The following is a 55,262-nucleotide window of genomic DNA, read 5'->3' on the forward strand; positions in this document are numbered from 1 at the left end:
CACAACTCGTCGGGCACCAATCGTCGCGACAACTCGTCCATCACAAGTCATGATCATGCTCGCACCTCAACCGCCATCCAAGTGAGACACGCTCTTAACCGCATTCCAGCACCTTGGGAAAATGTCGCGCGGAAACAATTTCCGTGATTGACTGAAGCGGTGACCGAAACGATGGGCGACGCGGTGCACGCGCACGAACCGCACGACGACCTCGGCGGCAAGCTGAACTGGCTGCGCGCCGGGGTTCTCGGCGCGAACGACGGGATCGTGTCCGTCGCGGGCATCGTCGTGGGCGTCGCCGGAGCCACCGCGGACAGCACCACGATCCTCACCGCCGGAATTGCCGGGCTCGTCGCAGGCGCGTTTTCCATGGCGGGCGGGGAATACGTGAGCGTGAGCACCCAGCGCGACACCGAACGCGCGCTGCTGCGGCTCGAGAAGCACGAACTGAAAACGATGCCGGAGGCCGAGGAACGCGAACTCGCGCAGATCTACGAGGACAAGGGCCTCTCGCCGGAGCTGGCGAAACAGGTCGCGCGCGAGCTGACCGAAAAGGACCCGCTGCAGGCGCACGCGGAGGCCGAACTCGGCATCGACCCGGACAACCTGACCAGCCCGTGGCAGGCGGCGTGGGCGTCGCTGCTGGCGTTCTCCGTCGGCGCGCTGCTGCCGTTGCTGGCGATCGCCTGGACGTCGGTCAGCGTCCGCGTCTGGGCGTGCGCGCTGGCGGTGGTCGTCGGCCTCACGCTCACCGGTTTCGTGAGCGCGAGGCTCGGCAACGCGCAGGTGGGGCGCGCGATCGCCCGCAACGTCGGCGTCGGCGCCCTCACCATGCTCGTCACTTACTTCATCGGGGTGCTTTTCGGCACCACCGTCGGTTAGTGCCCCGGGCCCCGTCCCGCCACCACCCTCAACGGAGCGGCTGCGCCGCGCTAGTGCACACCCCGCATCAACTTGCGGATGAAGGGAATCAGCGCGAGCAGCACCACGCCGACCACGATCGCGGTGCCGCCGATGATGCTGAAGTACGGCACCTCGTCCTTCGGGTCGTAGGACTGCGCGAGCTTGCCCGACATCGCCGTGCCCAGTGACACCGAAAGGAAGTTCAGCGCCACCACCTGCGTGCGGAACGCCTTCGGAGCGAGCTTCGTCGACAGCGACAGCCCGACCGGCGACAGCATCAGCTCGGCGATCGTGAACACGAGCAGGATGCCGGCCAGCGCGATCAACGGGCTGCCGTTCTGGCCGGTGTGCGCCATCGGCAGGAACAGCAGGAACGCCGCGCCCATCAGGACCGTGCCGAGCACGAACTTCATCGGCGTCGACGGCTGCTTCGGCCCGAGCTTCGTCCAGATCGCCGCGATCACCGGGGCGAACACGATGATGAAGACCGGGTTGATCGAGTTCACCCACGACACCGGCATCGTCCAGCCGAACAGGTCGCGGTCGAGCCGCTGGTCGCTGTAGACCGAGACGACCGTCGCCTGCTGCTGGTACAGCGAGAAAAACGCGGCGCTGGCGATGTACATCGGGATGAACGACAGCACCCGGCTGCGCTCGTCCGAGGTGATCTTCTTGCTGGTCAGGATCGCGACGAAGTACACCACCGAGATCGCGACGACCACGTAGACCACGACGTCGGCGAGGTTGTCCGGGGTGACCACACCGGACATGATCAGCGCGACGACCGCGGCGATGATCACCACGGCCACGCCGATCACGAGCGCGCGCTGCGTGGACGGCAACGGGTTCGGCACCTCGGACGCCTTCGCGCCGAGGTTCTTCCGCCCGATCGTGTACTGGATCAGGCCGAGCGCCATGCCGACCGCGGCGAGCCCGAAGCCGAGGTGGAAGCCGCCGTTCTGCTGGGCGAGCCCGGTCAGCAGCGGGCCGATGAACCCGCCGATGTTGACGCCCATGTAGAAGATCGTGAACCCGGCGTCGCGCCGCTCGTCGCCCTCGGCGTACAGCGTGCCGACCACGGAAGTCGCGTTGCCCTTGAGCCCGCCGGACCCGAGCGCGACGCACGCGAGACCCACGCCGACGCCGGTCAGCCCGGGCAGCAAGGCCAGTGCGATGTGCCCGATCATCACGACGATGGCGCTGTAGAACAGCGTGCGTTCGGAGCCGAGCAGCCGGTCGGCGATCCACGCGCCGACGACCGTGGCGAGATAGACCGTGCCGCCGTACGCGCCGACGATGCCGAGCGCGGCGCTCTGGTCGATGCCGAGGCCGCCCTTGTCAGCCTGGTAATAGAGGTAGATGGCGAGGATGCCCTGCATCCCGTAGAAGGAGAAGCGCTCCCACATCTCCACGCCGAAGAGGTTCGCCAACCCCCTTGGGTGCCCGAAGAATCTGGTGTCGGCCTGGGCGTCGATAGGGGTGCTCACTACTGCCTCGTCCCTGTCTTCAACATCATTGTCGTTCTCTCCTCGCATGCTAGAAGGCGAACAGGTGAACGAAAAACCGGCGCCAGTATGGACTAGACAACTTGGCCGACGCGACCGGCTGACCTGCGTTTGCGCGCAGCGCCGAGCGATGCGAGCGTCATCGGGCAGCCGCCGTTTGCCGTTCGTCACAACGGCCGGTAATCGGCGACTGCGGACGGTAAACTGGACCTCGGTGTGCCGGGAAGTCTGGTCGGCGGGAGATCCGCCGTCCCCACAAGGAGTTTTTCGTGACCCCAGCCCGCGCCGTCGCCGAATTCGCCCGTTTCCTCCGCACGGAAACCACTGGCGGGCTGATCCTGCTCGCCGCCACCGCGGTCGCGCTGATCTGGGCCAACTCGCCGCTCGCACCGGCTTACGAGGCACTGCGCGATTTCCGGATCGGCCCGGAGTTCCTGCACCTCAACCTCTCTCTCGGGGACTGGGCGAAGGACGGCCTTCTCGCGCTGTTCTTCTTCGTCGCCGGGCTTGAACTCAAACGAGAACTGGTGGTCGGCGAGCTGTCCCGGTGGCGGCAAGCGGTCTTGCCGGTGATCGCCGCGGCCGGCGGAATGGTCGTGCCCGCGGTGCTCGCGCTGTCGATCGCCTGGGGCGCCCCGGAGGCCGACCGGGCGTGGGCCATCCCGGTGGCCACGGACATCGCGTTCGCGCTCGGCGTACTCGCGCTGACCGCGTCCAACCTGCCCAGCAGCGCGCGGGTGTTCCTGCTTTCCCTTGCCGTGGTGGACGACCTGGGCGCGATCCTCGTCATCGCGATCCTCTTCACCAGCAGTTTCAACCTGATCGCGGCGGCGGTCGCGGTGGTCGCGCTCGGGCTTTACGCCTTCCTGCAGCACAAACGCGTCCGCACGCCGTGGCTGTACGTGCCGCTCGCGCTGATCACCTGGGTCGCGGTGCACTCGGCGGGCATCCACGCGACGATCGCCGGCGTCGCGCTCGGGCTGCTCACTCGCGTCCGCGAGGACGAGGGCGAGGAGGAAGCACCCGCGGTCCGGCTCGAACACCGCCTGCAGCCGTGGTCAGCGGCGGTCGCGGTGCCGGTGTTCGCCTTGTTCGCCGCGGGAATCTCGGTGAACGGCGAGGCGCTGTCGACGGTCTTCACCACCGCGTTGCCGCTGGCTGTCCTTATCGGACTGGTCGTCGGGAAGTTCGTCGGCATCTTCGGGGCGAGTCTGCTGGCAGTGAAGCTGCGCGTGGCGGAAAAGCCCAGCGAGATGAGCTGGCGAGACGTGGCCGCGCTGTCCGTTCTCGGCGGCGTCGGGTTCACAGTCAGCCTGCTGATCGCCGAACTCGCCCTGCCCGCCGAAGCGGCTGAAGTGGCCAAGGCGGCGGTCTTGATCGCGTCGGCGATCGCCTCGCTGACGGCGGCCGTACTGCTCTTGCGGCGCAGCCGAGTACACGCGAAGGCGGCTTGATCCCGACACTCCCGCCAGTCCGTCGCGCCTCTAGTACGGCCACGTGGCACGATGACCCAGTGAGCAGCCCCAAACACGAGCGCACCAGCCCCGACGGCGTGGGGGCCGTGCCGTACCTGCCCCTGTCCAGCGACGAGGAAGCCGCGGCGAGCGAGCAGTCCATCGGCAAGCTCGTCGGCGACGCCACCCAGCACCTGTCGACGCTGGTCCGCGCCGAAATCGAGCTGGCGAAAGCCGAGCTGGCGCAGGAAGCGAAGAAGGCGCTCAAGGGGACAGTCTTCTTCCTGATCGCCCTCACCGTCTTTCTGTACAGCACCTTCTTCCTGTTCCTGCTGATCGCCGAAGGCCTGTCGGACTGGTGGGGCATCCGCTGGCCCGCGTTCGCGACGGTCTTCGGCCTGATGCTGGTCACCGTGGGCGCGACCGCGTTCCTCGGCTGGCGCAAGGTGAAGAAGCTGCGCGCGCCGGAGCGCACCATCAGCAGCGTCAAGGAGACGGCTGAGGCGTTCAAGCGCAAGCCGGCCGAAGACGACGACCTGCCCTCGACGCAGGGCTGACGCCAGCCCTCGCGCGGTGGTGGAGCTGACGCCGGACCCGTCGAGCGTGCGGGTCGACGGCCCGTGGACGCATCGCGACGTCTCGGCCAACGGCATCCGCCTGCACGTAGCCGAATGCGGCGAGGGTCCGTTAGTGCTGCTCCTGCACGGCTTCGCCGGCTTCTGGTGGACCTGGCGCCACCAACTGCCCGCACTGGCCGACGCGGGTTTCCGCGCGGTAGCGGTAGATCTGCGCGGCTACGGCGACTCAGACAAGCCCCCACGCGGCTACGACGCCTGGACCCTGGCCGGCGACGTAGGCGGCCTGATCAAGGCCCTGGGCGCCCGCCGGGCACACCTAGTCGGCCACGCCTGGGGCGGCATGCTCGCCTGGACAGTCGCCGCTCTGCACCCGCGTCTCGTGTCGTCGGTGACCGCGATCGGTGCCGCACACCCGCTGGCTTTCAAGTCCGCTGTGAAACGCACCAGCAGCCAGATCCGAGCCGTCGGCCACCTCTTCCGGTTCCAGGTACCGATGGCCCCGGAGAAATGGCTAACCCGCGACAACGCGGCTGCTGTAGAAGAACTGTTCACCAAATGGTCCGGCGAGACCTGGCGATCCTCTTCGGACTTCACCGAGACGATGCCGCCCTTCCGCCAAGCCATGCTCGTCCCAGGCGTCGCACACTCCGCCCTGGAGTACTACCGCTGGGCCTTCCGAGCACAATTCCGCGGCGAAGGCAGACGCTTCACCGACGCGGTCGACGGCCGCGTCATCGCCCCCGTACTGCAACTCCACGGCGCGGACGACACCTGCATCCTCCCGGAAACCGCACTGGCGTCAGTCCGCTGGGCAGGCCCCCACAGCGAACCCCAAATCTGGCAAGGCATCGGCCACTTCCCCCAGCTAGAAGACCCGGCCAGAGTCACCAAGTCCGTAGTGGACTTCGTGCGCTAAAACCCCGCCCAACAGCAACCGACGCACCCAACAATCGGTGCACCCAGCCCCTCCCCCGCACCCCGATACGAAGCCTCCCTGCAGTCTGGGGTTGCTTGTCAAGGCATCTTTCCCGCCTTGACAAGCAACCCCAGACCGTCAGCACAATCAAGCTTCGGGGTGCCCCACGCAACCGACTCCGCAATGTCGCCGCCAGGCGACGAGCAATCAATTAGCGCAAGCCCCAGTCCCAACCCGCCCAGTCTGCGACGGAGCAGCATCGACCTCACCCCGCACCTGATCCGCGGTCAACGTGAACCCAGTCTCCGGATCCTCCACCGCAGCCCCGAAAACCACCCCGACAACCTCCCCGTCCGGAGTGATCATCGGCCCCCCGGAGTTCCCGCTCCGCACCGTCCCCCGAACAGTGAACACATCCCGCTGCACGGTATTAGCGTCATAAATATCCGGCCCGCGCAAATTAATCCGCCCCCGAACCCGAGCCGGGGTAGCCGTATACGGCCCATCCAACGGATACCCAAGGACCACCGCGTTATCCCCAGCCTTCGCGGTCTGCGGCGCGAACGGCAACACCGGAGCCTTCAACCCAGGAACCGCCAGCACGGCAACATCGACCTCCGGATTGAAATACACCACCCGAGCCCGATAGTCCCCCGAAGTCGACTCGATCCCGACCTCGTCAGTCCCCGCCACCACATGCGCGTTGGTCATAACCCGCTGCGGCGCAACCACAAACCCACTGCCCTCAAGCGCCCGAGAACAAGACGGCGCGTTCCCCCGGATCTTCACCACACTGGGATGCACCCGCTTAGCCACCGCGGACACATTAAGCGAATTATCCGGCGGCGGCGTATCCGCCGAGGGCGCCTTCTCAAACGGCGACAACGCGGACGGGAACCCAGACGCATCCAGCAATTTCCGCAAATCGCTAGGCAGCCCCTGAGCCTCGGCGGGCATCAGGTCATTGACCTTGCCCAGCACCACCGAAGAGTTGATCGACTTCGCCAGCCCGGGAATCGAAGACACCGTGGTGAGCGGATTCGCGACCAGCCAGGCGACCACGAACACCGCGGCCGCCTGCAAGATCGCACCCAGCGTCTTGTCGATGCCGGAAAGCTTGTCCGGATTGATCTTCTGCCGCAGCTTCCGCCCGGCCCACACGCCGAGCGTCTCGCCGAGCACGATCAGGAACACGACCACCGCGAAGGCGAAAGCGACCTTCGCGACCGGGCTGTCGAAAAGGCTGATCACGAACGGCGCCAGCTTCACCCCGGCCACCGCGCCGAGCGCGACGCCCACGAGCGCGGGCAGCGCGACGATCACGCCCTGGAACGCGCCGGAAACCGCCGCCATGACCGCGAGCAGCAGGACGACGACATCGACCCAGTTCACCGCGCCGTCACTCCTCGATACTGCCGTCCCGGGCCGCCGACCGGCCCTGATGTTCGGCCCACGCTACGTCAAGCTCGCGCACATCGCCGGTGTCCCACGCCCGCTCCCAACCGCCGAGCGAAAGCAGCACGGACAGCAGACCAGCGGTGAAGCCCCACACGAACAGGCCGTCGACCGTGAAGGCCGGCCCCCGCCACGACGCGTCGCCGCGACGGACGGTGAACCGGTTCGCCGGATCGGCGAGATCGGCCAGCGAAACCCGCGCGACCGCCGCTGTCTCGCCCGGATCGACCGCGCGCACCGGCGACGGCGTGTGCCAATGCGCCAGCACCGGCGTGACCGCGAACCTCGACACCGGCACGAAGAGCTCCGGCAGCACCGCGACCGGCAGGATCCCGGACGGGTCGACGCCGGTCTCCTCTTCGGCCTCACGCAGCGCCGTGCCGACCGGGCCGTCGTCGCCGTCCTCCGCGCCGCCGCCGGGGAACGAAACCTGCCCGGCGTGCGAGCCGAGCGTGTCCGCGCGCCGCTGCAACAGGACGTCCGGGCCGTCTCCGCCAGGCCGTTCGCCGAACAGGATCAGCACCGCGGCGGCGCGGGTGAGCAGGTCTTCCGGCGGGCTGAACCGGGTGAACGTGCGGCTGTCGACCTCGCCGGACACCTTCACCAGCGGCCGCAGCCATTCCGGCACGGCTTCGGGTTCGACGAGCGGTCCGGTGGTCATGAGTAGTCCTTCACAGCAGCGCGCACCTGGTCAGTGTTGTCGAACAGCCGCGGGTTCGCGATGAACCGGACCTGGCCGTCCGCGGTGACCAGGTACGACGCGGGCAAGGACGAGGGCGCCTTGAGCGCGGTGCGAATGGGACCGGTCTGGCCGTCGCCGTCATACAGCGACGGAAGGTGCACGCCGAGTCGAGCGAACAGGCCGAGCCCGTCCGCGGCCGGGCTCGCGACCTGCACGCCGACCACGCGCACCGCGCCGGGCTCAGCGGCGTACTTCTGCAGCACCGGCAATTCGGTGCGGCACGGCTGGCACCACGACGCCCAGACGTTGACCAGCACCGGACCGCCGCCGAAAACCTTGCCGACGTCCACTCGGGACCCGTCGCCGAGGCAGTCCGCCTCGATCCCGGAGAGCTGCCCGACCTCCTTCGCCGAGGCGGGCGGGCAGGCCTGGAGCTTCGCCGCCGCTCGTGCGGCAGTGAGGTCACCGGACGCGGGTGGCGCGGAAGTCCCATCGCCGCCGCGAAGCGTCAGCACCGCGACCAGCGCGGCAACCGCCAGCACCGCGACTCCGAGCGCCCATTTGGTGACTGCAGTCACCCGCGCGCCGCCAGCTCGAGGATGTGGTCCTTCTCCGGGCCTTTGACGAGCTTCGCGGCGACTTCGAACTCAGTGGGCCCGATGCCGAACGACGGGCAGTCCTTGCGCAGCGGACACGCGCCGCAGGCCGGTTTCCGGGCGTGACACACCCGGCGGCCGTGGAAAATCACGCGGTGGGACAGCATCGTCCACTCTTTCCGCGGGATCAGTTCGCCGACCGCGTGTTCGACCTTGACCGGATCCTCTTCAGCGGTCCAGCCCCAGCGCCGCACGAGACGGCCGAAGTGGGTGTCCACTGTGATTCCAGGCACGTCGAAAGCGTTGCCGAGCACGACATTCGCGGTCTTGCGGCCGACACCGGGCAGCGTGACGAGGTCGTCCAGTTTCTTCGGCACCTCGCCGTCGTAGCGCTCCACGAGCGCCGCGCCGAGACCCATCAGCGAATTGGCCTTGGCCCGGAAAAACCCGGTCGTGCGCAGGTATTCCTCGAGTTCGGCGCGCTCGGCCCCGGCGTAATCGGCCGCGGTGCGGTACTTCGCGAACAAAGCGGGCGTGACCAGGTTCACCCGCACGTCCGTGGTCTGCGCCGACAACACCACCGCGACCAGCAGTTCCAGCGGATTCGTGAAGTCCAGCTCGGCCTTCGCGTCCGGATAGACCTGGTCGAGGCAACGTTTCATCCGCCGGGCGCGTCTCACGAGGGCGAGCCGGCTTTCGTCGCGGTCCGCGCGGGGCCCGTTCGGGACAACAGGGGGCACCCCGATAGCCTACGGGCGAGTCGGACGAGCCGGTCGGGAGCATCCGCCGGTGGACGGCCGAACCGCCAGAGCACCACCTCTGCGGGCCGCGCGTCCGCCCTGAGCGAGGATCTGGAGATCCATGACCGAGTGCGTCACCGAAAACAGCGGAGCTGTGGCATGACCGTGTGGTTCGTGATCTTGGTCCCGCTGGTGATCATGTTCTTCGCGTTGTTCATGGAGCGGGTCGAGAGCAGGCTCAAGCACGTCGCGGTGCAGGAGAACGAGGTCGAGGAGTTCCTGGAGCAGGCTCAGCCCAACGAGGTCAGGGCCCTTTACGGGCACGGGATCGGCCGCGCGCTCGAGCTGTTCCGGCTTCGCCGGCTCGGCGGACGGGCAGCCAGGCTACGCGCGCGCAAGGTGCGGAGTTAGGCTGCGCAGTCGGACGTGATCGTTCCAGGCAGCCGCGCCGGGCGCGGCGAGCCGACGAGCGATCTGCCCGACACGCCCTAGACTGACGCGAAAGTGATCGGCGACACTGCCTTCGGCCTGCGAAGGAAGTGATCGTTTCTCGACGAGGAGGCACCCGAGGTGGACGAAACCCTGGCCCGTGCGGGCATTTTCCAGGGTGTGGAGCCGGCAGCGGCGGAGGCGCTGGCCCAGACCTTGGAATCCGTGGAGTTCCCCCGCGGCCATGTCATCTTCAACGAGGGCGAGCCGGGCGACCGGCTGTACATCATCCAGTCCGGCAAGGTGAAGATCGGCCGCAAGTCCCCGGACGGCCGCGAGAACCTGCTGTGGATCGCCGGTCCGTCCGACATGTTCGGCGAACTGTCCATCTTCGACCCCGGCCCGCGCACGTCCGGTGCCACGACGGTCACCGAGGTCCGCGCGGTCACCATGGACCGCCCGGCGCTGCGGCAGTGGATCGCCACCCGCCCGGAGATCGCCGAGCAGCTGCTGCGCGTCGTCGCGCGCCGGCTGCGCCGCACGAACAACATGGTCGCGGAACTGATCTTCACCGACGTCCCCGGCCGCGTGGCCCGTGCGCTGCTGCAGCTGGCGCAGCGCTTCGGCAGCCAGGAGGCGGGCCTGCTGCGGGTCACGCACGACCTGACGCAGGAAGAGATCGCCCAGTACGTCGGCGCGTCCCGCGAGACCGTCAACAAGGCACTGGCCGACTTCGCCCACCGCGGCTGGCTGCGGCTCGAGGGCAAGAGCGTCCTGATCCTGGACCCGGAGCGGCTCGCTCGTCGCGCCCGCTGAGCTTCCCCCGAGCGGGTTAATCCGCACGGGTTTTTCGAAGGCCACCTCCTACTGGGGGTGGCCTTCGTGCGTGCGTACCGGACTATCCCCCACAAGAGCGGCATTCCGCCGCGGCCCCGTGTCGCGGCCGGGTTTTGCCTCGTCGAGGCGGGAAAATGACAAGGAGCCGGGCGCCACCCCCGACGTGGCGCACCGGCTCCTCGCCTGCGCACGGATCATCCCCCGACGACCCGCGCTCCCCGCCCTCCGGACCAGGCCCCGACCCATATGCCGGAGGGAGCTGGGTGCTGCAGTGCTGTCCAGCCCGCAATGGGCTGTCGTTCAACCATCACGGCCAAAACTCACGAATTCAAGGCCATTCACCCTCAAGGACGCCAAGACCGCGTCTTCGTTGCACTAGTTCACGCAGAATCCAGCTGGTGTTACCGGATCGAGACCTCTAGTTCGCGCAACCGCGCAACCACTTCCGCAGGGGCGGGTTGCTCGGCGATCTGGGCGGCGAGGGCCTCAGCGGATTCCCGGTACGTCCGGTCGGCAAGCACTGTGCGGACCGCGTCGAGAATTCCGTCGCCGGAGTCGACCACGATTCCGGCTTCCGCCGCCTGAATCTGCGCGGCTACTTCGAAATGATCAGAGGCCAACGGCAAAACCACCGTCGGCACCCCGTGCGCGAGCGCTCCGAGAACGGTCGCCGAACCGCCATGGCAGACCACCGCGTCGACCGCGGGCAGCAGCTGCGCCTGCGGCACGAACTGCTCGATCCGCACGTGGCCCGGTTGCTCGCCGAACCGGCCGACGTCGCCGTCCTGGCCGATCGTCACCACGACGTTCACCGGCTCGTCGCGCAGCGCGGCCACCATTTCTTCCAGCACCCCGGGCCGCGCGTTGTGGGTGGTGCCGAGGGTGACGTAGACGGTCCGGTCGTAGGGCAGCCCGTCGAGTACCGCCGGACGCGGACCGGGCGTTGGCACCACATCGGCAGGCTGAAGCGGCCAGCGCGTCGGGTACTCCCAGGCGACGCCGGCCGGGCTCAGCCCCTCGGGCCAGAAGTCCAGGTAAGGCACGGTGTCGCGCGGCGGCAACCCGTCGAGGCCACGCTGCCGGACCAGGCCGTTAGCGACTTCCCAGGCTCGTTCCATCGTCGCGGCGGACTTCGGCGGGCCGATCGCGTGCATCGCGTACGGCACGCCGACCAGGCACGCAGCCATCACCGCCGCGCGTTCGGCGAGATTGGCGATAACGAGATCCGGCCGCCAGTCGCGGACGAACTCGACCATGTCGTCGAGCCGCTCGGCCGCGCCGAGGCCGACCATGTACTCGGCGACCAGGTGGGAGAGCCGCTCGTCGGCGGTCATCCCGGCCATCTCCTCGCGGGCTCGCTGCCATGTCGCGGCCGCTGTGGCAGGGTCGCTCGGCCGCCCTACGGAGACGGCCTGCAGCCCGGTGTTTTCCAGGTACCGCATTGCTTCCGGGCCGGTCACGAACGCGACCTCGTCCCCAGCGGCTCGCGCGGCCCGCGCGAGCGGCAGCATCGGCGCGATATGGCTGTACCCAGCTCCCGAGGAGAACATCAGCCGCATCGCGCGAGCGTACTGACTGACCCGATCGGGCGTGACCAAGACGACCAGAAAATTACTGGTACCTCCGTACCAATTTCGCCATACTAGTACGCGTGTCCCAGTCTGCCCACTCCGAAGGCCGCACCACGCTCGCCGACTACCGCTCCGCGCTGACCGCCCCCGGCTCGCGCGGCCCGGTCATCGCGTCGATCCTGGCCCGGCTCCCGATCGCGATGATCGGCATTTCCGCCCTGCTCTACGTGCAGCGCGAAACCGGTTCGTTCGCCGCGGCCGGGCTGGTCTCGGCGAGTTCGCTCGCCGGGGTCTCGGTGGGCGCGGTCGTGCAGGGCAGGCTGATCGACCGGTTCGGGCCGAGCCGTCCGCTGCTGATCGTCGCCGCCGTGTTCGCGCTGTCGATGGCGTCGCTCGCGATCGCGATCGAGGCACGTCTGCCGACGTTCGCGCTGATCCCGCTGGCCGCCGCGACCGGGCTTTCGGAGCCGATGGTCGGCTCCGCGTCGCGGGCGCTGTGGACGAAAATCCTGCCGGAAGGACCGGCGCGCAACGCCGCGCTGTCGTATGAGGCGATCAGCATGGAGGTCTTCTTCATCCTCGGCCCCGGCATCGCGGGCCTGCTGGTCACCGCGCCGTGGGCGGGCACCGGGATGGTCGTCGGCTCGATCACCATGGTCACCGGCGCGGTGCTGTTCGCGCTGAACCCGACCGTGCGCGCGTGGGGTCCGGCCCCGAAGGCCAAGACGCCGCTGCTCGGCGCGCTGGCCAGCCCTGGGATGCGGACGCTTGCGTTGGCAGCACTCGGTTTCGGCGTGGTGATCGGGTTCGTGGAGGTCGCGGTGCCCGCCGCCGCGACGGAATCCGGCCACCCTTCGCTGAGCGGTTTGCTGCTGTCGGCCTGGTCGTTGAGCTCGGTGGCGTTCGGCGTGGCTTACAGCCTGCACCCGTGGCCGCGCCGGCTTGGCCTGCGCCTGCCGGTTCTGCTGGGCGGCTTCGGGGCTTTCGTTGCCCTGCTTGCCCTTCCGTCGAGCCTGTGGGCACTGGCGCTGCTGATGTTGCTGGCCGGCGCGATGATCACGCCCCAGTCGACGACCCACTCCGCGGCGATCGAGGTCGTCGCCCCGCGCGGCACCGCGGCGGAGGCGTTCGGGTGGGTCCTCACGGCGGTCACGCTGGGTCTTGCGGCCGGGCAGTCGGTGAGCGGTTACCTCGTCGAGCATTCCGGGACCGCTGCGGCTTTCTTGGCCGCCGGGGTGGCTGGGGTCGCGTTGGCCGGGGTGGTGTGGCTGCTGCGCGGGACCGTGCGGGCTGCTTCGCCAGCGCCTGCTGACGGTGCTCTCGTTGGGGCTGCTGGGTAGGGGTTTCCGAAACTCCGTACGGTTGCGGGCGGATTTTCGGGAACCTCCGCCGCGGGGCTGTCCGAGCCTTCTCGCCCGCTGACAGTACCGTCTCCTCCTGGGCGTTTCCGCAGCTCAACGGCTCCGGTCCCGTTTTTGTCGGTGGTCGCCGTTACGTTGCGTGGCATGGATCTCACTTCCTTCGTGCGGCCGCTAGCGGCCGTCGTGACCGCCGCGGCCCGACTCCTCTCAAAGCAAGCTCGCCTGCGCTTACGGGCGAGTGCTGACGGTCTCGTGGTGTCCGGAAACGACCGCGACCTGGCCGTCCAGTTGTCCTGCCCAGCGACGACGCATCTCGACGGCGAAGTCGTAGTGCCAGCCGCGCCTTTCGCCGAGACGGTCCGCATGCTGGATGTCGACCAGGTCCGGCTGGCCGTCGAAGGAACCCGCCTCGCGATCCGAACGGACAACGCCCGCTTCGCCCTGCCCCTGCTCGACCGCGATCTGCTGCACGATCCAGCGCCGCCACCCCTACTGTCCAAAGTAGACGGCACGGCCCTCGGCGCGGCTCTGCGCACCGTCGCCGGCACCGCCGCGAAGGACGATCCGCTCCCGGTCTTCACCGGCGTGCGCGTGCAGTCGATCGGCGATGAGCTGTGCCTGACAGCTTCGGACCGCTACCGGATGGCCGTAGCGCGCCTGCCGTTACAGGACGTCCGAAAGCCCATCGACGTCTTGGTCCCAGCCACCTTGCTGACCGAAGCCGCCCGCCACAGCGCCGGTGCGATGGGACTGCACGCCGACACCGGCCACTTCGCCCTGAGCTGGCCCGGCGGCACCGTGACCACGGCAGTCCTGGACGCGAGCTTTCTGTCCGCGGACGCGATCCCGTCCAACGCGATCGACACGGAAGTCGAGGTGGGTGCCGACGAGCTAGCCGCCGCCATCCGCCGAGTCGGCGTCTACTCCGAGGACCGCCGCGTCCTGACCCTGGAAGTCGGCGATGCGCACCTTCGCCTGGCCAGCGCCCGGCAAGACACCGGCGAGGCAGAGGAACTCCTGAAAGCAAACGTTTGCGGTGGCCGCACGTCACCGTCCTTCCAGGCCCGGTACCTCCTGGACGCCCTCGCTCCGTTCGCTGGAGACCGGGTACGACTGGCAATCCAGCAGGGACTGCGAGCGTGCGTCCTGACCCCGGCGGACGAGGAGGGGCGGGAGGTGGGATTGAAGTACTACTTGATGCCAATGCTGCCTCGGTGACCGATGCTCGCTGAGCCCTGTCCGAGCCGGATCAAGCGCCGACGGCCACTTCGCACCGGGCGGGGTGCGGGGTGCGGGCCAGGCTCGTCGCAGTCCGGCCGCGCAGTGCCGGGGCTGATTGCGGGTGCTGCCGGAGCGAGCGGGAGCTACGCCGGATTCGCCTGGGCGGGCTGGATTGGCTGGGTGAGCCGGGCAGCGCGAAGCTCACTCACACCAGGCCGCGGGCCAAGCCAAGCCGCCCTGGGTTGGGTCGCCTATGGCTGAGCTGAGCCGCACGGGTTGGGCCGAGCCAAACCGCGCCGGGCAGATCCGGGCCAGGCCACACCGAGCTGAGCTGAGCTGGGCCGGGCTGGGCCACGCCGGGCCGATCCGAGCCAGGCCACGCTGAGCCGGGCCAGTCCAGCCACACCGAGCTGGGCCGGGCTGAGCCAGGCCACGCCGGACTGCGCCGGGCGGGGCGGGGCCACGCCGGGCCGGGCCGGGCTGAGCCGGGCTGGGCCACGCCAGGCTGAGCCGCGAGCGTGACTGAGCCGCATCGCCCTGAGCTGGCCGGACCGTGCCGAGCAGGGCAGGCCTAGGCCAGGACCCGCCGCAGGCTGGGCGAAGTCGCGCCAAACCTGGCCGCGAGGAGGCAGCTGCGAAGCGCCGTGCCTAACAGCGCGAAGCTTGGCCGGAAGCAGCGGCACCGACGGGCACCCGGCGGCGGGTAGCTCCTTCTCCCGCCTGCGGAGCCACCCAGCCCCATGGCACCCCGAGCAAGCCGGGAGCTATCCGCGCCCCTAAGCCGGGAGCCATCCGGACCTCTCCGGCGCACCCGCAGCACCCCCACGGGAGCGCCAGGAAGCCGCCCCAGCGCGCCCGGAAGCGTCCTCAGGCAGCCGTCTCCGCTGCCACCGCGGCCTTGACCTCGTCGAAAGTCGGGTTTACCAGCGCGGTCGACCCGACAATCACCGTCGGCACCGTCTCGTTCCCGTTCGCCACCGCGCGCACTCGCTCGGCCGCGCCCGGCTCTTCCCAGATGTTGATTTCCCGGACCGGCAGGCCGCTTTCCATCAGTGGCCGGCGCAGGGCCGAGCAGAATCCGCAGCCTGGTCGCCAGTAGAACTCGACCTCGAGGTCACTCATTGTCCGTCCTCCGAAGAAGCCCGTAGATAGTCCAGTTGTGCGCGCACACTCGCCTCGGCCGGCGCCCACAGCGCGCGATCGACGTCGGCGTAGACGACCTCGACCACTTGCCGCGGCGTCGCGTCTTCGCCGAGCGTTCGCAAGGCGGAACGCACCTGATCCAGGCGCTGTTCCCGGTGCGCCAAATACTCCCGTGCGGTCGCGGGCAGATCCGGCAGCTCCGGGCCGTGGCCGGGCAGTCCGGGGGTGCCTGCGGGCAGTGCGATCAGTTTGCGCAGCGAGCGTAGGTAGTCACCCAGGTCGTGCAGGACCGTCGTGCCTCGGCCGAGGATCGTGTCTCCGGTCAGGATCTGACCCCCGACCAGCAGCGATACCGAATCGTCGGTGTGCCCGGGAGTGTGCAGGACAGTGAAGTCCAGGCCACCTGCGGCGATGACATCGCCATCGGCGAAGGGGGGCGCGTCGATGCAGAGGGAAGCGTCGAAAGCCCGGACGGGCGCGCCCGTTTTCGAAGCGAACCAGGGCGCGCCTTCGGCGTGATCCGGATGGTGGTGCGTAAGCAGGATCAGCTCGACGGGACCGATCGCGGCGAGTTTTTCCAGGTGGTCCAGATCGTGGTAGCCGGGGTCGACGACCACGGACGCAGTGGCGTCACCACCGCGCAGCACCCAGGTGTTGGTTCCCTCCAACGTCATCGTGGACGGGTTGTTCTCCAACAGCACCGACGCGGTCTCGGAAACACGGCGCAGCACGCCATAGGCAGGAGCGGTCACTCAGGACTCCGAAGTATCGAGGACAACGCGGATGTTCTCGCCGTCCCGGACAAGGGTCGGCACGGTCTTCACGATCTCGCGCGGCTCCGCGAGCACCGCGTCGGCCCCGGAAAACTCGGCGAGTTCGACGAGCGTCAGCCAGGTCGGCGGCATGAGCGTGCGACGGCCTTCGCGCGCGTCCGCGACTGCCTCGGCGGGCGGTTGCCAACCGGCGGCAGCAGCTTCGGACGTCGCACCGTCCGCGCGCTGGCCTTCGGGCAGTTTCGCGACGAAGAAACGGGTGTCGTATCGACGCTGTTCCTGCGGCGGCGTGACCCAGTGCGAGTACGGGTGCAGCAGGTCCGCGCGCAAGGTGAGCCCGACGTCGGCGAGGAATCCGGCGAGCGAGATTTCCCGTGATTCCAACGCTTTCCGCGCTTCGTGATACGGCGCGACGTCAGCGACCACCGCGTCTTCGGTCCCGGCCAGCAGCACGCCGGACTCCTCGAACGTCTCCCGCACCGCGGCGCACACGAGCGCGCGGGCGAGGCTTTCGTCGCAGGTGAACTGTTCGGCCCACCACGACGGCGGCGGCCCGGCCCATGCCACGGAAGCGTCGGCGTCGCGCGGGTCCACCCCGCCGCCAGGAAACACAGTCATCCCGCCGGCGAAGGCCATGCCCATCACGCGGTGCTGGAGGAACACCTCCACGCCGGGCGAAGTGTCCCGCAGCAGGATCACCGTGGCGGCGTCCTTCGGGGTCGCCGGCGGGCCATCCGCGTTGTCCCGGATCGCGATGCCGGGACGGGCGGGGATGTCGAAAACGAATTCACGCGGCCGTTCCACCCGGGCAACATACCTCGCAATCCGTACGCGTCGCGGATTACTTGTGTCACCTCAAGACAGTCCGCGCGGACCGAAAAGACAGTGAAGGGCCCCTCGCCGGAATCGCGAGGGGCCCTTCACCGAACCACAGTGGCGTCAGGACCAGTGCTGGTCCCCGCCGGAACGGGACGCGCCGTTGAGCCGCAACCGGGCGGCTTCGGCACGCTCGCGCTCGGCCAATTCCTCGTGCAGCTCGCGCAACAAGGCACGGTCGCGTTCGGACAGGCTCGGGTCGTCCAGATCCAGCGCGGGCAGTTCGACCACCTCGTGCATGCTCGGCTTGCCCGCGGCGATCTCACGGCCTTTCTCCGGATCCTCGGCCAGCGCGCGCCGCAGCTGCGCCACCTCGGACGGAGTCAGGTCCGACGTGCGCTCGGCGCGCGTCTCCGACCCGGCCGTCCGCGGACGCTCCGAAGACGCGGCGGGCTCAGCCGCCGGCTCCGGCATCGCGACCGGCTGTGCGGGCACGGCCTGCACGATCGGCACCACGGGCGCGACCGGCACCACCGGCTCGGCGGCGGCCACCGGTTCCGGTTCGGGCTGCCGATGGCCGTGGCGGCTCGGTGCTTCCGAGACCGGTTCGGGCACCGGAGCCGGAGCGGGCGCCGGGGCGCTGCGCTGCGGCGTCGGTTCCGGCCGGTAGTCCGGGGCCGAACGAGTGCTGCCGGTGACCCACACCGGGCTCGCGACAGCACCCGCGGCCTGGTGGTAATCCGACTGCGGGATCCCCGGACCGCTCACCTCGACGACCGAGCGGATGCCCGCCCGGCGCAACGCGGTGTCGACCCGGAAAGCGACCGCGGGCGGGTTGCCCTCCGGACCCAGCTCGACCAGCACGACCCGCTGCGGCAACGCGCCCGGCACGCTGCCCGCCGGGGTGTTGCGCCACACCGCGTGCACGGAACGCACGTCGGGCAGCACCTGCAGGGTGCGGTCGAGCGCCTCGGCTAGACCGAACTCGGGCTGGTTGTCGCCCGTGAACCGGTGCGTGTGCATCGGCTCGTGGTCGGTGACCAGCAGATCGTTCGCGAGCGTCGCGTCCGACCGGCTCATCTCGAGAACCAGCGCCAGCTCGCGCTGTTCGGCCTCGCTCACCGGGATCCGGCCCGCGATCAGCGTGCCGGTGGTGAGTTCCACCGCCTCGTCGATGTGGGCCCGGGCGATCAGTTCCCGCGCTTCGGTGAGCGCGCTGTCATCGATGCGGCCCGCCAGGGCCAGCAACAAGTTATGCAGGCGCAGGGGCACCGAGAACCCGTCCATCGGGCCGTCGTGAACCTCCACCATGGCTCTGCTCCTCCCAGCTCGCCTGGCGGCAACGAGCGTTAAGCGGCGACAAGTCGATGACCGGCGCCCGCGGCGCCTACGCAGACCAGCTCGGACTCGGCGAGCGCGGCCCGGTGGTACCCGGGAAGGTCGAAGCGCGGCGGGATGACCTCGACGCTGGGTTCCTCGTCTCCCATGACCCGCAGCACCCGCTGCAGTTCACCGGTGAGCCGGGGCTGTCCCGCGGTCGCCGTCACCAGCAGGACACGCTTCGCCCCGCTCTCGCCGGCGGTGCCGAGGCGCCGCCAGCTCTGCCGTACTTCCCCCACATCCGCGCGTCCACGCAACGTCGCGTGGAGCAAGACGGACACAGAGTCGACGGAGTTCACCCATTCGGGCGCACTCTGCGTGAATGTGTACCGGGTCTCGGTGACGTCGTCTACCCCCAGGGTGGAACTCACCTGGTGCCAATCGGCGCCGTGCGGGATCAGACCGGCCACGAGCAGGCGGTACTCCGCCTGGTCCAAATCGATCCTGTGCTTGAGCAAAGACCTCGGCAGGGTCCGCGCGAGCGTCCCCATCGCGCCTTCGCCGAGCCAGTCGCGAAACCGCCACAACAGCTGATCCGGCGTGCGGCCGGCGAGCCGCAGCAGCAGTTCGTGCAGGGACTGTTCGATGTCGGGGTCCATCACTCCACCTCCACGATCAGTTCGACTTCCACCGGCGACGCGATCGGAAGCTCCGCGACGCCGACAGCCGACCTGGCGTGCACCCCGGCGTCGCCGAAGATCTCGCCGAGCAGCTCGGACGCCCCGTTCACGACCGCGGGTTGACCGGTGAAGCCCTCCGCGGAGGCGACGAAACCGACCACCTTGACAATCCGGACAACAGAGTCAATGCCGACGAGGGCGTGCACCGCGGCCAGCGCGTTCAGCGTCGCCGTGCGGGCGTGGCCCTTGGCTTCCTCCGGGCTGACCTCGCCGCCGACCTTGCCGGTCGCGGCGAGCGCGCCGTCAACGAAGGGCAGCTGGCCGGAGGTGTAGACGTGCGAGCCGGTGCGCACGGCCGGCACGTACGCGGCCAGCGGTGCGGCGACTCCGGGCAGTTCGATGCCGAGCTCGGCGAGCCGGTCGCTCCAGGTCAACGCCGCCCCCTCAGCTCTTCGGCCGCTTCAGGTACGCGACGTGCTGTTCGCCGCTCGGGTTGGGCAGCACGGTCACCAGCTCCCAGCCGTCCTCGCCCCACTGGTCGAGAATCTGCTTCGTGGCGTGGATCAGCAGCGGGACGGTGGCGTACTCCCATTTGGTCGCACTCATGACTCGGGAGCGTAACCAAGCGGGCAAGGCCCCTCCGGACCGCGGCCGCCGAAAGCCCGTCACCCGTCCAGGGGTGCGCCTGGCTAGACCGGGTGAGTGTGGGTCACTTCACATCCGATCGTCGCTCGCTAGCGTGGGCGCGTGGAGACCTGGCGGATCGTCGCGACCGTGGTGCTCGCCGTTGCCGGACTGCCGCTCGTGCTGGCCGTGATGGCCAAGACCCGGGACCGGGTCAACGATTCGGGCCAGGTGGCGATCGCCGGCGCGGTCACCCTCACCGGGCTGATCGTGGTGGCAGTGCTCACGCTGACCGTGCTGCCCGCCCTGGTGACCTGGATCGTCGTCGCGGTGGTCGCGGCTGCGGTCAGCGTCATGATGCTGGCCAGCTGAGCACCGGTTTAGTGTTGAGCATGTGACCACACCCTCCGCCGGCTGGACCGACGAGCTCGCCAGGGCCCGGCTGCATTTCGTCACCGGCAAGGGCGGAACCGGCAAGACCACGCTCGCCGCGGCGCTGGGTCTCGCGCTGGCCGCGGGCGGGCGCCGGGTGCTCTTGATCGAGGTCGAGGGCCGCCAGGGCATCGCGCAGCTCTTCGACACCGAGCCGCTGCCGTACGCGGAACAGCGGATCGCTTCGGTCCCCGGCGGCGGCGAATTGCGCGCGCTGCACATCGACGTCGAAGCGGCGCTGCTCGAATACTTCGAGATGTTCTACAACCTCGGTTTCGCCGGGCGGACGCTGCGCCGGATGGGGGCGATCGAGTTCGCCACCACGCTCGCGCCGGGCCTTCGCGACGTGCTGCTCACCGGGAAGATCAAGGAATGCGTCGGGCGCACGGAATCCGACGGACGCCACACCTACGACGCGGTCGTCGTCGACGCGCCGCCGACCGGGCGCGTGGTGAAGTTCCTCGACGTCACCAAGGCTCTCACCGACCTCGCCAAGACCGGCCCGATCCGCGGCCAGGCCGACGGCGTCGTCCGGCTGCTGCATTCCGGCGAGACCGCCGTGCACCTCACCACGCTGCTGGAGGAGATGCCGGTGCGCGAGACCGTCGAGGCGGTGGCTGAGCTGGACGGTGCCGACCTGCGCCCGGGCGCGGTGCTGGTGAACCGGGTCCGCCCGCCACGGCTGCCCGCGCGCTCGGTGACCGCGGCCGCCGACGGCCGGGTGGACGCCGACCGGGTGCGCTCCGGCCTCGCCTCGGCCGGGTTGAACCTGCCGGAGGCGACGCTCGACGGGCTCGTGGAGGAAACCGTGGAGCACGCCGTCCGCGTCGCCGCCGAACAACGGGCCCGGGAACAACTCACCGAGGCCGATCTGCCGACGCTGGAGCTGCCGGACCTCACCGACGGCGTCGATGTCGCCGCGCTCTACGAACTCGCCGAAACGCTGCAGGAACAGGGGGTGCGCTGATGCCCGCCGACTCGAAGCTCGACGTGGACGCCCTCCTCGACGACCCGGCCAGCCGTGTGATCGTGTGCTGCGGTTCCGGCGGCGTCGGCAAGACCACCACCGCCGCGGCGCTCGCGTTGCGGGCCGCCGAACGCGGCAGGCAGACCGTGGTGCTCACGATCGACCCGGCGCGCAGGCTCGCGCAGGCGCTCGGGCTGCGCGAACTGGGCAATCACCCGAGGCAGGTGCAGGTCGAGGGCTTCGAGCCCAAGGGCGAACTGTGGGCGATGATGCTCGACATGCGTCGCACGTTCGACGACATGGTGCGCGTGCACGCCGGCCCGGAGCGGGCCGAGCAGCTGCTGCAGAACCCCTTCTACCAGACCATTTCCACGTCGTTCTCCGGCACGCAGGAGTACATGGCGATGGAGAAGCTCGGGCAGCTCGCGGCGACCGACGAATGGGATCTGATCATCGTCGACACGCCGCCGAGCCGGTCCGCGCTCGACTTCCTGGACGCGCCGACCCGGCTGTCCACCGCGCTCGACGGCCGGATGATCCGGCTGCTCACCGGCCCCGCGAAGGCAGGCGGCTGGGGGCTGCGCAAGGTGGTCAGCGCCGGGTTCTCGATGTTCGCGAAGGCCGTCTCGACGATCATCGGCGGACAGCTGCTCGCCGACGCGTCAGCGTTCATGCAGGCCTTCGACAGCATGTTCGGCGGCTTCCGCGAACGCGCGCGCAAGACCGCCGAGCTGCTGCGGTCGTCGGGCACCTCGTTCCTCGTGGTGGCCGCGCCGGAGCCGGACGCGCTGCGCGAGGCGTCCTACTTCGTCGAGCGGCTCGCCGGAGAATCGATGCCGCTGGCCGGTCTGGTCGCCAACCGCACGCATCCGGTGCTCGCGCCGCTGTCCGCGACCGAAGCGCTGACCGCCGCCGAGTCGGTGCAGAACGCGCCGCTCGCCGAGGCCGTGCTGCGGCTGCACGCCGACCGCGTCGCGCTGGCCGAGCGCGAAAACCGCCTGCTGGCGCGCTTCACCCGCGCGCATCCGGAAGTGCCGCTGACCCGGGTGCCCGCGCTCGCCGGTGACGTGCACGACCTCGAGGGCCTGCGCGACATCGGAGCGAAACTGACGTCGTGAGCGGCGACGCCGGTGCGGACCGGCATCGCCACTCACGAGAAGGTTCAGCCCGCCGCCGCGGCCAGCGCGTCCCGCTTGGCCGCTTCGAGCAGATCGGTCCAGCTGGTCACGTCCGGGCGACGGCGCAGCAGGGCGCGCCGCTCCCGTTCCGTCATCCCGCCCCAGACCCCGAAATTAATCCGGCCGTCGAGCGCCTCGGAGAGGCATTCGGTGCGGACCGGGCACCCCATGCACACGGCTTTCGCCCTGTTCTGTTCGGCGCCTCGCACGAACAACCCGTCGGGATCAGCGTCCCGGCACGAGGCATCGACCCGCCAGCCAACCTGATTGGTTTGCATACCCCCAGCTCCCTCATCTGGTGTATGGCACCAGCGAAGGCGAAGCTCCCGCTCCCACCCCCGCGAGCGTTTCCCACTGCGCCGCACGTCGGTGACGGCACCTCCCCGGTGCCGCTGCCGCTGTCTGGACCAGCCAGGCTCCCACCCGGGCTGCTCCGTCTGTCGGCATCTACGTGAGACGTTGACGGACTGTAGGGTCCCTCGGTTCCCTCCGTCGAGACCTAGCATGCATTCCGTTACCAAAGGTCACGACAGGGGGTCCCGTTAATGATCGCCCGCGGGGGCGCGCGGGCGTGAGGTCACGAAGGCGACACGGGCCTTCAGTACCCTGGCTTTCGTGCGCAAAACGGATGGTCTTTTCAAGCTCATCGGCCTGTGCCTGCTGGCAGGGGTGCTGGTCGCCGGGATCATGTTCCCGGTGGTGGGCGCCGCGGGGGTCGTGTCCAACCAGGCGAGCGAGACGGTCGACAAGACGTCTTCCGACCTCGCCGACATCCCGCCGCCGCTGGTGACGACCATCACCGACTCCGGCGGCAAGCCGATCGCGACGCTGTACGACCAGTACCGGATCCCGGTCCGCCCGGACCAGATCAACCCGGCGCTGAAGTGGGCGCTGCTCTCAGCCGAGGACAAAGCGTTCTACGAGCACCACGGGGTGAACTGGGGACGGACGCTGCGCGCCGCCGTCTCCAACACCGCGGGCGGGGACACGCAGGGCGCCTCGACGATCACGCAGCAGTACGTGAAGAACTACTTGATCAACGTCGTCTACCGAGGCGACAAGAACGGTCAGGCCAAGGCCCAGGAGCAGTCGCTCTCGCGCAAGCTCAAGGAAGCCCGGATCGCGATCAACCTCGAGACCAAGCTCTCGAAGGACCAGATCCTCGCCGGCTACCTCAACATCGTCGAGTTCTCCCGGCAGATCTACGGGGTCGGAGCGGCCTCGCACGCCTACTTCAACACCACGCCGGAGAACCTGACCGTGCCGCAGGCCGCGCTCCTCGCCGGCATCGTGAACAACCCGATCGTCTTCGACCCGTGGAACCATCCGGACAAGGCGACGAAACGGCGCAACCTGGTGCTCGACCGGATGGTCAGCAACCAGAAACTGGCGAAGGCCGACGCGGACAAGTTCAAGGCGGAACCGCTCGGCGTGGTGCCGGACACCCCGCAGAAGCCCGCGTCGAACTGCACCGGAGCCGGGCCCGAGAACGGCTTCTTCTGCCAGTACGTCCAGGACTATCTGCTCAAATCCGGGATGTCGAAGGACCAGCTGTACACCGGCGGTTACACGATCAAGACCACGCTGGACGAGAAGGCCAACCACGAGGCGAAGGCCTCGGCCGAGCAACAGGTGAACAAAACCCAGAAGAACGTCGCGAACACGCTTTCGCTGATCCGGCCCGGCAAGGACCGGCACGAAGTGGTGGCGCTAGCGGCGAACCGGGACTACGGCATCGACGCGGATCAAGGGCAGACGACGTACGCGCTCCCGTCCGGCGTGTTCAACACCGGCGGCGCGGGGTCGAGCTACAAGATCTTCACCACCGCGGCGGTGCTGAACCAGCACATCGCCGGGATCTACAGCAACATCCCGATCGGCAGCAGCTACGTCTCGCACGTCTTCACCGGCAGCCAGCCGCACTGTCCGGCGACCGGCGCGCCGAACACTCGCTGGTACTGCGTGGGCAACGCCGGCAACGGCTACCCCGATTCGGGTTCGTTGCAGCAAGCACTGGCGACCTCGCCGAACACCGCGTTCGTGGCGCTGGAGGACAAGCTCGGCAGCACCGGGCCCGCCATCGACATGGCGACGAAGCTGGGCATGCGCGAGACGATGGCGAGCAACCCCGGCGGCGGCAAGGTCGACCCGAAGTCGACCGACCCGAACAAGAGCCAGACCCAGGCCCAGGCCTACGGCCCCAAGGGCAATTACCCGGGCACGGGTGCGTTCACGCTGGGCTTCAGCCCGACGAGCGGCCTGGAAATGGCGAATGTCGCGGCGACCATCCTGAGCGGCGGCAAATGGTGCCCGCCGACCCCGCTGGTGTCGGTGAGCGACCGCGACGGCAAACCGGTGCCGATCAAGGAAGACCCGTGCGAGCAGGTCGTGCCGGAGGGCCTCGCGAACACCATGGCGGTCGGCATGAGCAAGGACGACCAGCCCGGCGGCACGTCCGCGAAGGCCGCTGAAGCAGTCGGCTGGAACCGTCCGCTCGTCGGCAAGACGGGTACGACTCAGAACAACGGCTCGGCGACCTTCGTGGCCGGCACGCCGCAGATGGCCGGTGCGGCCATGGTGTTCCGTCCCGAAGGCGGCAGCGGCGGTCTTTGCTACAACGGCGTCGGCGACGTGTCCACCTGCGGCACCGGCAACATGTTCGGCGGCAAGACACCCGCACAGACGTGGTTCGGTGCGATGAAGAACATCATGGGCGACCAGCCGGTCGTGCCGTTGCCGCCGGAGGATCCGGCTTACACCAACTGAATCCGGTGAAAACGGGGCGGGAGACGCGATCTCCCGCCCCGTTTCGCTTGTCCGGGCTCAGGGTCGGTTTTTGGGCTCCATCAGCCAGAGCCGGACGATCGCGACGAGCGATCGGGACCCGAAAGAACAGAAATCCCACGCCCCGCCTCTGTCCGGTCGGGAAACGGGCGACCTGGTCCAGTCCAATTCAATCCAACGACGCGCGGCACCGGATGCCGAGAAGGTGCCGCTGAGACCTTCGCCCTGCGCCCGGGCCGGACCAAGCGGCACCGGCCACAGCGGACGACCCGATCGAACACGTATCCTCGACATCGTGAGCACGCTCGGTAACGCCAGTCCGCCCGGGGGCACCGCGAAGCGGTTGGCCGCAGGGACCATCGCCCTCGGGGCCGCCACCCTCGGTTACGCCGTCGGCATCGAACGCCGCCGCTTCACCCTGCGGACCGCCGAGCTGCCCGTGCTCGCGCCCGGCACGCCGCCGTTCACCATCCTGCACGTCTCCGACCTGCACATGCTCCCCGGTCACCGGGCCAAACAGCGCTGGGTCGCCGCGCTCGACGAGCTCGAGCCCGACCTCGTCGTCAACACCGGCGACAACCTCTCCCACCGCACCGCGGTCCCGTCCGTGCTCCGCGCGCTCGGCCCGCTGCTCGACCGTCCCGGGGTGTTCGTCTTCGGCAGCAACGACTACTACGCGCCCAAGCCCAAAAACCCCGCGCGCTATCTCATGCCGCGCGGCAAGAAGAAGCGCATCCACGGCACCCAGCTGCCCTGGCGCGACCTCCGCGCCGCCTTCGTCGAACACGGCTGGGTCGACCTCACGCACGTCCGCCGCACGATTGACGTCGGCGGCCGCGCGGTCTTCGCCGCCGGTGTCGACGACCCGCACCTCCACCGCGACCGCTACTCCGACATCGCCGGACCCGCCGACACCACCGCGGCTGTCCGGCTCGGCGTCACCCACTCCCCGGAACCGCGCGTCCTCGACACCTTCGCCACCGACGGCTACGACCTCGTCCTCGCCGGCCACACCCACGGCGGCCAGCTCCGCATCCCCGGCTACGGCGCGATCATCACCAACTGCGAACTCGACCGCAGCCGCGCCCGCGGCGCCTCCCGCTGGGGAGCCCGGATGTGGCTCCACGTCTCCGCCGGACTCGGCACCTCCCCCTACGCCCCCGCCCGCTTCGCCTGCCCCCCGGAAGCGAGCCTGTTGACGCTGGTCCCGCGCGGATCCGGCACCGCCGACCCCCGCAAACCAGCCCCGCGTAAAGCCGCGAAACCCGTCCGCTAGACTTACTCCCGACCCGTTAAGCAGTACCTCGGGGTGTGGCGCAGCTTGGTAGCGTGCCTCGTTCGGGTCGAGGAGGTCGTGGGTTCAAATCCCGCCACCCCGACGTGTGAGTGAGGGCTCGTCATCTGCAGAAAGCGCAGATGACGAGCCCTCACTTCGTTGTATTCCCTGGGGGTCGGACCCCCAGACCCCCGCCAGGGGGCTTGCCCCCTGGACCCCCGAAGGTGCATCGGTTGCGGTTGGTCCGGGGTGGCTGTTGTGGGCCGGAGAGTGCGTCGGTTGCGGTTGGTGCGGGGGGTGGCCGTTTCGGGCCGGTGAGTGCATTGGTTGCGGTTGGTCCGGGGGTTGGCCGTTTTCGGCTGGTGAGTGCGTCTGTTGCGGTTGGTGCGGGGGGTGGCCGTTTCGGGCTGGTGAGTGCGTCTGTTGCGGTTGTTAGCGGGTGGCGGTTAGTTCTTGCCAGCATTGGTGGAAGTCGCCTACTGCGGCTGTTCGCGTCCAGGACCAGGCGGAGCGGGCGGCTGAGGTTAGTTGGTCGTGGTCTTTTGTGGAGGGGTTGGCCAGGGCTTCGGCTAGGCGTGCTTCTACGTAGGTGGCCAGGGAGCGGTAGGAGAGGTCTTCTCGATAGCGCGAGCGTTCGGTGATGTTGGTGAAGCCCGCGGTGGCGAGTTTGGTGGCTATGGTGCGGCCGGAGAAGGGGTCGCCGCCGAAGCTGCGGCGGAGCAAGTAGTGGCCGCGCAGGGCGGCGTCTACGTTTGCGGTTCTCGGGCGGATTTTCGCGCGGCTCCAGTCTGAAGTGGAGATTGCCAGGTGGCCGCCTGGGCGGAGGACTCGGCGGATTTCCGCTAGTGCGGCTGCGGGGTTTGCCAGGTGTTCGAAGAGTGCGTGTGAGAAAACCACGTCCAATGACGCCGTCATAAAAGGGAGGGCGTAGGCGGTGGCGGTTATGTAGTCCACTGTGGACGTCGTGGGGAGCACGGGGTGGTGGACGTCTACGCCGATTACGTGGCAGTTCGGGGCCAGGGTGGTGGTGATGGAGCCTTGGCCGCAGCCTAGGTCCAGGACGCGGGAGCCCGGGGTGAACAGCGGTTGGGCGAACGCGGCGCGGTCACTCGCTGTGCGCGTGTTCATCATCGACAGCGCGTCTTGGGCATAGCCCGGCGCGTAACCCTCCAGCACCCCGCACAGAGTACGGGTGGAAGGTGGCAGGATCGAGGGGTGAGCACGCAGTCAGGCAACCAAAATCCGCCCGCGGTGGTCCCGGACCGCCTGTTCGACGACGCCGAAGCCGAAAAGCGCTGGCTGGCGCGGTTCCACGCGCCGCGCATCTCGGTGCCCGAATGGGCCCGCGACGCACCCGATGCCAACGTGTACGTCTCCAACGCCAGTGGCGTATGGGAGGTTTACGCGTGGAACCGGGCCACCGACAGTCACCGGCGCGTCACCAATCGACCCAACGGCACCCTGAACGCGACGCCCGCGCCCGACGGAACGGCCATCTGGTGGTTCGACGACACCGACGGCGACGAGTTCGGCTCCTGGCGCAGCCAGCCGTTCGACGGCGACAGTTCCGCGGCCGTCAAGGCATTGCCCGATATTCACGACGGATATCCGGCCGGTCTGGAGATCGGCCGGCGAGTGATCGCGGCCGGCGTTTCGACCGATGACGGCAGCGAACTGTTCGCGAAAATCGACGGCGTGACCGAGCGTTTCTATCAGCACGCGGATGACGCCGGGATCGCGTCGATGTCGCGCGATGAAAGCCTGCTCGCTATTTCCCATTCCGAGCACGGGGATTCGCGGCATCCGGCGTTGCGGGTCCTGTCGACCGACGGGTTCGCCACCGTCGCCGAGAAGTGGGACGGCGAAGGAAAAGGCTTGCAGGCGCTGGAGTTCTCGCCGCTGCCAGGCGACCAGCGCGTACTGGTCCTGCACGAGCGCCGCGGTCGCGAAGAACTGCTGGTGTGGGACGTGCAGGCGGACACCGAGACCGAACTGCTGATCGACCTGCCCGGCGAGGTCGTCGCGGATTGGTATCCGGACGCTCGCGCGTTGCTGGTCGTGCACTTCCACGAGGCCCGCAGTTCGTTGTACCGCTACGACCTTGACACCGGCGAACTGTCCGCTGTGGACACTCCGGCCGGACGGATCGGCGGCGCGGGCGTGCGACCGGACGGAACCATCGAGTACTCGTGGTCCAGCGCCGCGGAGCCCGCCGCGGTCCGCGCCCGCGCGGCCGACGGCACCGACTCCGTGCTGCTGACGCCGCCGGGCGAGCGCGCACCGGGTTCGTCGCCGGTCACCGACGCGTTCGTGGAGGGTGTCGGCGGCCGGATCCACGCGCTGGTTTCCCGTCCGGCGGATGCGCCCGACGGCCCGCTGCCGACGGTGTTTTCCCTGCACGGCGGCCCGCACGCCGCCGACGAGGACCGGTTCTCCGCCTACCGCGCGACCTGGCTGGACGCCGGATTCGCGGTGGTCGAGGTCAACTACCGCGGCTCCACCGGCTACGGCTCGGCGTGGCGCGACGCCATCGAAGGCCGCCCAGGCCTGACCGAACTGGAAGACGTCGCGGCGGTGCACGACTGGGCTGTCGAAAGTGGACTGTCCGATAAGGACAAGTGCGTCGTGAACGGCGCTTCGTGGGGCGGATATTTGTCCCTGCTGGCGCTGGGCACCCAGCCGACGCGGTGGGCAGCCGGAGTCGCGGGCGTTCCGGTGGCCGATTATGTGGCCGCTTACGAGGACGAGATGGAACAGCTGCGCTCGTTCGACCGCGCCCTGTTCGGCGGCGCCCCGGACGACGTGCCGGCGGTGTACCGCGAATGCTCGCCGCTGACATACGTGGACGCAGTCGCCGCCCCGGTGCTGATCCTGGCTGGCGACAACGACCCGCGCTGCCCGATCCGGCAGATCGAGAACTACCTGGACCGTCTCGCCAAGCGCGACGCACCCCATGAGTTCTACCGCTATGACGCCGGGCACGGCTCGCTGGTGATCGCGGAGACGATCAAGCAGACGTCTATTGAGGTGTACTTCGCTTTGCGGGCGCTGGGAATGCGCTGAGGGTTCGGGCCGTCCAGGGTCTCGGTCTCCTGGACGGCCCGAGCTTCCGGAACATCGCGACAGAAACGGTTAAGCCGCTAAGGTTTAGCAATGCCCCCAGTCGAGTTTCGCGAGTTCCGGTGCTCCAGCAAGTACACAGCAGACGGTTCTCTCGTGTTCGACGCCGCCTGTCTCATCGAACCGTACTTTGCGGAAGTACAGCTGCCCGAGGTGCTGCGAGTCAACGCTCTCGCAGCTCAACTACGTCCCCGAATGGCCTACCGCGTGCTACAGCACGAGTTGCGCCTGGTGCTCAGCTTTCTTGACTTGTCGTCGACCAAGAAGCTCGTCGCCCGCAGCTCTGATCTTCGGTCGGCTGCCCGGCATATCGGGAGTTTCTTCACCGAATCGATGGGCTTGGGCATGCTCACCGCGGCGATGCGAGATCGCTACGACTGGAACGGCGACCATCAAGACCTTGATCACTTTGACATACTCTCGTCAGCAAAGCTGGCCAGCCGCTTTTCCGGTCGCGGAGTTCGTCCAGACCTCATGTTCCGGTTCGACCACACGCCGCCGGGTTCTATCGCGGGGGAAGCTCGCGGAAGGTCGACTAGACAATCGAAGCTGGATCGGCCGACGGCCGCTCAGCGGAACCGGCTTAACCAGATACTCGGCTGGTCGAACAATCACAGGAATCACCCGGTGACGATGGCCTGGACGTTCACCGGAGGTCCGCACATCGCGGTCGATCTGTTCACGCTCGATCCACCGCCGCCCAGACCGGGATCGGTTCGCCCTGCCCCAGCGCCCGAACTACCGCCCCCAGGTTCCGCTCCTTCGTCCGGTGTCCTCTACCAAATCATACCGACGGACGAAGATTCTGACATTCCCTACGGAGCAGACGCACTCTACGAAACTGCGCCGACATCAGACGGTGTCCAGTACCTCGATGACGGAGAAGTCCGCGGTGACTGGATGCCTGCCAATCTGATCGCACCGTCGGCTGCCCAACTATTCGTTGGCGTGCTTCCCGACGAACCCACATCTGACCTTCAGGAGGCAGTAAGCAGCGGACAAGATCGCAACGACCTCATCGAAATCGGTTTGTTCGGCCGTGTGCTGCTCGCGACTTCTCAAGGCACCCGCGCACCCCGCTGGCGCGACATCAGCGAACGACTTAGCCAGTAACCGGCCGCAGCTTCGAACACCCGGCTCAAAGCCCGCGCTTAGCCCCCTTCAACTGCTCCACCGCGGCCTCATCACCCTCGTAAGACACCTGCACCGCATCCCGGCCGAATACGAACAGCAGCAACTCCACCGGCTCCCCCACCACGGTCACCACCGGTGCTCCCGACTTCACCGAAGCCGACTGCCCGTCCGGAGTCCGCAGTACCACCCCGACCGGCGATTTGCGCAGGTTCAGCTTCGCCGTCCGCGTCGCCAGCCGCCAGGCCGCCCCGTCTCGGGAAGGGTCGGCCGGGCGCGGGGTCCACTCCGGTTGCGCCCGGCGGACATCCTCGTGGTGCACCAGGAACTCCGCGCTGTTCGCCGCCTCGTCCACCGGGCCGAGGGACGTCGGCCAGAAGCGGGACGGGCCGCGGCGCACTTGGGCGACCAGGTCGTCCCACGGGCGCGCGGCGACCCCGTCCTGCACTTTCTGCGTGTGCCCGGCGAGAGCGGGCACCACGATCCCGGGCATCGCGTCCGGCCGGTGTTCCCGTACGACCAGATGCGCGGCCAGGTCCCGCGTCTGCCAGCCCTCGCACAGGGTCGGGGCGTCCGGGCCGAGCTGCTCGAAGAGGTCGCTCAGCGCTTGGCGTTCGTCTTTGGCAAGGCCCATGGCAGCTACGTTACTCGCCAGTTAGTGGTGGAAGCCGGTCGATGTGGCCGGGTCGTGCTGTGGGGACGACTGGCGGTTCAGCTCCGGCAGCACGCGTTTCAGGTCGGCGAGCAGCAGGTCGGCCAGGTCGTGCGTGAAGCCGTTGCGGACGACGACGCGCAGCACCGCCAGGTCAGTACGGTTGGCCGGGAAGGTGTACGCGGGCACGAGCCAGCCGCGTTCGCGGAGGCGGCGGGAAACGTCGAAGACATCGAATGCGGTGACGTCCGAGCGAGTGGTGAAGGCGAACACCGGCAGCTGGTCGCCGCGGGTGAGGAGTTCGAAGGGCTCCAGCTTGGAGATCTCCTCGGCCAGATACATCGCCACGTCGCGCGAAGCTTGTTGCACCGCACGGAAACCTTCGCGACCCAGCCGGACGAAGGTGTAGTACTGCGCGGCGACTTCCGAGCCAGGGCGGGAGAAGTTGAGCGCGAAGGTCGGCATGTCGCCGCCCAGGTAATTGACGTTGAACACCAACTCCTCGGGCAGCGCGGCCTTGTCGCGCCAGATGACCCAGCCGACGCCGGGGTAGACGAGGCCGTATTTGTGTCCCGAAGTGTTGATCGACGCGACGCGCGGCAGCCGGAAGTCCCATTCCAGGTCCTCGTCGAGGAACGGGGCGATCATCGCGCCGGACGCGCCGTCGACGTGCACCGGGATGTCCCAGCCGGTCCGCTCCTGCAGCGCGTCGAGTGCGGCCGCGACCTCGGCGACCGGTTCGTAGCTGCCGTCGAAGGTCGAGCCGAGGATCGCGACGACGCCGATGGTGTTCTCGTCGCACAGCTTCACCGCTTCTTCCGCGGACAGGTGGTACCGGTCGCCCTCCATCGGCACCAGGCGCGGCTCGACTTCCCAGTACTCGCAGAACTTTTCCCAGCACACCTGGACGTTGATGCCCATCACCAGGTTCGGCTTTCCGGTGCGGCCCAGCTTCGCCCAGCGCCGCTTCAACGCCATCCCGGCGAGCATGCAGGCCTCGGACGACCCGGTGGTCGAACAGCCCATGACGCTGGCGGGATCGGGCGCGTGCCACAGATCGGCGAGGATGTTGACGCAGCGCCGCTCGAGTTCGGCGGTCTGCGGGTACTCATCCTTGTCGATCATGTTCTTGTCGACGCATTCGGCCATCAGCTCGCGCGCCTGCGGCTCCATCCACGTCGTGACGAACGTGGCGAGGTTGAGCCGCGCGTTGCCGTCGAGCATCAGCTCGTCGCGCACGAGCTGCAGAGCCGTGTCCGGCGGCAGCGAATCGTCCCGCAACCGGTCGCGCGGCATCGTGAAGTCCGCGGCCAGCGCCGGATTGCTCCCGGCGTACAACGGATTCGTGCCGGTCTTCCGGTCTGCCCGATCTTGTTTCCCCTGATGCAGCACCATGGTTGCGAACCTACTGCCGGGCACCGACAAGAACCACCGGATGCGGAAGAAAAGCCGTCCGCGGCGGGGCGGACGGCTTTTCCCGGGATGCGCGGATCAGGCTTGCTGCGCCTGCCACATCCAGTGCGCCTCTTCCAGCGCGCGGGTGATCTCGATGAGCAAATCCTGCGTCACGAGGTCGCTCTTGTCGGTTTCGTCGATGCGCTTGCGGAGCCGTTCGATCAGCGTCGCGAGCGTGTCGACGATCGCGGAGATGGTCGAGTCGACGGACTGCCAGTTGTCCGGGTACTCCGGCGCTCCGGAGGTCGCCACGACGGTTTTCGCCTTGCCGTTGGGCGAAACCCCGATCGCGGCGGCGCGCTCGGCCACCTCGTCGACGTACTGCCGCGCGGTCGACACCAGCTCGTCGAGCTGCAGGTGCGCGCTGCGGAAGTTCTGGCCCACCACGTTCCAGTGCGCCTGCTTCGCGATGAGCGAGAGGTCGATCAGGTCGGTCAGCGTCGCCTGGAGCGCGTTGCCGGTGATCTCCTTGTCGGCGTCGGAAAGCGGGCTCTTGATGGGGGAAGTGGTCATCTCGGGTGTCCCTCCTCTTGCCTTGGTCAGACGGTGCCTATTCAGACACTGGTGGTCAGCTCCACCTCGATGTTGCCGCGGGTCGCGTTGGAGTACGGGCAGACCTGGTGCGCCTGCTCGACCAGCTGGTCGGCGTCGGCCTGCGCCAAACCGGGCAGCGACACGTCGAGGCGCACGCCGAGCTGGAACCCGACGTCCTTCTTGAAAACGCTGACCGAACCGGTCACCGTCGCCGCCGGAAGCGCGACCTTCGCCTGCCGGGCCACGGCTTGCAGCGCGCTCAGGAAACACGCGGAGTACCCCGCGGCGAACAGCTGCTCCGGGTTGGTTTTGTCGCCGCCGGGACCGCCCATCTCCTTGGGGATCGCCAGCGACTCGTCCAGCACGCCGTCCGAGGACGTCACGTCGCCGTTGCGGCCTTCTCCTCGCGCGGTCGCGACGGCGGTGTAGATCGGTTCGGCCATGCGTGTTACCTCCTCATCGGGGACGCCTCCGGAGTCAGCGTCTCAATGAGTTCAACGCTCCGCATCCGCGGAACAGTGCCCCGGCATGGCGGTCATCACCCCAGGAATAACCGGGATGGGAGGAGGCGAAACGTCAGCGCGCGCGAAGCAGCGCGTGCTCCGCGACCTGCTCCCCGATGAGCCGCAACGTGCGGACGCTCTTCTCGTCGGAGGCCCCGCCGCCCTCGTCGAACTTCGTCTCGGCGGAGTTGATCGAACCGCCCAGCGGAGTGGACCAGCCGCGCAGCGCGTGCGTGATCGTGCGGAGTTGTTCGAGCGTGGTGACCGCGGCCTGCCAGCCGTACGCGACGGCGGCGAGACCGACCGCGCGGCCGTCGAGGTAGGGGCGGGTGTCTTCACGGAGGTCTTCGACGTAGTCCAGGGCGTTTTTGACCAGCCCGGACAGCCCGCCGTGGTAACCGGGCGAGACGACGATGAGCCCGTCCGCCTGGCGGATGCCCTCGATGAGCTTCCTGGCGCGTTCGTCCCGCTCCAGCGTGGCGGTGTCGTAGAACGGCAGGACCAGCTCCGGGCCCGGGATCAGCTCGGTCACGACGCCGCGTTCCTCGGCGGCGGCGAGCGCGATACGCAACGCGCGCTCGGATTGCGAGCCCTCTCGCAGCGAGCCGCCAATGCCGAGTACCCGGACCGTTTTCGCGGAAGTCACAGGTCGAGGCTAACCCCTCGACCTAAGTAGAGGACCAGGATCTGAGACGGAGGCTTGGGTCACACGCCGACTGGACCAACGTACCTACTGGCAAGTAACCTCGGCTCATCCGGCGTTCGAGGAGGAACGATGGCCATTCCGCTGCAGATCCGCGCCCAGACTGCCGCCGCGCAGTTGTTGTTCTGGCTGCCCCGTCCGGTGCGCAGGCTGATCGCCGGGGCACCGCTGCGGCTGGACGGCCAGGAACTCGCCCTGGACGCCCAGTTGCTGCTGCGGCTGCAGAAGCTCTCCGGCGCTTCGCTGGTCAACGGGTCGGTCGAGCGGTCGCGCGCGCTGCTGGAAGCGAGCCAGCACCTGGTGAACGGCAAGCGGATCAACCCCGTCGCGACCCGCGACGTCGCCATCCCGTCCGGCGACGCGTCCCTCGATGCCACCCTCTACACCCCGGCCGGGCTGCCCGAACCGTCGCCGCTGCTGGTGTTCTTCCACGGTGGCGGATGGGTCATCGGCAGCCGGGCCACGCACGACAACGCCGCGCGCTACCTCGCGAAGCACGCCGGGGTCCGGGTGCTGTCCGTGGAGTACCGGCTCGCGCCGGAGAGCCCGTTCCCCGGGCCGGTGGAGGACGCGCTGGCCGCGTTCGACTACGCGCACGCCAAGGCGGCCGACCTCGGCGCGGACCCGGACCGGATCGCGGTGGGCGGCGACAGCGCGGGCGGCAATCTGTCCGCCGTCGTCGCGCTGGAGGCGACCCGGCGCGGCGGCCCGGCACCCGCGTTCCAGCTGTTGATCTACCCCGCGGTCGACTTCACCACGCGACGCCGGTCCCGCGAACTGTTCGGCGACGATCTCTTCCTCACCGACGAGGCGATGGTGTGGTTCGAGGGGCACTACGCGCCCGAGGGCGTCGACAAGGCCGACCCGCGGATGTCGCCGCTGCTCGCGTCTGACCACAGTGGACTCCCGCCCGCCTACATCGTGACCGCCGGCTTCGACCCGCTGCGCGACGAAGGCGAGGCGTACGCGGAAAAACTGCGAGCCGCGGGGGTTCCGGTGGCGCTCAGCCGGCAGGCCGACCTGATCCACGGATTCCTCAACTTCGCCGGAGTCGGGACGCGGTTCCGGGAGGCGATCGCCGAGATGGCCGGTGCGCTGCGGGTGGGGCTCGCCAACCGCTCGTAACTCCCGGGCCCGGACATGGAACGGAGCCTGGCGCGGCGAACCGCACCAGGCTCCGGGCCTTTCCCCCTCCTGTTTCAGCCTGCTCAGGTGCCGGGCACTGGCACCGGCGCGGGTACCGGCGGGGCCGGCAGCGGCGGCGTCGGCAGCGGCGGCGTCGGTACCGGCAGCGGTGGTGCCGGCACCCCGCCGAGCAGACCGGCCAGCAGGCTGGTGACCGCGGCGAGCAGGCCCTTGACCAGGTCGCTCACCGCCTTGAGCGGCCCGGGCAGGTCCGGCAGCGGCGGGATCGGCAACGGCGGGATTTGCCGCGGCGTCGCCGTCGGGTCGCTGAGGAGCCGGTTGGACTCGTCCGCGCGGACTTTCGCCGCCGACGAGAGCTGCTGGGTTTCGGATTGGACCTGGTAGCGCTTGCCCGCCGCGATGTCGGCGAGCACCGGGCTGAGCCGGGTGAGGTCCGCCCTGGTCTTCGCGACGTCTCCGGCGTACGCCACCTTGGTGAGGTCGTCACGCATCTGCAGTACCTGCGCGGCGACGGCTTGAGTGGCCGAGGAGCCCTTGCCGCCCGCCGGGCTCGCGGAGGCCATCCCCGAAGTGCCGACGGCCAGCAGACTGCCCGCGGCGACCACAGCGATGATCCGCCCGATCTTGCCTTTCATTCTTTACCTCCCTGGCCTCTGGGACCTGCCGGGTAAATCGATACCCGCCGTGTCGGCCCAACACCAGCCGATCACCGGATAGGGAGTTTTCTAACCCTTACGTGCCGAATCCAAGAACCGGGAACCGGCCCGCAATTGATTAACGTGGACAGCTTGCGCGTCCCCGACGATCACGGACCGCAGAGCTGAATCTGACTCATAGTAGCCGGATTGCTCGAATGGCGGTATTGCTCACTCACACAGGCGTAGTTCGTGATCGATTACCTTCATCACCCCGTCGGGAGGCGTGATCTCGCTCGTCCGACCGTGGTGGGTCCCCCACGCACGCACCGCCGCCCGCATTCGGGTCCGCTCCCCTTTTTCCAGGGATCGCCGCCGCCTCCGACCGGAGAACTCCAAGGTCGGCACTGAAAGATGAAGAACTGTTCGCGAATGGGCGGCGAGAATGCTTTTTCGCGTCGCCGATGAAGTTATCACCCAGGTCGCGCGCGCATTTTCCGGCCCCGCCGAACGACGGCACGACACCCGGTCAGGCTCGGGGCGGCGGCTGAACGGGTGTGACGAAAAGAAGTTGCACGCTCGTACCAACTCTTGCTCTCATGGGGCACGTGCCTTTTCAGCCGTATCGCCGCGTCCTGAGCGTCCCCGGGGTCCGCCCGTCGATGGCGCTGATGTTCTTCGCACGGGTGCCCATGACGATGACCGGCGTGACGCTGACGCTGTATGTCGTCAGCGGCCTCGGCCGGGGCTACGGCGCGGCGGGCGTCGTCGGCGCGGCCGTCACGCTGGGCATGGCGCTCGGCGCGCCGGTAATAGGGCGCACCATCGATCGCTACGGCCTGCGTCCGGTGGTCGCGGTGTGCGGGCTGTCGTCCACCGCGTTCTGGTTCGCGGCGCCGCATCTTTCTTACGGGGCGCTGGTGGTGTACGCGCTGCCGGCCGGTGTGCTGTCGGTGCCCGCTGGCTCGCTGGCGCGGCAGATCCTGGCCGCGCTCGTGCCCGCCGAACAGCGACGCGCGGCGTACTCGCTGGACACGATCCTGGTCGAGGCGTCGTTCATGATCGGCCCGGCGGCCGGGATCGCGGCGATCTCGCAACTGTCGGCGACGCTGACCTTGAGCGGCATCGGAACCATCTTCGGCGTCACCGCGCTGCTGATCTTCCTGCTCAACCCGCCGATCCGGAACGAGGACGAACTCGCCCCGGCCGGCACCGTGCGCCCGCCGCTGCGGTCCTGGCTGACCGGACGGCTGCTGGCGACCCTGCTGATCGCCGCCGGAACGCTGTTCTGCTTGGTCGGCACCGAGGTCGCGACGCTGGCCGCGCTGCGCTCTCACGACGAGGTCAGCTGGACCGGCCTGGTCATCGCGGTGATGTGCGCGGCGTCGATGGTCGGCGGCATCGTGCACGGCGCGGTGCGGAAGTCGCTGCCGCAGGGGCTGCTGATGCTGCTGCTGGCGCTGCTGGTGATCCCGGTCGGGCTGGTGACGCAGCCGTGGTGGCTGCTGATGCTCGTGCTGATCCCGACGAACCTGGTCTGCGCCCCGACGCTCGCGGCCACCACGGAGGCGGTCAGCGAACTCGCGCCGCCCGCGGTTCGCGGCGAGGCGATGGGCCTGCAGGACGCATCGACCAGGCTGGGGCTGGCCGCGGGGAGCCCGGTGGTCGGGTTCGCGATCGACCATTCGAGCCCGGCGTGGGGCTTCGCGGCGGCCGGATTCGGCGGGCTGGCACTGGCTGCGCTGGGGCTGGTGTGGTCGCTGCGCCGGAGTTCGGTGCGTGCGCCGTCGCTGGCGGCTGCTGTTCGGGCTCGCCGCTGAGCTGGGCGGGCCACGGGCCCGGGGTTCTCCTGGTGCCTGGGTGGGCCGCGTTGGTGGTGGGGCGGGCTGGGGTAAGCCAGGCTGGGCTGGATCGAGCCGGGGCAGGGCGGGCCGATCGAGCCAAGCTAGGCCAAGCCAGGCCAGACCGAGCCAGGGCAAGGCGGGCCGACCGCGCCAGGCCGGGTCAGGCCAGACCGTGGCGTGGCGGGACGCGGCGGGACGGGACGTGGCCAGACCGAGCCAGGGCAGGGTAGGACGACCGCGCCAGGCCGGGCCAGACCGGGACGTGGCATGGCGGGGCGGGACGTGGCGGGGCGGGGCGGGGCGGACGTGGCGGCCAGAACGAGCCAGCGCAGGCCAGGCCCGGAGCAGGGCGAGCCGGGCCGGGCGGGCTGGGCCAAGCCAGGTCGGGCTAGACCGCACCGCACCGGTCCGGTCCGGTCCGGTCCGGCGCGGGGCGGTGCGGGCCGGGCGGGACGGGCAGGAAGGTCAGGTCAGGTCAGGTCGGGCCAGACCGCACCGGGCCGATCCGCGCCAGGCAGGTGCGGTGCGGTGCGGTGCAGTGCGGGGGCAGAACGGGCCAGGTCAGGGCACCGGAGATCAGGTGCAGGCTTTGCGCAGCCCGTCCAGCTTCTCCAGGTTCCGCTTCGTCCACCGGGCGATCACCCCGGCGTCCTCGAGGTGTTCCTTCTGCACCTGGACGTACGAGTCGGCCATGCCGAGGAGGGCGTTCTTGACGTCCTCCTCCTTGACGTTGGCCGCCAGTTCGCGCAGCCGCCGTTCCTTGTCCTGCGCGCGGGCCTTGAGCTTTTCGCCGTCCACCAACGGGTTCAGGTCCGCCAGCCCCAGCGCCTCGGTGCACGTGGAGACCTTGTCCACCGCGGAATTCGTCTCATTGACCGCCGAATCGACCTGGTCGCAGCCAGCCAGCAGCGTTCCGGCCGCCGCTAAAACGACCGCCGCCCCCCAGTTCTTCATGAACTTCAGGGTAGCGGGTCCCGCGGGCGGACCAGTCCGGTTCGCCCGCGGGAACTCCTCACCCCTTCACGCACACGACCTGCTTGAGGTGCGCGACCACCTCGACCAAGTCGGTCTGTGCCTTGATCACCGTCTCGATGTCCTTGTACGCGGACGGGATCTCGTCGACGACCCCGGTGTCCTTCCGGCATTCCACGCCCTCGGTCTGCGCGGCGAGGTCGGCGGCGGTGAACGTCTTGCGGGCCTTCGTCCGCGACATCCGCCGCCCGGCGCCGTGGGAAGCGGATTCGAACGACGCGGTGTTGCCGAGTCCGCGCACGATGTACGAGCCGGTTCCCATGCTGCCCGGGATGATCCCGAGGTCTCCGGAGCCGGCCCGGATCGCGCCCTTGCGGGTCACCAGCAGGTCGACGCCGTCGTAGGTTTCCTCGGCGACGTAGTTGTGGTGACACGAAATCGCGTCGTCGAAGCTGGTACCCGGGATCACCTCGGCGACCGCGAGCTTCACCAGCGCGATCATCGTCGCCCGGTTCCGCGCCGCGTAGTCCTGCGCCCAGAACAGATCGCGCCGGTAGGCCTGCATTTCCGGCGTGTCCGCGACGAACACCGACAGGTCGGGATCCGGCAGATCCCGGTTGTGCGGCAGTTTCCGCGCGATCGCCATGTGCCGCTCAGCGAGTTCCTTGCCGATGTTGCGCGAACCCGAATGCAGCATCAGCCAGACCCGGCCCTCGTCGGCTCCGCCCTGTTCGAGGCAGACCTCGATGAAGTGGTTGCCGCCGCCGAGGCTGCCGACCTGCAGGTGCGCCCGCTTGCGCAGGTCCTGGACGCCCTCGTGCAGGTCGCCGAACGCCTTCCAGAACGTGTCCCAGCCGCCGACGCCGTGCACCTTCGCGGTGTTGACCGGCGTCTTGTGCAGCCCGAACCCGACCGGCACCGCCGATTCGATCCGCTTGCGCAGCTTGCCGAGGTCGTCCGGCAGGTCGCTCGCGGTGAGCGAGGTCCGCACGGCGCTCATCCCGCAGCCGATGTCGACCCCGACCGCGGCGGGCGAGACGGCGTCGCGCATGGCGATGACACTGCCCACCGTCGCGCCCTTGCCGTAGTGGACGTCGGGCATCACCGCGACGCCGTGCACCCAGGGCAGATTGGCGACGTTGCGCAGCTGACGCATCGCTTGGTCTTCGACCGACGCGGGGTCTGCCCACATCCGGATCGGAACCCGCTCGCCGTCCACTGCCGTGTACATGACTTTCCTTTCCCAGAACGAAGTTTGCCCGCTCAGCATCCGGCACTCCGGCGCTGCCGACAACGGGTTTTTCGGACACCGGTGCATCGGTGAAACGAAATCGGCGCCTCCGTCGATAACGGGCTCGGACGACCGGTTCGCCCAGGGTGCCGGTCATGGGGAGGATTCCGTTTTTCCATGAAGTACTCGTCGCGAGCGTTGCTCGCTGTCTTGCTGCTGGCCGGTTTTCCGGTACTGGTGCTCGCCGTCGCCGGGTCGCTGATCTGGCTGGAGATCGCCGCGTTCCAGCATGCTCGGCACCCGGCCGCCAGACGAGATTTACCTGGTGCCCCAGGTCAACGCCGGGGTGAACGAGGAGACGCACTGGGTCGGGCTGCGGGTGCGGCGCCGCCGGATGTTCATCGGCGCGCAGCTTTTCGCCGGGATGCGGGTCAGCCAGCTCCGGGCCATTCTCGGGCACGAACTCGGCCACTGCAGCAATCGCCACACCCGGTTCGCCGGCGCGACCTATCGGGGACGGCAGACGATCGGTCGAGTCGTGAATGGACTCCACCGCTCGAGGTGGTCGGCCCGGATGGTGCGGCCGATCTTCAGCACGTACGTCGCGATGTACTTCCGGGTCTCGGCGCGCGTGAGCCAGCAACAGGAACTCGCCGCGGACACCTCCTCCGCGCGGGCTGCGGGCACCACGGCCGCGACCACCGCGTTGCGCGAGGTCGCAGTCCTCGACGCGGCCTGGTGGCTGTTCCTGAACGACTACGCGACGATCGCCTGGTCCTCCGGATATCTGCCGCAGCGGATGGCCGAGGGCTACCAACTGCTGCTCGCCGACGAAAAACGCGCGGAGGAAATGGCTTCCCTGCGGGAGAATCCGCCGTCGCGGCCGGCCTCGAAGTACGACAGCCACCCGCCGATCTCCGAACGGATCGCGCTGCTGGAAGCCGCGCCGGACATCCCTGTGCCGTCGGGCGGCGAGCGACCCGCGACGGATCTCCTCCGCAACGGACCTGCGCTGCTCGAAGCGGCACTGGCGACCGGTCTGGCGGAGGGCGCGGCCTCGAAGAAGAAGCTCGACTGGGCCAGCCTGGTCGACGTCGGGATGCGCGACTCCACTCAGGCCGAGGCACTGCGGATTCGCCGCGGCCGAAGCCTCGACGAACTGCTCGACCTGCTCGACGCCGGACGCCTTGAGGACCTCGCCGATCCCGAGCACGCCGCACCGGCGGGGGCCGGGTTGCGGGCGAAACGCGAGTTCTACCGGCAATCAGTCCACAGCAGACTGTCCATTGTGGTGCACGCACAGCTCGCCAAAGCCGGTGCGGCTCAGTGGGAATTGTCCTGGTCCGGGCCAGCGAAGCTGGTACTGGCCGAACCGTATGCCACCGAACTGGATCCCGCCGTTGACGCGGCGATCGACGGGGACACCACCGCGCTCCGCGCGTTGCTCGCCCCGGTTCACTCCTGAGGAGGAAATCCCCTTGCTGGGACTTATCAAGCTCTACACCGTTCCGAAGTATCGCCGGATGATGAAGGCGGTCGCGAAAGACGCTAAGCAGCGCGGAATGAGCACTTTCGACTTCATGGACACCCTCAAACAGGAGGACATGGCCCGGTACCTCACGCCGCCGCTCAAGCAGACCGACGTCGCCCGTTTCGGCCTGCCCCCGGACGACGAGATCACCGAAGACCGGCTGCTGCCCCGAACCGCTTCGCGCCGCCCGAGACGCCTATCGCGCCGGAGAATGGCAGCCTGCTGCCGACTTGCTGGCCGAGATCGGTACGGACTGGGACCTCCGCAGTACTGCGGTGAGCGTCCTTTCCGAGGTCGCGGCCGACGACGACACCGCGTTGAAAGCCTGGCGCGCCGCCCGGCCCGACGACGCGGACGCCGCCATCGTCCACGCGGACTCGCTCACGAATGTGGCCTGGCAGATTCGGACCGGGCAGCGGGCGAGCAGGGTCAGCGCGGAGCAATTCGCCGGTTTCCGGCGGGTCCTCGAACAGGCCGACGAAGCCTGCCAGATCGCTGCGAAACTCGCGCCGGAAGAACCGACGCCGTGGGAGAAACGGTGCTCGATCGCGATGGGCCGCCAGTATTCGCGCGACGATTTCCGCGAAATATGGGTTGGTGTTATGGAGCGCGACCCGCTGCACGGCAACGCACACCGCCGCGCGATGCAGTACTGGTGCGCGAAATGGTTCGGCTCGCACGAACTGATGTGGGAATTCGCCGAGGAAGGCGCGGCGAAACACCCGAAGCTGGCCTGGCTGCCACTGGCGGCGGCCTTCGAACTGTGGGCCGCGGACGTCAAGGACCCGTGGCAGGACAAGCGGGTCGAGCAAGCGCTCGACACCCTGCTGCCCTGGCTCGACGGCGAGGGCCGGGATACGCCGGGGGCCCGTGAAGCCCGCGCGTTCGCCGCCCGCGCGCTGGTGGAACTGAAGCGCGGCGACGAAGCGATCGAGCAGTTCCGCCACCTCGGCGCGCACGCGGACGGCTCCGTGTGGTCCTACCACGCGTTCGGCTCCGTGCACGAGTTCCGGAAGATCCGGAGCCGGGCCTGTCGGGTGGCCAAGTAGCGGGGGCCAGTCCTTTGGCCGGGTTGCCGACCGGTGGCGGTGTCCGCGGCGTTCAGCCGCGCCGGGAAAAGTGAAAACCGCCCAGCCCCGACGCACGGGACTGGGCGGTTTCGCTTGTCAGCTCAGCGGTTCTGCGCCACCAGCTCGGCGATCTGCACGGTGTTCAGCGCCGCCCCCTTGCGGAGGTTGTCGGCGGAGACGAACAGCGCCAGGCCGCGGCCGTCCGGGACGCCCGGGTCGGTGCGGATGCGCCCGACCAGGCTCGGGTCGATGCCGGCGGCCTGCAGCGGCGTCGGCACGTCCGCCAGTTGCACGCCCGGCGCGGTCGACAGCAGTTCCGTCGCCCGCTCGACCGACAGCGGCCGTTCGAATTCGACGTTCACCGACAGCGAGTGCCCGGTGAACACCGGGACCCGCACGCACGTGCCCGAAACCAGCAGGTCGGGAATGCCGAGGATCTTCCGGCTTTCGTTGCGCAGCTTCTGTTCCTCGTCCGTCTCGAACGTGCCGTCGTCCACAATGGACCCGGCCATCGGCAGGACGTTGAACGCGATCGGCGCGACATACTTGGCCGGGGCCGGGAATTCGACCGCCGAACCGTCGTGGGTGAGCGAGGCCGCGCGCGAGGCGACCGCGTTCACCTGCGCGGCGAGTTCGTCGACGCCGGCCAGGCCGCTGCCGGAGACTGCCTGGTAGGTGCTCGCGATGATCCGGACCAGACCGGCTTCGTCGTGCAGCGGCTTGAGCACCGGCATCGCGGCCATCGTGGTGCAGTTGGGGTTCGCGATGATCCCCTTGCGCGCGTCCTTGATCGCTTCCGGGTTGACCTCGCTGACGACCAGCGGCACGTCCGGGTCGCGGCGGAACGCCGACGAGTTGTCGACCACGATCGCGCCCGCCTCGGCGAACCGCGGCGCCTGTTCGCGCGAAGTCGCGCCGCCCGCGGAGAACAGCGCGATGTCCAAACCGGACAGATCAGCGGTCGCGGTGTCCTCGACGGTGATTTCCTCGCCGCGCCACGGCAACGTGCGTCCCGCCGAGCGGGCCGAGGCGAAGTACCGGATCTGCTCGACCGGGAAGTCCCGCTCGTCGAGCAGCTTGCGCATCACGGCACCGACCTGGCCGGTAGCCCCGACCACGCCAACCCGAAGACCCCGCGCCATCAGCGACCACTCCCCGCGTAGACGACGGCTTCCTCGTCGCCGCCCAGTTCGAACGCCTCGTGGATCGCGCGCACGGCCTCGTCCAGCTGCGCGTCGCGGATCAGCACCGAAATGCGGATCTCCGAGGTGTTGATGATTTCGATGTTCACGCCCGCGTTGGCCAGCGCCTCGCAGAACGTCGCCGTGACGCCCGGGTGCGAGCGCATCCCGGCGCCGACGAGCGACACCTTGCCGACGTGGTCGTCGTACAGGACCGACTCGAAGCCGATCTCCGCCTTGATCTTCTCGAGTTCCTTGACCGCCTTGGCCCCGTTGGCCTTCGACAGCGTGAAGGTGATGTCGGTGCGGCCGGACGACGTGCTGGACACGTTCTGCAGCACCATGTCGATGTCGATCTCGGCGTCGGCGACGACCCGGAAGATCTTGCCCGCGGCCCCGGCGTGGTCCGGCACGCCGGTCACGGTGATCTTCGCTTCCGAGCGGTCGTGTGCCACACCGGTGATCAGCGCTTGTTCCACGGGGATCTCCTCGATCGATCCGGCCACCGTGGTGCCCGGCTTGTCGCTGTAGGAAGAACGGACTCGGATCGGCACGCCGTAGCGGCGCGCGTACTCGACCGAACGCAGGTGCAGGATCTTCGATCCGCTCGCCGCGAGCTCCAGCATCTCCTCGTACGGGATGGTGTCGAGCTTCTTGGCGTCCGGCACGATCCGCGGGTCGGCCGAATACACACCGTCCACATCGGAATAGATCTCGCAGACGTCCGCGTTCAGCGCGGCGGCGAGCGCCACCGCGGTGGTGTCGGAACCGCCGCGGCCGAGCGTCGTGATGTCCTTGGTGTCCTGTGCCACGCCTTGGAAACCGGCCACCAGCGCGACGTAACCCTGCTCCAGCGCCTCGGTGACGCGGCTCGGAGTGACGTCGATGATGCGCGCGTTGCCGTGCACCGACGTGGTGACCACGCCCGCTTGGGAACCGGTGAACGACCAGGCCTGCGCGCCTTGGGCGGAAATCGCCATCGCGACCAATGAATTCGAGATGCGCTCACCGGCGGTGAGCAGCATGTCCATTTCCCGCTCCGGCGGCGCCGGGTTCACCTGCTGCGCCAGATCGAGCAGCTCATCAGTGGTGTCGCCCATCGCCGAGCACACGACGACCACGTCGTTGCCCGCCTTCTTGGTCGCGACGATCCGTTCTGCCACGCGCTTGATCCGGTCGGCACTTTCCAGCGACGATCCGCCGTACTTCTGGACCACGAGGGCCACGCCCGAACCTCCTTGACGGGCCGGGGCGTACTCCTTGGAGGGCACCGAGGAGCGCCCACGGCCCTTCATTTGGAGAAGAGCCTACCGGCGCGAACGGCGCTCGCCACCCCATCGAGTGGTCCGCCACGGCCCGTTCGGAGCGTTTGGAAGTAAATTTTCCTTAACGCCAGGGGAAAGCTCGAAGCCCTTCCTCCGGAGTGACGGAGAGCACTCCCGGTCGTACTACGGTTCGCCGCATGCGCAAACCAGCCGAGACGAGCGTCCCCGTCGCGCCGGCCATCGCCGAGCGCTGGAGCCCGCGGGCCTACGACGAGACCGCCGAGATCACCGACCCCCAGCTGACCGCATTGCTCGAAGCCGCCAGGTGGGCACCGTCTTTCGGCAACACCCAGCCGGCGCGCTACCTCGTCGGCCGCCGAGGCGATCCCGTCTTCCCGCGCCTGCTCGCAACACTGAACTCCGGGAACCAGGCGTGGGCGTTCCGGGCGAGCGCGCTGCTGATCGGCGTGATGGTCACCACGAACGAGAAGGGCGAGGTGCCCTACACCGACTACGGACTGGGCTTGGCGACCGAGAACCTCGTCCTGCAGGCGGTCGAACTCGGCCTGATCGCGCACCAGATGGCGGGCTTCTCGCCGGACGCGGTCCGCGCGGAGTTCGGCCTGCCGGATGAGGCGGTGGCCAGGGTGGCGATCGCCGTCGGATCGCCCGCTGACGCTTCGGTACTGGAGGACCCGCGACGCATCGAACGAGAACTCGCCCCACGGCGACGGCTGCCGCTCGAGGAGTTCGCCTTCGGGGACGAATGGGGGTCTCCGGCACTTGTGACCGATCCGTGAGCATTTGAGGGAACCGGCGCCCCGCTTCTGAGGTCAGATAGGCACCAAACCGGTCAGGCCACTGAATCGGTAGGAGATTCCTCAAGGAGTGACGAGATGCGTACTGGCGTGCCGGTTTTGATGGCGGTTTCCGCAACGGCGATGGCGTTCGCGCTGTCCGGGTGTTCCAGTTCGGACGCCAAGGGTGACGCCACCCCGGCGATCGCGACGCCGCCCGCCTCCTCGGCCGCCCCGTCGTCGGCGAGCCCGTCCTCCTCGTCCGCGGGCAGTGCCTCCTCGGCCGACTACACCAAGCAGGGCACGAAGCTCAAAATCGGCGAGAAGGCCGTGGTGCCGTTCAAGTCGCAGAAGAACACCGGCGCGATCGGCGTGACGGTGACCGGCATCGACAAGGGCGTCGAGGCTGACCTGGCTCCGCTGAAGCTCGGCGACCGAGCCAAGGGGATGACGCCGTACTACATCCAGGTCAAGGTGACGAACGAGACCGGATCGGACTTCGCCTACAGCTCCCTGGGCCTGATGAACGGCCTGCTCGCGGACGGCACCAGCGGCCCGCACGTGTCGGTGATCGGCAAGTTCGAGAAGTGCGACAGCGGCAACTCGGGCAAGGCGTTCACCACGAAGGGCGCGTCGTACACCAGCTGCGTGCTGGCGCTGGCTCCGGCTGGTGCAGAGGTCAAGGGCGCTAGCTACGGAGCTAGCACTTACCGGGACCTGGCCCCGAACACCGACTACGGCAAGGACGCAGTGACCTGGCAGTAAGCTCGGCGCGATACCGCCGCGGGGCGTCAGCCGAGGGCTGACGCCCCTTTCGCGTTCTGGGGAGAACTGATGTCCGGCAGAAGACCGATCGTCTTGGTGGCGGCGTTGGCGTTCGCACTGTCCGCGTGTTCGAGCGCGGCCGACGCGCCGCCGCCGGGCACCGCCCCGGCCTCAGCGCCCGCTTCGACCTCGGCACCTGCCTCGACCAGCGCGCCCGCGCGGCCGAAGATCGCCTACACCAAGCCGGGAACGAAGCTCAAAATCGGCGAGAAGGCCGTGGTGCCGTTCACGACCGACTCCTCGCCTGTCGGCGCGGTCGGCATCACGGTGACCCGCATCGACCGGGGCACCGAGGCGGAACTGGCCAAGATGAATCTCGGCGACGACCTCACCGGACTGGTGCCGTTCTACGTCCGGTTCACCGTGTCGAACGAGACCGGCGACGACTTCTCCACCCCCCGGGCGTGGGGCGTGAGCGGCCTGCTCAAGGACGGGTCCGAAGGCAGGATGACCCTGCCCCCGGACTCGCCGGAGTGCCACAGCGAAGCCGTCGACGGCTTCACGGTCAAAGGCGCGACCTACGGCGCCTGCAAGATGGAACTGGCCGCGCCCGGCACCACGGTGACCGGCGCGAAGTACCACGACGACTCTTTCGCCTGGCTGGCCAAGGGCACGGACTACCGGGAAAAGCCGATCGTCTGGCAGCCGTGATCAGGCGCCAGCGCCTCCGACGCGACGGATGATCTTCGCGAGAATCCCCGACACAACCAGCCAGAACACCGCCGCGATGCCGTAGTTCACCAGCACCCGCAGCTTCGCGTCGCCAGGCGTGAACAGGTCCTTGAAGCCGAGCGAAAGCCCGTCGGCCCAGCTGCGGACGAACGAGACGATTCCGTTGCCCTGGTTGGCCTCGCCGATGACGAAAATCACGTGCAGCACCAAGACCGCGGCGAACAGCAGCCCTGCCCAGCGCACGAGCGACGCGATGAAAGACACCGCGCGCTCACGAGTGCGCCGCCAGTCCACCGGGGTGCGCTGGGGACGCGCCTTCGCCTCGGTTTCCTGCGCTTGTTCCGCGTGCTCGCCCATGCCGGGCAGTCTGGCACGTCGCCTCGCGGCCCGCTACCCGCTAGTAACAGGTATCAGCCACCCGACGTAACAGTTCGATCGCGACGGGCGGCTTTCCTTTCGGCGCGCCGGGTGGTTACAGTGACCCCGTGGCGCGTGAACTCCTGCTTCGCTGCCGCGACGGGGCCTGATCTGACCGGCTCCTCGTCGCGGGGCTTTGTGGTGCCGGTCGTCCGCACCGATCCGTTCAGGAGATTTTCCCGCGATGAGCACCGACCCCCGCACCACTAATTCCCGTCTGCGCACGCCCTCTCGTCCCGCGCCCGCCGGACAGCCCTCGTGGAACCCGCAGCGCGGCACGTCCATGCCGGTTCACCGTTACCGCCCCTGGTACGACGTCGTCGAGAACATCGACGTACCCGACCGCACCTGGCCGGACAAGCGCATCGAGCGCGCGCCGCTGTGGTGTGCGGTCGACCTGCGCGACGGCAACCAGGCACTGATCGACCCGATGTCGCCCGCGCGCAAGCGCAAGTTCTTCGACCTGCTGGTCCGCATGGGCTACAAGGAGATCGAGGTCGGCTTCCCGGCCGCGTCGCAGACCGACTTCGACTTCGTGCGCGAGATCATCGAAGAGGGCGCGATCCCGGACGACGTGCACATCCAGGTGCTGACCCAGTGCCGCCCCGAGCTGATCGAGCGCACCTTCAAGGCGCTCGAAGGCGCGCCGCGGGCGATCGTCCACATCTACAACTCGACGTCGATCCTGCAGCGCCGCGTGGTGTTCCGCGAGGAGCGCGAGGGCATCAAGAAGATCGCCACCTCGGCCGCGGAAATGGTCGTCGAGCTGGCGGCGAAGCAGCCCGACACCGACTTCCGCTTCCAGTACTCGCCCGAGTCCTACACCGGCACCGAGCTGTCCTACGCGCTCGAGGTGTGCAACGCGGTCACCGAAATCTGGCAGCCGACGCCGCGGAAGCCGGTGATCCTGAACCTGCCGGCGACCGTCGAGATGGCGACGCCGAACGTCTACGCCGACTCGATCGAGTGGATGAGCCGCAACCTGGAGCGCCGCGATTCGGTGATCCTGTCGCTGCACCCGCACAACGACCGCGGCACCGGCATCGCCGCCGCCGAACTGGGCTACCAGGCGGGCGCGGACCGGATCGAGGGCTGCCTGTTCGGCAACGGCGAGCGCACCGGCAACGTCGACCTGGTCGCGCTGGGCATGAACCTCTACAGCCAGGGCATCGACCCGCAGATCGACTTCTCCGACATGGACGAGATCAAGCGGACCGTCGAGTACTGCAACCAGCTGCCCGTCCCGGAACGCTCGCCGTGGGGCGGCGACCTGGTGTTCACCGCCTTCTCCGGCAGCCACCAGGACGCGATCAACAAGGGCCTCGACGCGATGAAGGACGCCGCGGACTCCAACGGCGTCCCGGTCGACGAGCACCCGTGGGAGGTCCCGTACCTGCCGATCGACCCGAAGGACGTCGGCCGCACCTACGAGGCCGTGATCCGGGTGAACTCGCAGTCCGGCAAGGGCGGCGTCGCCTACATCATGAAGGCCGAGCACCAGCTCGACCTGCCGCGCCGGCTGCAGATGGAGTTCTCGAAGGTCATCCAGGCCTACACCGACACCGAGGGCGGCGAGGTCGACCCGGCCACCATGTGGCGCGCGTTCTCGGCCGAGTACCTGGAGGCGAAGACCCCGCTGGAGCTGATCAAGCAGCGGGTCACCGACAACGGCGGCGGCGAGTACGACCTCGAGGCCACGGTGAAGGTCGAGGGCGACGAGCACGAGATCACCGGCCGCGGCAACGGGCCGATCGCCGCGTTCTTCGACGCGCTGTCCACTGTGGGCTACGACCTGCGGCTCCTGGACTACAGCGAGCACACGCTGAGCCCTGGCGACGACTCGCGCGCCGCGTCCTACATCGAATGTGCGATCTCCGACCGGGTGTTCTGGGGCATCGGTGTCGACCCGTCGATCGTCACCGCTTCGCTGCGGGCTGTGGTGAGCGCGGTCAACCGGGCGAACCGCTGACTGACGACTGATGCGGGCTGAACGCTTGGTCGCGCTTCTCTTTACGCTGCACCGCAAACGCGCGGGCACTGTCGGAGAGCTAGCCGGAGAACTGGGCGTGACCGAGCGGACGCTGCGGCGCGATCTCGCCGCGTTGCGCGAAGCCGGCGTGCCGCTCTGGAGTGAACCAGGGCGGCACGGCGGCATCCGGCTCGTCGACGGCTGGCGTTCTCGGCTCGACGGCCTCACCTCTCGGGAGGCTGTCGCACTGCTGGCCCTCGACGTCCCGGACGCGCTGGCTGGGCTCGGCCTCGGCACCGCAGTGGCCGCCGCGCACGCGAAAGTGTCCGCGAGCATGCCAGCTCAGCTGCAGGAACAGGCCCGGACGGTCGCCGGGCGCTTTCATCTCGACGCCTCCGCCTGGTTCAGCTCGCCAGATGACACCGCCGCGCTGCCGATGGTCGCGAAGGCGGTGTGGACCCAGCGACAGCTCGACGTGCGCTATCGGCGGCGCGACAAAGTCACCCGGCGAACGCTCGATCCGCTGGGGCTCGTGTTGAAAGCCGGGGTTTGGTACCTGGTGGCGCGGGTCGGGGAAGACCTGCGGACGTATCGCGTCTCCCGGTTGACGGCGGTCGCCGAAACCGGTGAAACCTTTGCGCGCCCGGAAGAATTCTCGCTCGCTGATTGGTGGCGCGCGTCGTCGGCGGAGTTCGAGAAGATGCCGCTGCCGTTGAAGGTGACGGCTCGGCTCGATCGGTCCGCGGCGGGTGCGTTGCGGCGGGTTTTCGGGCCGGAGCACGTGAACGAGGTGCTGGTGTCGCTCGGCCCGAAGGACGACGACGGGTGGGCCGAGGCCGAGTTCGCCATGGAGGGCAAGGAAGTCGCCGTCGGACAGCTGGTTTCCCTCGGCCCCGGCGTCGAGGTGCTGTCCCCGCCGGAGATCCGCGCCGCGGTCGCGGAGTTCGGTCAGGCGCTCGCCGACCGCAACCGTCCGTGAGGGGAACCCTGAGGGAATCTGATTCCCTCAGGGTTCCCCTCACGGACGTCAGCGGTAGCCGGTGGCGTCGGCGGGTTTTCCGGGCTCCTGGACCTCCTCGATGTACCGCCACGCGTCCGGTCGGCTGCCGTCCACGTCGTCGATCTCGTAGACCTTCGCCAGCTGTCCGCTGGAAACCGTCTGACCGTTCCAGCGGTGCCGATCCGCGTCGGCGGCGAGTGCGACGACTGTGCGGCCGGAGAAGGTCGGCGATTCCGAGATCGCGAAATGCGGTTCGCGGACTGTCGCGTCGCGCCAGTTTTCCTCGGTGACCTCGAAGATCTCCAGCATCGCCTCCGAACGCAGCCATCCCGGCGTGAACGCGATCGCGGTGCAGTCGTGCGCCTTCAGCTCAGCCGCCTCGCCGACGGCCAGGACGTTGATCGCCGCCTTGGCCAGGTAGTACGGCAGCGACGTGCCCTCGCGGTACTTCGCGTTGTACTCGGCGGTGCCGTCGGTCAACTCGATCACGAGCCCGCCCGGACGGCGGATGACCAGCGGAAACAGATGGTGGCTCGTGATCAGGTGGGCGTCGAGGGACAGCCGCATCATCCGCAGGCTGGCGTCCAGCGAGTGCTCCCAGATCGGTTTGCCCCACTCCAGATAGCGGTCGCCGCCCCAGATGCCGTCGACCAGGATGTCGAGACCGCCGTGCTCGGCGTCGATCCGCTGGGCGAGCGCGGCGACCTCGTCGCTCACCAGATGGTCGACCCGCAGCGCGCTTCCCTTGCCGCCGGCGGCTTCGATCTGGTCCAGAGTGTCCTCAATGGTCTCCGGACGGTCCACTTCGGACCGTCCGGCGCGCGTCGTGCGGCCGGTGACGTACACGTACGCCCCGGCCCGGCCCAGTTCGACCGCGATCGCCCGGCTCGCCCCGCGCGTGCCGCCCGCCACGAGCGCGACCTTGCCGGCCAGTTCCCCGCTCATTCCGTTCGTCCCCTTTCTCTCGGTGGACCACCAGCGTGCGCGCGAACCCTGACATCCTCTGTCCGGGTTTCTGTGTTTGATTGCCCCGGCTCCGCCGGGGCGCCGAGATCGCCGGGGAGCCGGTTTCTTCCCTCCCGATTTCGCCCGGCCCTGGGGCCGGGCGAAATCGCTCAGTCCAGAAACCGGCGCGATCTCGGGTGTTGCCCACCGAGGTGACGCTGCTCGGCATGGGTGTGGCCGCCGCGCAGCACGGGACGTCGCTGGCTGTCGTGATCGCCCGGCTGGGCCGTCGCCGCAAGCTGGCCGCCGGGCCGAACTGGCTCGACGGACGCCTGCGACGGCACCCGCGGCCGGTCCTGGTGGTCGCGCGGTGGCTGACTTCCGGCGGGACAGTCGGTGCGCTGCTGGCGGGTTCATTGCGGTGGCGATTTACCGAATTTCTGACCGCGTCCGCGGTGGGCGTGCTGCTGTGGACGTCGTACGTCGCGTTTCTCGGCTACGCCGGTGGCCAGCTGGTTGCCGAGCCTGGGCTGAGCTTGGCGTTGTCGCTGACCATCGCGGTATTGCTCGGCTCGGCGATCACGATCGGGATTCGACAGCACGGAGCGCCGAGTACAGCGCCCTGATCAGCGGTTCGTTCTCCGGAGCGGCTGCGGCGGGGAACGGGATCCGGCGGCGGGTGTAGCCGTAGGCGATGCCATTGCGGGGGTCGGCGAACGCCTGCTGACCGCCCGCGCCGCTGTGGCCGAAGCTGCCCTGGCCAAGTTCCGGGTAACGCTCGCCGGTGGCGTGGAATCCGATGCCGAACGCCTTGTGCTCGCGCAACACCACGTCGTGCCCGATGGACTGGATCTGCGCGAACTCGGCGGCGATTTCCGGCTTCAGCAATGGCGGTTCACCGTCGAGCGGGCTGATCGCGGCCGCGTACATCCGGGCCAGACCGCGGGCCGAGGCGACACCGCCGAACGACGCCGAGCCGAGCCGTCGGACTTCCGGGAGGTTCGGCAGTTCCCACACCTCCGGACCGTCCGGATGGTGCCGGTTGAACGCGATGCCCTGGAGGCTGTTCGCGGCGGGCAGCGGGAGCTGCCGTTCGGGAGTCAGCACCATCGGTTGCGTGGCAACGAAGCGCGGCTCCAGTTCAGCGGGCAGGCCGAGGTGAAAGTCCACTGTGTACGGATCGCGGACGCGGTCGGCGAAGTTTTCCTGGAGGGTGCGGCCGGTGGCCCGGCGGACGACTTCGCCGCTGAGCGCACCGATTACCAGTGCGTGGTAACCGAATGCGGTGCCGGGCCGCCAGAACGGACGTTGGCGAGCTAAGCGTTCGGCGACGACGTGATCGTCTGCGAGTTCCGCGCGGCTGAAGCCTTCGTCGGAGCCGACCAGGCCGGCTCGGTGCGCCAGGAGTTCTCGCAGGGTGACGTCTTGTTTGCCTTCGGCGGCGAACTCCGGCCAGTAGTGACTCACTCGCTGGTCCAGATCCAGCACGCCGTCCTGAACCAGCAGCGCGACGGTCAGATGCGCCGCCCCTTTCGCCGCGGAGTACGCGCCGAGCAGGGAATCCCCGTCGATGTCTTCGCCGGTCCAAAGGTCGACTACTTGCTCGCCGTGGTGGTACGCCGACAGTTGCGCGGATCCGTCGGCTACTGCCGCGAACTCGTCTCGCACCGGTTCGAAGCCGGACTTCACGGCACCTTGGATGTCTGCCATGCCACCACGCTACACCTATTTCTAACCATTGGTCACTAATCCTGTCTCGGTAGAGTCCCCGACTATGACTCGACCGCGGCCCGGCCGTCCCGCACAGCTCGATCGCGAGCGGATCGTCGACGCGGCGTTGTCCGCCGGGAACCTCGACACGCTGACCATGCGCGAGCTGGCCGCGCGGCTCGGCGTGACGCATGGCGCGCTCTACCGCTGGGTCGCCAATCGGGACGCGCTGTTCGATCTGGTCAGCGAGGTGGTGCTGGATCGGGTGCTTCCCGCGGAGGAGCCGCCGCGACGGTCTTGGCGGCCGTGGCTCGCGAAGGTCGCGTGGGCGATGCACGATCAGTTCCTCGCGGTACCCGGCTATGCGAGTCGATTGTCCCGGCCGCATCGGCATAACGCGGATTCCTTCGGCCGCCTGCGCGCCCAGGTGGTCACGGCGTTTACCAATGCCGGAGTGCGACCGGAACTGGCCGAACAGAGCTGGTACATCTTCATCACCTGCACGGTCAGCTGGCTCGCCGTCCGGGAAAACCCGCTCGACCTCGGGCCGGACGCACCGCGGTTCGAGCTTTTCCTCGACACGTTGCTGCGAGGTCTGCCCGCCCGGGAACCCAGCTAGGTCGTGAGCGCGGCTACTTCGGCACGCATTTCGTCGATCACGGTCGCGACCGCCGGACGGTTCGCCGCACCGGTGCGGCACACCACTTCCACCAGCCGCGCCGCGCGGATTCCGGCCAGCGGGCGGCCGACCAGACCGCTGCCCCGCCGAGTGTCCATTGTGTACCGAGGCATCAGCGCGATCCCGTGCCCGGCCGCGACGAGCCGTTCGGTGATGCGGAAATCGTTGATGCGCTGGACGATCTGCGGCCGCACCCCGGTGCGCACGGTCAGCGAGCGGAGGACGTCGTCGACCGGGAAGCCGTGGTCCACCGAGATCCAGCGTTCGTCCGCGAGATCGGCGAGGCCGACGCGGCGGTTGCGGGCGAGCCGGTGGCCGACCGGGAGGGCGACGTCCAGGGGTTCGCGCAGCAACGGGACCACGTCGAGACGTTCGGTGTCGAACTCGGCCGCGTGCTCGTCGCGGTGAGCGACGACGACGTCGTAGTCGGCGACCAGGCCCGGCACCTGCGGCGGGACCATGTCGACGTCGCGGACGTCGACCTCGAGGTTCTCGTGCTGGCCGATGCGGCGCAGCAGGCCAGGCAGGAGCATCAGGCCGGCGGACTGGAAGATCGCGATCCGCACGCGTCCGCGCGGGGCGCTGCGGTAGGTGTCCAGCTCCGCTTCGGCCCGGTCCAGCGCGGCCAGCACGTCGTCGGCGCGGGCGACGAGCGCGCGGCCGGCGTCGGTGAGCCGAAGCCCGCGACCAGCCGGTTCGGTGAGCGCGATGCCGACCTCCGCCTGCAACGCGCGCAACTGCTGCGAGATCGCCGACGGCGTGCAGTGCAACGCCTGAGCGGCGGCGGTGACGCTGCCCCGATCGGCGAATTCGCGCAGCGTCCGAAGCCTGCCCAAGTCCATCCGGGCAGTGTATGTGAAGCAACGCTACACAGTCAGTGCAGTTATTCTCGCTGGTGCTTCAAAGTTCGCCTAGGCACAGTTGAGGCATGGCCATCCGGGACCGTCTGCTCGCTGTGTTCGTCGCCGTCTTGTGGGGCCTCAACTTCATTGCGATCCACGCCACACTCGGCCAGTTCCCGCCGATGTTCGCGG

Annotated in this window: 56 protein-coding genes and 1 tRNA gene (1 of these 57 running past the window's edge); 28 read left to right on the forward strand and 29 right to left on the reverse strand. The window is 68.7% G+C overall.

What is annotated here, in order from left to right; genetic code table 11:
• The first annotated feature begins 159 nt into the window (after positions 1 to 159).
• Entirely contained in the window at positions 160 to 882 is a 723-nt protein-coding gene (locus ACZ7SW_RS00005) for a VIT1/CCC1 transporter family protein (RefSeq protein WP_470228228.1), read from the forward strand.
• A gap of 50 nt (positions 883 to 932) precedes the next feature.
• Here ACZ7SW_RS00005 and ACZ7SW_RS00010 read toward each other — a convergent pair whose 3' ends face one another.
• Complete coding sequence (locus ACZ7SW_RS00010) at positions 933 to 2,390, reverse strand: peptide MFS transporter (protein ID WP_470228229.1); 1,458 nt, start codon at positions 2,388 to 2,390, stop codon at positions 933 to 935.
• Between the two features lie 287 nt (positions 2,391 to 2,677).
• Here ACZ7SW_RS00010 and nhaA point away from each other — a divergent pair, with 287 nt between their 5' ends.
• The 3 genes from nhaA to ACZ7SW_RS00025 are packed head-to-tail and all read left to right on the forward strand — an operon-like array spanning position 2,678 to position 5,356.
• Complete coding sequence (gene nhaA, locus ACZ7SW_RS00015; RefSeq protein ID WP_470228230.1) at positions 2,678 to 3,862, forward strand: Na+/H+ antiporter NhaA; 1,185 nt, start codon at positions 2,678 to 2,680, stop codon at positions 3,860 to 3,862.
• A gap of 59 nt (positions 3,863 to 3,921) precedes the next feature.
• Positions 3,922 to 4,419, forward strand: coding sequence for a phage holin family protein (locus ACZ7SW_RS00020; RefSeq protein WP_116204929.1), 498 nt, complete (start codon positions 3,922 to 3,924; stop codon positions 4,417 to 4,419).
• A gap of 19 nt (positions 4,420 to 4,438) precedes the next feature.
• Entirely contained in the window at positions 4,439 to 5,356 is a 918-nt protein-coding gene (locus tag ACZ7SW_RS00025; RefSeq protein WP_470229209.1) for an alpha/beta fold hydrolase, read from the forward strand.
• A 207-nt stretch (positions 5,357 to 5,563) separates the two neighbouring features.
• Here the strand turns inward: ACZ7SW_RS00025 and ACZ7SW_RS00030 are convergent, their stop codons facing one another.
• From ACZ7SW_RS00030 to nth, 4 genes are read right to left on the reverse strand one after another with little or no spacing between them, the layout of a single operon-like run.
• Positions 5,564 to 6,748: a MarP family serine protease gene (locus ACZ7SW_RS00030; protein ID WP_470228231.1), complete on the reverse strand. Its 1,185-nt coding sequence runs from the start codon at positions 6,746 to 6,748 to the stop codon at positions 5,564 to 5,566.
• A 7-nt stretch (positions 6,749 to 6,755) separates the two neighbouring features.
• The gene (locus ACZ7SW_RS00035; RefSeq protein ID WP_116205794.1) at positions 6,756 to 7,472 is read right to left on the reverse strand and encodes an NUDIX hydrolase; all 717 of its coding nucleotides are present in this window, start codon (positions 7,470 to 7,472) and stop codon (positions 6,756 to 6,758) included.
• Positions 7,469 to 8,071 (reverse strand): TlpA family protein disulfide reductase, encoded by a 603-nt coding sequence (locus ACZ7SW_RS00040; RefSeq protein WP_470228232.1) that lies wholly within the window; start codon positions 8,069 to 8,071, stop codon positions 7,469 to 7,471. Before ACZ7SW_RS00040 ends, ACZ7SW_RS00035 begins: the two co-directional genes overlap by 4 nt.
• Complete coding sequence (nth, locus tag ACZ7SW_RS00045; protein ID WP_470229210.1) at positions 8,068 to 8,751, reverse strand: endonuclease III; 684 nt, start codon at positions 8,749 to 8,751, stop codon at positions 8,068 to 8,070. Before nth ends, ACZ7SW_RS00040 begins: the two co-directional genes overlap by 4 nt.
• 237 nt (positions 8,752 to 8,988) lie before the next feature.
• On the opposite strand from nth, the gene ACZ7SW_RS00050 reads away from it, so the two are divergent.
• Together ACZ7SW_RS00050 and ACZ7SW_RS00055 are read left to right on the forward strand one after the other, a co-directional pair.
• Complete coding sequence (locus ACZ7SW_RS00050) at positions 8,989 to 9,240, forward strand: hypothetical protein (RefSeq protein WP_037369289.1); 252 nt, start codon at positions 8,989 to 8,991, stop codon at positions 9,238 to 9,240.
• Between the two features lie 159 nt (positions 9,241 to 9,399).
• Positions 9,400 to 10,074 (forward strand): Crp/Fnr family transcriptional regulator, encoded by a 675-nt coding sequence (locus ACZ7SW_RS00055; RefSeq protein ID WP_009084463.1) that lies wholly within the window; start codon positions 9,400 to 9,402, stop codon positions 10,072 to 10,074.
• A gap of 422 nt (positions 10,075 to 10,496) precedes the next feature.
• Here ACZ7SW_RS00055 and ACZ7SW_RS00060 read toward each other — a convergent pair whose 3' ends face one another.
• A complete protein-coding gene (locus tag ACZ7SW_RS00060) occupies positions 10,497 to 11,654 on the reverse strand; it encodes a glycosyltransferase (RefSeq protein WP_470228233.1) in 1,158 nt (385 codons plus the stop codon).
• A 92-nt stretch (positions 11,655 to 11,746) separates the two neighbouring features.
• On the opposite strand from ACZ7SW_RS00060, the gene ACZ7SW_RS00065 reads away from it, so the two are divergent.
• The gene (locus ACZ7SW_RS00065) at positions 11,747 to 13,006 is read left to right on the forward strand and encodes an MFS transporter (RefSeq protein ID WP_470228234.1); all 1,260 of its coding nucleotides are present in this window, start codon (positions 11,747 to 11,749) and stop codon (positions 13,004 to 13,006) included.
• A 165-nt stretch (positions 13,007 to 13,171) separates the two neighbouring features.
• On the forward strand, positions 13,172 to 14,245 hold the full coding sequence (dnaN, locus tag ACZ7SW_RS00070) for a DNA polymerase III subunit beta (RefSeq protein ID WP_470228235.1): 1,074 nt from the start codon (positions 13,172 to 13,174) through the stop codon (positions 14,243 to 14,245).
• An 870-nt stretch (positions 14,246 to 15,115) separates the two neighbouring features.
• On the opposite strand, the gene ACZ7SW_RS00075 is transcribed toward dnaN, so the two are convergent.
• From ACZ7SW_RS00075 to ACZ7SW_RS00105, 7 genes are all read right to left on the reverse strand, one after another.
• The gene (locus ACZ7SW_RS00075) at positions 15,116 to 15,370 is read right to left on the reverse strand and encodes a glutaredoxin domain-containing protein (RefSeq protein WP_470228236.1); all 255 of its coding nucleotides are present in this window, start codon (positions 15,368 to 15,370) and stop codon (positions 15,116 to 15,118) included.
• Positions 15,367 to 16,143, reverse strand: a complete 777-nt coding sequence (locus tag ACZ7SW_RS00080) for an MBL fold metallo-hydrolase (RefSeq protein ID WP_470228237.1) — start codon at positions 16,141 to 16,143, stop codon at positions 15,367 to 15,369. Before ACZ7SW_RS00080 ends, ACZ7SW_RS00075 begins: the two co-directional genes overlap by 4 nt.
• The gene (locus ACZ7SW_RS00085) at positions 16,144 to 16,968 is read right to left on the reverse strand and encodes an NUDIX hydrolase (RefSeq protein WP_470228238.1); all 825 of its coding nucleotides are present in this window, start codon (positions 16,966 to 16,968) and stop codon (positions 16,144 to 16,146) included.
• A 135-nt stretch (positions 16,969 to 17,103) separates the two neighbouring features.
• Positions 17,104 to 18,291 carry a hypothetical protein gene (locus tag ACZ7SW_RS00090; protein WP_470228239.1) on the reverse strand — a complete coding sequence of 396 codons (1,188 nt, stop codon included), beginning with the start codon at positions 18,289 to 18,291 and terminating at the stop codon, positions 17,104 to 17,106.
• A gap of 38 nt (positions 18,292 to 18,329) precedes the next feature.
• On the reverse strand, positions 18,330 to 18,959 hold the full coding sequence (locus tag ACZ7SW_RS00095; RefSeq protein ID WP_452081657.1) for a hypothetical protein: 630 nt from the start codon (positions 18,957 to 18,959) through the stop codon (positions 18,330 to 18,332).
• A complete protein-coding gene (locus ACZ7SW_RS00100) occupies positions 18,959 to 19,414 on the reverse strand; it encodes a RidA family protein (RefSeq protein WP_116205785.1) in 456 nt (151 codons plus the stop codon). Before ACZ7SW_RS00100 ends, ACZ7SW_RS00095 begins: the two co-directional genes overlap by 1 nt.
• 10 nt (positions 19,415 to 19,424) lie before the next feature.
• Positions 19,425 to 19,586, reverse strand: coding sequence for a DUF4177 domain-containing protein (locus tag ACZ7SW_RS00105; RefSeq protein ID WP_020664158.1), 162 nt, complete (start codon positions 19,584 to 19,586; stop codon positions 19,425 to 19,427).
• 141 nt (positions 19,587 to 19,727) lie between these two features.
• Between ACZ7SW_RS00105 and ACZ7SW_RS00110 the strand changes: the two genes are divergently transcribed.
• From ACZ7SW_RS00110 to bagB, 3 genes are read left to right on the forward strand one after another with little or no spacing between them, the layout of a single operon-like run.
• Positions 19,728 to 19,976: a hypothetical protein gene (locus ACZ7SW_RS00110; protein ID WP_470228240.1), complete on the forward strand. Its 249-nt coding sequence runs from the start codon at positions 19,728 to 19,730 to the stop codon at positions 19,974 to 19,976.
• A gap of 22 nt (positions 19,977 to 19,998) precedes the next feature.
• Entirely contained in the window at positions 19,999 to 21,003 is a 1,005-nt protein-coding gene (gene bagA, locus ACZ7SW_RS00115; RefSeq protein WP_470228241.1) for an ATPase BagA, read from the forward strand.
• A complete protein-coding gene (gene bagB / locus ACZ7SW_RS00120; protein ID WP_470228242.1) occupies positions 21,003 to 22,121 on the forward strand; it encodes an ATPase BagB in 1,119 nt (372 codons plus the stop codon). Before bagA ends, bagB begins: the two co-directional genes overlap by 1 nt.
• Positions 22,122 to 22,165: 44 nt before the next feature.
• On the opposite strand, the gene ACZ7SW_RS00125 is transcribed toward bagB, so the two are convergent.
• Positions 22,166 to 22,459 (reverse strand): WhiB family transcriptional regulator, encoded by a 294-nt coding sequence (locus ACZ7SW_RS00125; RefSeq protein WP_116205781.1) that lies wholly within the window; start codon positions 22,457 to 22,459, stop codon positions 22,166 to 22,168.
• Between the two features lie 337 nt (positions 22,460 to 22,796).
• Between ACZ7SW_RS00125 and ACZ7SW_RS00130 the strand changes: the two genes are divergently transcribed.
• From ACZ7SW_RS00130 to ACZ7SW_RS00140, 3 genes are all read left to right on the forward strand, one after another.
• Positions 22,797 to 24,947, forward strand: coding sequence for a transglycosylase domain-containing protein (locus ACZ7SW_RS00130; RefSeq protein ID WP_470228243.1), 2,151 nt, complete (start codon positions 22,797 to 22,799; stop codon positions 24,945 to 24,947).
• 361 nt (positions 24,948 to 25,308) lie between these two features.
• Positions 25,309 to 26,241, forward strand: a complete 933-nt coding sequence (locus ACZ7SW_RS00135) for a metallophosphoesterase (protein WP_470229211.1) — start codon at positions 25,309 to 25,311, stop codon at positions 26,239 to 26,241.
• A 29-nt stretch (positions 26,242 to 26,270) separates the two neighbouring features.
• Positions 26,271 to 26,344: transfer RNA gene (locus ACZ7SW_RS00140), tRNA-Pro, on the forward strand.
• A gap of 329 nt (positions 26,345 to 26,673) precedes the next feature.
• Here the strand turns inward: ACZ7SW_RS00140 and ACZ7SW_RS00145 are convergent.
• Positions 26,674 to 27,417: a methyltransferase domain-containing protein gene (locus ACZ7SW_RS00145; protein WP_470228244.1), complete on the reverse strand. Its 744-nt coding sequence runs from the start codon at positions 27,415 to 27,417 to the stop codon at positions 26,674 to 26,676.
• A gap of 39 nt (positions 27,418 to 27,456) precedes the next feature.
• On the opposite strand from ACZ7SW_RS00145, the gene ACZ7SW_RS00150 reads away from it, so the two are divergent.
• Entirely contained in the window at positions 27,457 to 29,304 is a 1,848-nt protein-coding gene (locus ACZ7SW_RS00150) for a S9 family peptidase (RefSeq protein ID WP_470228245.1), read from the forward strand.
• A 153-nt stretch (positions 29,305 to 29,457) separates the two neighbouring features.
• Positions 29,458 to 30,474, forward strand: coding sequence for a hypothetical protein (locus tag ACZ7SW_RS00155; RefSeq protein ID WP_470228246.1), 1,017 nt, complete (start codon positions 29,458 to 29,460; stop codon positions 30,472 to 30,474).
• A 25-nt stretch (positions 30,475 to 30,499) separates the two neighbouring features.
• On the opposite strand, the gene ACZ7SW_RS00160 is transcribed toward ACZ7SW_RS00155, so the two are convergent.
• The 5 genes from ACZ7SW_RS00160 to ACZ7SW_RS00180 all read right to left on the reverse strand — a co-directional run bounded on the left by ACZ7SW_RS00160 (position 30,500) and on the right by ACZ7SW_RS00180 (position 34,282).
• Positions 30,500 to 31,126: a TIGR03085 family metal-binding protein gene (locus ACZ7SW_RS00160; protein WP_470228247.1), complete on the reverse strand. Its 627-nt coding sequence runs from the start codon at positions 31,124 to 31,126 to the stop codon at positions 30,500 to 30,502.
• Between the two features lie 21 nt (positions 31,127 to 31,147).
• The gene (locus ACZ7SW_RS00165; RefSeq protein ID WP_470228248.1) at positions 31,148 to 32,539 is read right to left on the reverse strand and encodes a glutamate decarboxylase; all 1,392 of its coding nucleotides are present in this window, start codon (positions 32,537 to 32,539) and stop codon (positions 31,148 to 31,150) included.
• Between the two features lie 96 nt (positions 32,540 to 32,635).
• Entirely contained in the window at positions 32,636 to 33,112 is a 477-nt protein-coding gene (locus ACZ7SW_RS00170) for a Dps family protein (RefSeq protein ID WP_354747488.1), read from the reverse strand.
• A gap of 41 nt (positions 33,113 to 33,153) precedes the next feature.
• A complete protein-coding gene (locus ACZ7SW_RS00175; RefSeq protein ID WP_470228249.1) occupies positions 33,154 to 33,576 on the reverse strand; it encodes an organic hydroperoxide resistance protein in 423 nt (140 codons plus the stop codon).
• Positions 33,577 to 33,709: 133 nt separating this feature from the next.
• Positions 33,710 to 34,282 carry an NADPH-dependent FMN reductase gene (locus ACZ7SW_RS00180; protein ID WP_470228250.1) on the reverse strand — a complete coding sequence of 191 codons (573 nt, stop codon included), beginning with the start codon at positions 34,280 to 34,282 and terminating at the stop codon, positions 33,710 to 33,712.
• 129 nt (positions 34,283 to 34,411) lie between these two features.
• Between ACZ7SW_RS00180 and ACZ7SW_RS00185 the strand changes: the two genes are divergently transcribed.
• Positions 34,412 to 35,464, forward strand: a complete 1,053-nt coding sequence (locus tag ACZ7SW_RS00185; RefSeq protein WP_470228251.1) for an alpha/beta hydrolase — start codon at positions 34,412 to 34,414, stop codon at positions 35,462 to 35,464.
• An 83-nt stretch (positions 35,465 to 35,547) separates the two neighbouring features.
• On the opposite strand, the gene ACZ7SW_RS00190 is transcribed toward ACZ7SW_RS00185, so the two are convergent.
• Complete coding sequence (locus tag ACZ7SW_RS00190) at positions 35,548 to 36,120, reverse strand: hypothetical protein (RefSeq protein ID WP_470228252.1); 573 nt, start codon at positions 36,118 to 36,120, stop codon at positions 35,548 to 35,550.
• Between the two features lie 671 nt (positions 36,121 to 36,791).
• Between ACZ7SW_RS00190 and ACZ7SW_RS00195 the strand changes: the two genes are divergently transcribed.
• The gene (locus tag ACZ7SW_RS00195; protein WP_470229212.1) at positions 36,792 to 37,940 is read left to right on the forward strand and encodes an MFS transporter; all 1,149 of its coding nucleotides are present in this window, start codon (positions 36,792 to 36,794) and stop codon (positions 37,938 to 37,940) included.
• Positions 37,941 to 38,540: 600 nt separating this feature from the next.
• On the opposite strand, the gene ACZ7SW_RS00200 is transcribed toward ACZ7SW_RS00195, so the two are convergent.
• Both ACZ7SW_RS00200 and ACZ7SW_RS00205 read right to left on the reverse strand, forming a co-directional pair.
• Positions 38,541 to 38,918, reverse strand: a complete 378-nt coding sequence (locus ACZ7SW_RS00200) for a hypothetical protein (RefSeq protein WP_470228253.1) — start codon at positions 38,916 to 38,918, stop codon at positions 38,541 to 38,543.
• A gap of 58 nt (positions 38,919 to 38,976) precedes the next feature.
• Positions 38,977 to 40,167, reverse strand: coding sequence for an RtcB family protein (locus ACZ7SW_RS00205; RefSeq protein WP_470228254.1), 1,191 nt, complete (start codon positions 40,165 to 40,167; stop codon positions 38,977 to 38,979).
• 289 nt (positions 40,168 to 40,456) lie between these two features.
• Between ACZ7SW_RS00205 and ACZ7SW_RS00210 the strand changes: the two genes are divergently transcribed.
• Together ACZ7SW_RS00210 and ACZ7SW_RS00215 are read left to right on the forward strand one after the other, a co-directional pair.
• Positions 40,457 to 41,632: a M48 family metallopeptidase gene (locus ACZ7SW_RS00210; RefSeq protein ID WP_470228255.1), complete on the forward strand. Its 1,176-nt coding sequence runs from the start codon at positions 40,457 to 40,459 to the stop codon at positions 41,630 to 41,632.
• A 341-nt stretch (positions 41,633 to 41,973) separates the two neighbouring features.
• On the forward strand, positions 41,974 to 42,747 hold the full coding sequence (locus tag ACZ7SW_RS00215; protein WP_470228256.1) for a hypothetical protein: 774 nt from the start codon (positions 41,974 to 41,976) through the stop codon (positions 42,745 to 42,747).
• A gap of 122 nt (positions 42,748 to 42,869) precedes the next feature.
• On the opposite strand, the gene ACZ7SW_RS00220 is transcribed toward ACZ7SW_RS00215, so the two are convergent.
• A complete protein-coding gene (locus ACZ7SW_RS00220) occupies positions 42,870 to 43,910 on the reverse strand; it encodes an aspartate-semialdehyde dehydrogenase (protein WP_470228257.1) in 1,041 nt (346 codons plus the stop codon).
• The gene (locus ACZ7SW_RS00225) at positions 43,910 to 45,175 is read right to left on the reverse strand and encodes an aspartate kinase (protein ID WP_037808437.1); all 1,266 of its coding nucleotides are present in this window, start codon (positions 45,173 to 45,175) and stop codon (positions 43,910 to 43,912) included. The genes ACZ7SW_RS00220 and ACZ7SW_RS00225 overlap by 1 nt, the downstream gene beginning before the upstream one ends.
• 236 nt (positions 45,176 to 45,411) lie before the next feature.
• Between ACZ7SW_RS00225 and ACZ7SW_RS00230 the strand changes: the two genes are divergently transcribed.
• The 3 genes from ACZ7SW_RS00230 to ACZ7SW_RS00240 all read left to right on the forward strand — a co-directional run bounded on the left by ACZ7SW_RS00230 (position 45,412) and on the right by ACZ7SW_RS00240 (position 47,487).
• On the forward strand, positions 45,412 to 46,014 hold the full coding sequence (locus tag ACZ7SW_RS00230; protein ID WP_470228258.1) for a nitroreductase family protein: 603 nt from the start codon (positions 45,412 to 45,414) through the stop codon (positions 46,012 to 46,014).
• Positions 46,015 to 46,110: 96 nt separating this feature from the next.
• Positions 46,111 to 46,776, forward strand: a complete 666-nt coding sequence (locus ACZ7SW_RS00235) for a hypothetical protein (protein ID WP_470228259.1) — start codon at positions 46,111 to 46,113, stop codon at positions 46,774 to 46,776.
• Positions 46,777 to 46,845: 69 nt separating this feature from the next.
• Complete coding sequence (locus ACZ7SW_RS00240; RefSeq protein ID WP_470228260.1) at positions 46,846 to 47,487, forward strand: hypothetical protein; 642 nt, start codon at positions 46,846 to 46,848, stop codon at positions 47,485 to 47,487.
• On the opposite strand, the gene ACZ7SW_RS00245 is transcribed toward ACZ7SW_RS00240, so the two are convergent.
• Complete coding sequence (locus tag ACZ7SW_RS00245) at positions 47,488 to 47,865, reverse strand: hypothetical protein (protein ID WP_470228261.1); 378 nt, start codon at positions 47,863 to 47,865, stop codon at positions 47,488 to 47,490.
• Positions 47,866 to 48,109: 244 nt separating this feature from the next.
• On the opposite strand from ACZ7SW_RS00245, the gene leuA reads away from it, so the two are divergent.
• Together leuA and ACZ7SW_RS00255 are read left to right on the forward strand one after the other, a co-directional pair.
• A complete protein-coding gene (leuA, locus tag ACZ7SW_RS00250; protein ID WP_470228262.1) occupies positions 48,110 to 49,894 on the forward strand; it encodes a 2-isopropylmalate synthase in 1,785 nt (594 codons plus the stop codon).
• A 10-nt stretch (positions 49,895 to 49,904) separates the two neighbouring features.
• A complete protein-coding gene (locus ACZ7SW_RS00255) occupies positions 49,905 to 50,873 on the forward strand; it encodes a helix-turn-helix transcriptional regulator (RefSeq protein ID WP_470228263.1) in 969 nt (322 codons plus the stop codon).
• Positions 50,874 to 50,921: 48 nt separating this feature from the next.
• On the opposite strand, the gene ACZ7SW_RS00260 is transcribed toward ACZ7SW_RS00255, so the two are convergent.
• Positions 50,922 to 51,839, reverse strand: a complete 918-nt coding sequence (locus tag ACZ7SW_RS00260) for an SDR family oxidoreductase (protein WP_470228264.1) — start codon at positions 51,837 to 51,839, stop codon at positions 50,922 to 50,924.
• 197 nt (positions 51,840 to 52,036) lie between these two features.
• Between ACZ7SW_RS00260 and ACZ7SW_RS00265 the strand changes: the two genes are divergently transcribed.
• A complete protein-coding gene (locus ACZ7SW_RS00265; RefSeq protein WP_470228265.1) occupies positions 52,037 to 52,465 on the forward strand; it encodes a DedA family protein in 429 nt (142 codons plus the stop codon).
• On the opposite strand, the gene ACZ7SW_RS00270 is transcribed toward ACZ7SW_RS00265, so the two are convergent.
• Positions 52,419 to 53,549, reverse strand: coding sequence for a serine hydrolase domain-containing protein (locus ACZ7SW_RS00270; protein WP_470228266.1), 1,131 nt, complete (start codon positions 53,547 to 53,549; stop codon positions 52,419 to 52,421). The genes ACZ7SW_RS00265 and ACZ7SW_RS00270 overlap by 47 nt on opposite strands.
• Positions 53,550 to 53,613: 64 nt before the next feature.
• Between ACZ7SW_RS00270 and ACZ7SW_RS00275 the strand changes: the two genes are divergently transcribed.
• Positions 53,614 to 54,168 (forward strand): TetR/AcrR family transcriptional regulator, encoded by a 555-nt coding sequence (locus ACZ7SW_RS00275; RefSeq protein ID WP_470228267.1) that lies wholly within the window; start codon positions 53,614 to 53,616, stop codon positions 54,166 to 54,168.
• Here the strand turns inward: ACZ7SW_RS00275 and ACZ7SW_RS00280 are convergent.
• A complete protein-coding gene (locus tag ACZ7SW_RS00280) occupies positions 54,165 to 55,070 on the reverse strand; it encodes a LysR family transcriptional regulator (protein WP_378403968.1) in 906 nt (301 codons plus the stop codon). The genes ACZ7SW_RS00275 and ACZ7SW_RS00280 overlap by 4 nt on opposite strands.
• Before the next feature lie 86 nt (positions 55,071 to 55,156).
• Here ACZ7SW_RS00280 and ACZ7SW_RS00285 point away from each other — a divergent pair, with 86 nt between their 5' ends.
• On the forward strand, positions 55,157 to 55,262 hold the beginning of the coding sequence (locus tag ACZ7SW_RS00285) for an EamA family transporter (RefSeq protein WP_470228268.1). It continues 794 nt past the right edge of the window; only the first 106 of its 900 coding nucleotides appear in the window; the start codon lies at positions 55,157 to 55,159; its stop codon lies beyond the right edge, outside the window.

The sequence above is a fragment of the Amycolatopsis sp. NPDC114484 genome (genome assembly GCF_055633755.1).

What these genes read in the sequence shown, in the direction of transcription:
- ACZ7SW_RS00220 (WP_470228257.1), bottom strand. Translation starts at nt 43,910, where the DNA reads ATGGCGCGGGGTCTTCGGGTTGGCGTGGTCGGGGCTACCGGCCAGGTC.
- ACZ7SW_RS00280 (WP_378403968.1), bottom strand. Translation starts at nt 55,070, where the DNA reads ATGGACTTGGGCAGGCTTCGGACGCTGCGCGAATTCGCCGATCGGGGC.
- leuA (WP_470228262.1), top strand. Translation starts at nt 48,110, where the DNA reads ATGAGCACCGACCCCCGCACCACTAATTCCCGTCTGCGCACGCCCTCT.
- ACZ7SW_RS00185 (WP_470228251.1), top strand. Translation starts at nt 34,412, where the DNA reads ATGGCCATTCCGCTGCAGATCCGCGCCCAGACTGCCGCCGCGCAGTTG.
- bagB (WP_470228242.1), top strand. Translation starts at nt 21,003, where the DNA reads ATGCCCGCCGACTCGAAGCTCGACGTGGACGCCCTCCTCGACGACCCG.
- nth (WP_470229210.1), bottom strand. Translation starts at nt 8,751, where the DNA reads ATGAAACGTTGCCTCGACCAGGTCTATCCGGACGCGAAGGCCGAGCTG.
- ACZ7SW_RS00090 (WP_470228239.1), bottom strand. Translation starts at nt 18,291, where the DNA reads ATGGTGGAGGTTCACGACGGCCCGATGGACGGGTTCTCGGTGCCCCTG.
- ACZ7SW_RS00075 (WP_470228236.1), bottom strand. Translation starts at nt 15,370, where the DNA reads ATGAGTGACCTCGAGGTCGAGTTCTACTGGCGACCAGGCTGCGGATTC.
- ACZ7SW_RS00105 (WP_020664158.1), bottom strand. Translation starts at nt 19,586, where the DNA reads ATGAGTGCGACCAAATGGGAGTACGCCACCGTCCCGCTGCTGATCCAC.
- ACZ7SW_RS00035 (WP_116205794.1), bottom strand. Translation starts at nt 7,472, where the DNA reads ATGACCACCGGACCGCTCGTCGAACCCGAAGCCGTGCCGGAATGGCTG.
- ACZ7SW_RS00190 (WP_470228252.1), bottom strand. Translation starts at nt 36,120, where the DNA reads ATGAAAGGCAAGATCGGGCGGATCATCGCTGTGGTCGCCGCGGGCAGT.
- ACZ7SW_RS00095 (WP_452081657.1), bottom strand. Translation starts at nt 18,959, where the DNA reads ATGGACCCCGACATCGAACAGTCCCTGCACGAACTGCTGCTGCGGCTC.
- ACZ7SW_RS00210 (WP_470228255.1), top strand. Translation starts at nt 40,457, where the DNA reads ATGCTCGGCACCCGGCCGCCAGACGAGATTTACCTGGTGCCCCAGGTC.
- dnaN (WP_470228235.1), top strand. Translation starts at nt 13,172, where the DNA reads ATGGATCTCACTTCCTTCGTGCGGCCGCTAGCGGCCGTCGTGACCGCC.
- ACZ7SW_RS00230 (WP_470228258.1), top strand. Translation starts at nt 45,412, where the DNA reads ATGCGCAAACCAGCCGAGACGAGCGTCCCCGTCGCGCCGGCCATCGCC.
- ACZ7SW_RS00125 (WP_116205781.1), bottom strand. Translation starts at nt 22,459, where the DNA reads ATGCAAACCAATCAGGTTGGCTGGCGGGTCGATGCCTCGTGCCGGGAC.
- ACZ7SW_RS00175 (WP_470228249.1), bottom strand. Translation starts at nt 33,576, where the DNA reads ATGGCCGAACCGATCTACACCGCCGTCGCGACCGCGCGAGGAGAAGGC.
- ACZ7SW_RS00165 (WP_470228248.1), bottom strand. Translation starts at nt 32,539, where the DNA reads ATGGTGCTGCATCAGGGGAAACAAGATCGGGCAGACCGGAAGACCGGC.
- ACZ7SW_RS00170 (WP_354747488.1), bottom strand. Translation starts at nt 33,112, where the DNA reads ATGACCACTTCCCCCATCAAGAGCCCGCTTTCCGACGCCGACAAGGAG.
- ACZ7SW_RS00060 (WP_470228233.1), bottom strand. Translation starts at nt 11,654, where the DNA reads ATGCGGCTGATGTTCTCCTCGGGAGCTGGGTACAGCCATATCGCGCCG.
- ACZ7SW_RS00260 (WP_470228264.1), bottom strand. Translation starts at nt 51,839, where the DNA reads ATGAGCGGGGAACTGGCCGGCAAGGTCGCGCTCGTGGCGGGCGGCACG.
- ACZ7SW_RS00245 (WP_470228261.1), bottom strand. Translation starts at nt 47,865, where the DNA reads ATGGGCGAGCACGCGGAACAAGCGCAGGAAACCGAGGCGAAGGCGCGT.
- ACZ7SW_RS00235 (WP_470228259.1), top strand. Translation starts at nt 46,111, where the DNA reads ATGCGTACTGGCGTGCCGGTTTTGATGGCGGTTTCCGCAACGGCGATG.
- ACZ7SW_RS00160 (WP_470228247.1), bottom strand. Translation starts at nt 31,126, where the DNA reads ATGGGCCTTGCCAAAGACGAACGCCAAGCGCTGAGCGACCTCTTCGAG.
- ACZ7SW_RS00205 (WP_470228254.1), bottom strand. Translation starts at nt 40,167, where the DNA reads ATGTACACGGCAGTGGACGGCGAGCGGGTTCCGATCCGGATGTGGGCA.
- ACZ7SW_RS00275 (WP_470228267.1), top strand. Translation starts at nt 53,614, where the DNA reads ATGACTCGACCGCGGCCCGGCCGTCCCGCACAGCTCGATCGCGAGCGG.
- ACZ7SW_RS00270 (WP_470228266.1), bottom strand. Translation starts at nt 53,549, where the DNA reads ATGGCAGACATCCAAGGTGCCGTGAAGTCCGGCTTCGAACCGGTGCGA.
- ACZ7SW_RS00240 (WP_470228260.1), top strand. Translation starts at nt 46,846, where the DNA reads ATGTCCGGCAGAAGACCGATCGTCTTGGTGGCGGCGTTGGCGTTCGCA.
- ACZ7SW_RS00200 (WP_470228253.1), bottom strand. Translation starts at nt 38,918, where the DNA reads ATGAAGAACTGGGGGGCGGCGGTCGTTTTAGCGGCGGCCGGAACGCTG.
- ACZ7SW_RS00195 (WP_470229212.1), top strand. Translation starts at nt 36,792, where the DNA reads ATGTTCTTCGCACGGGTGCCCATGACGATGACCGGCGTGACGCTGACG.
- ACZ7SW_RS00050 (WP_037369289.1), top strand. Translation starts at nt 8,989, where the DNA reads ATGACCGTGTGGTTCGTGATCTTGGTCCCGCTGGTGATCATGTTCTTC.
- ACZ7SW_RS00255 (WP_470228263.1), top strand. Translation starts at nt 49,905, where the DNA reads ATGCGGGCTGAACGCTTGGTCGCGCTTCTCTTTACGCTGCACCGCAAA.